Here is a 51,112-nt window from a genome sequence, read left to right as displayed (position 1 = left end):
GGCGTCCTCGCAGAAAGCATTTTTTGTGGCGCGGGGGGGGGGGGGGCTGGCCCCCGGTTTTTCGTTTTTTATACTCCCCCGGCAATGGGGGGTTCACCCCCGCTCCCACAGGGACCACGCCAGATGCCCATGCAGCGATAACGCCCGAGAGCGCAAAGAAAAAGCCCCTGGCCGCAAGGCCAGGGGCTTTCTCGTTTACCGTCTGCGTATCGGTCTTGTCGTTCAGCCCAGGCGTTCGAGGAATTCTTCCTGCAGCAGCGCGTCATTGGCGCTGCCGTCCTGCTGGGTCACGGCACGTTTGGCGCGCAGCTTGCCGTACAGGTGTTCCAGGGCGTTGTTCAGTTTCTGCGCGGCACCCTCGATGGCCTGCTCCAGGTTGGCGGCCTTGTGGGTAACGGAAATCGGTTGATGGCCTTTTGGGCGTGCCTCCATCTGGCAGCGTTTGTCGTGAGGGCCGGGCTTGTCGCCGTTCTCGTCCCGCAGGTGAACCTCGATGCGGGTGAGGGAGTCGTCGTAGCGTTCCAGCGTGCTTTCCACCGTGCTGCGTACCCACTGCTCCAGACGAACGTTGCCTTGAATATGGTTGTCGCTATTGACCTGGATTTGCATGATTCCAATCCTTATTCAGCTAGCTCACAAGAGGCGACTGAGGCTGGGTTGCCTGGGAAATCGTTGCCTCTTGACTACAAGGTCAGGCAGATCGGAGCAGATTTCAACCCCCTAAAAAATAAAATTATTTTGTTTCAAAATGGGCCGGAAACAAGGTTAGGATCAGGGAGATGAGTCGCCCGGGTTGGGGCCGCTTCGCGGCCCAGCGCGGGTGAACCCCCTCCCACAGGGATCGCGTGATCCTCAGAACGCCACGGATGTCTGCAGGTACACCGTGCGCGGCTCACCCACGTACTTGCCCTTGTTGTTGTCATCGAACGAGCGGGTGAAGTACTCGCGATTGAAGATGTTCCTCACCCCCACTGCCACGTTCAGGTTCGACAGCTGCGGCCCGAAGTCGTACGCCGCGCGGCTGCTGAACAGCATGTAGCCGGGGATCCGTCCGGTGCTGCCGTCGGCACTTTCCTGCGAGGTATTGGCGTTGTCGGCGAACTGGTCGCTCTGCCAGGTGCTGTCCAGGTTGAGCTTCCAAGGTCCTTCCGTGTAGCCCACGCCCAGGGTGCCCTTGTGTCGCGACGAGAACGGCACGCGGTTGCCCTTGTTCGCACCGTCCTCGCGGATGGTCGCGTCGACGAAGGCGTAGCTGGCGTACACATCGAAACCGGACAGTAGCGGGCTGACGTCGTCGAGGGCGTATTTCACGCTGGTCTCCAGGCCTTGGTGGCGGGTTTCGCCACGGGCGATCACGCTGTCGTTGGTCTGGTTGCTTTCGTACTGGTTGTCAAAGTTGATAAGGAACAGGCCGGCTTCTGCCTGCAAGTTGCCGTTATCGTAGCGGGTACCGATTTCCCAGGTGCGCGCCTTCTCCGGCTTCACTTCGCCCTGGTCGACGCGGTTCGGCATCTGGCTGTACTGCACGCTGCCGAACGAGCCTTCGGTGTTGGCATAGAGGTTCCAACTGTCGCTCAGGTGATACATCACGTTCAGCGCCGGCAGGGCGGTGTTGTAGCTGCCCTGGTAGTCCTTGCCGGTGAGGTTGTTGTTTTGCCGCGAGTCGATCATTTCGTAGCGGATGCCCGGGGTGAGGGTCCACTGGCCGATGTCGATGCGGTCGTCGAGGAACAGTGCATGGGCCTCGGTGGCGCCACGGGTGTCGCGGTCGTTGCGGCTCGCCGTGCTCGGCAGGCGGTTGGCGCTGACCGCTTCCATGAAGCGCAGCTCGTGGCCTGCCTCGTTGACGTAGCGGTAGCCGAGGCCGACCTCGTGGTGGCTCTCGCCGAGGGCGAAGCCCTGGGTGAAGCGGGTCTCGATGCCGCGTACCCAGTACTCGCGTGGCGACAGCGAGATCGAGCTGCCCTGGCGCAGGTAACCGCTGCGCAGGGTCTTGGTGAAGAAGCTGTTGACGCTGAACTGGCGCTCGCCTTCCTTGTAGTCGTAACCGGCGTTGAACATGGTCCGGCGACCCCAGAACTCGTCCACCAGCCGGGTCGACTGATACGGGTCGGCCTTGTAGTCGGCCACGCTCAGGCCGCCGGGCATCTGCGCCTCGCCCTCGTAGTACTGGGCCATGGCGTGCAGGCTGTTGGCTTCGTCGATCTGCAACTTGCCCTTGAGGATCAGGTCGTCGATCTGCGTGTCGCTGTGCTCGCGCCAGTCGCCGCCGCGGCTGCCGGAGTACAGCAGGGCGCCGCCGAGGCCGTTGTCGGCGGTGCCGCCGGCGAGCAGGTTGGCGCTGCTCTTGAAGCCGTCATGGCTGGACGACGGGCTGGTCTGGGTTTGCAGGCCGGCCTTCACCGTGGGCTCGTCGGGGATCGCCCGGGTCACGAAGTTGACGATGCCGCCGACGTTCTGCGGTCCGTAGCGTACCGCGCCGCCGCCGCGTACCACGTCCACCGCGTCCATGTTGCCCAGGCTGATCGGGGCGAACGACAGCTGTGGCTGGCCGTAGGGTGCGAAGGGCACCGGGATGCCGTCCATCAGCACCGTGGAGCGCGAGGCCAGGCGCGGATTGAGGCCGCGGATGCCGAAGTTCAGCGCCATGTCGTGGCTGCCGGTGCCGTTGTTCTCCGGGGCATTCACGCCGGGGATGCGGTTGAGCACTTCCCGCGCGCTGCTGGCGCCGGTCCGTTCGAATTCCTCGCGGCGGATCACGTCCCGCGCGCCGGCGTGCTCGAAGACATTGTCCTGCTGCGCGTCGCCGAGCCAGTCGCCGACCACGCTGGAGGCACCCAGCTCGACCGGGGCGCTGGCGGCGCTGTTCGCCGGTTGCAGGCTGAAGGCGTTGTCGCCCTCGGCGCGGGCTTGCAGGCCGGTGCCTTCGAGCAGGGCGGCGAGGCCCTGGGCCGGGGTGAAATCGCCGCTCAGGCCGCGGCTTTGCAGGCCCTGGGTGACTTCCGAACCGAAGGAGATCAGCACGCCGCTGTCACGGCCGAACTGGTTCAGGGCGCTTTCCAGCGACATCGGTGCGATGTGGTAGCTGCGCTCCGGGGCTTCGGCGGCGTGCAGCGGGGCGATGCTGGCGCAGGACAGCAGCAGGGCGAGGGCCAGCGGGCTCGGTCGGAAGGGCATCGGGGGATCCTTGAGAAGAGCGGATTGGAAGGGTTCTGTCTTCTCTGTCACGCGAGGTTCGGAAAACGGCTCACTGCTTTGAAAATAATTTTTGCCGACCTCTCAGGCCCTGGCTTCCACCGTCACCCAGTACCGGGTAAAACGCCTCACCCTCACCGGCAATGCCACTTCCAGCAGCGCAAGGATCCGCTCGCTGTCCGCCAGTGGATAACTCCCCGACACCAGCAACCGCGCCACCGCCGGATCGCAGTTGAGCTGCCCGCGCCGATAGCGCCCCAGCTCTTCGAGAAACGCCGCCAGGGGCATGTGCGCCGCGACCAGCATGCCGTCGACCCAGGCCCCGCTGTTGCCGTCCAGTGGCGTGCGCACGCTCCAGCCGGCGTCGTCGAAGCGTGCCTGATGCCCGCTTTCCAGCACCTCTCCCGCCAGGCTCGCGCGGCCCTGGAACACCGCCACGCCGCTATGCCGCGGCCACTGCCGGACATTGAAGCGTCCGGCAGACAGGTCCAGCAGCCCATTGCGCGTCAACACCCGCAACGGCCGGCGATCCTCGGCCACGCTGAGCAGCAGTTCGCCCTCCAGCAGATGCACCAGACGCTGCCCGGCATCGAAGCGGACGTCGGCGGCGCTGGCGGTGTTCAGGTGCAGCTCGCTGCCGTCGTCGAGGCGCATCTGCCGGCGTTGCCCCAGCGGGCTGCGGTAGTCCGCCAGCAGCGGCGGCAGGCTGTCGCTGGCCTGCATGCCCAGCCCCACGGCACTGCCGGCGCCGAGCAACAGCAGCATCTTCAAGGCCCGCCGCCGGCTGGCCGAGGCCGGCGCCTGCAAGGTGGCGTGGGCCAGCGGCGACGACAGCCCGCTCAGGCGCTGGTTGACCCGCTGGATATGGGCCCAGGCCTGGCGATGTTCCTCGCTGGCCTGCAGCCAGCGCTCCATCGCCAGTTGCTGGCGATGGTCGAGGCCACCGCCCTGCAATTCGATCAGCCAATGCACGGCCTGCTCGGCCACGCGGGGGGAAAAACCGGGAGTGTCGTGGTTCACAGGGCGAAGTAACAGCGCATGGCCGCCTTGTTCAGATGGCGTTTCACCGTGGCCAGGGAGATGCCCAGTTGCTCGGCGATTTCGTTGTAGGTCAGGCCATCGACCTGGGCCAGCAGGAAGGCGCGCTTGACCTGGGCGGGCAGGCCGTCGAGCAGGCGGTCCAGCTCCATCAGGGTGTCGAAGATGATCGCCCGGTGTTCCTCCGACGGCGCCACCTCTTCCGGCAGCTGGGCCAAGGCCTGGAGATACGCACGCTCCAGTTCCTGCCGCCGGTAATGGTTGAACAGCACGCGCTTGGCCACGGTGGTCAGAAACGCTCGCGGTTCGTTCAGTACCGGGGTTTCCCGGGCCTGGAGCAGGCGCATGAAGGTGTCCTGGGCCAGGTCGGCGGCGTTGTCCGGGCAGCCCAGGCGCCGCCGCAGCCAGCCGGTCAGCCAGTGATGATGGTCGTGGTAGAGACCTTCAACCGTAGTCGAAAGAACGGGAGGGGCGCTGGGCACCTGGATACTCCGGCGCCGGGGATGCGCAAAAGAATAAGAATTGTTCGCATTGTATGTGGGAAAACTGCGTATCGGCAATCGGACAAAGACAGCCGGCCCGTCAGACAGTTTTGCGCGTGAGAATCCTTATCATTTATATTGGCGGCCTTTCCCGCCCTGGATGTTCCCCGCATGAAGAGCAAAGCCGCCGGGTTGCCCCTGAGTTATCGCCTGGCCGTGACCTCCCGTTGCCTCGCCGCGTTACTGGGTGGCTACCTGCTGGCCTCGATGGCCAGCGTGTGCCTGAGCCAGTCGTTGCCCCTGCCACGCCCCGAGGCGGTGCTGACCGGCATGATGAGCTCGTTCCTGTTCTATCTCGGCGCGTTCATCTGGGCCTTCGCCGCGCGCAGCGCCGGGCGGGCCTGGGCGGGCATCCTGCTGCCGGCGCTGGTGCTGGCGGCGATCAACGGACTGATGTACTGGATGGGCCAAGCATGAAAGAGGGTTTCCGCCAGGCGATGGCCTGGCTGCACACCTGGGCCGGGCTGATTTTCGGCTGGCTGCTGTTCGCGATCTTCCTCACCGGGACCATGTCCTACTTCAAACCCGAGATCACCCGCTGGAGCCAGCCGGAGATCCCCGTGCGCGCGCTGGACAGCGCCGCCAGCCTGGCCATTGCCCAGGATTACCTGCAACGCAACGCGCCCGATGCGCCGAGCTGGTTCATCCAGTTGCCGGACGAACGCAGCCCTGGCCTTGGCGTCGGCTGGCGCGGTGGCGACGGCCCGCGCGGCTTCACCCGCAAGACCCTCGATGCGCAGACCGGCGAGGAAATCGTGCCCCGCGACAGCCGCGGCGGCGATTTCTTCTACCGCTTCCACTTCCAGCTGGAGATGCCCTATCCCTGGGGGCGCTGGCTGGCGTCCTTCGCCGCACTGATGATGCTGGTAGGGCTGGTCACCGGGATCATCACCCACAAGAAGATCTTCAAGGAGTTCTTCACCTTCCGCCCCGGCAAGGGCCAGCGTTCCTGGCTCGACGGCCACAACGCCATCGGCGTGCTGGTGCTGCCGTTCCACCTGATGATCAGCTACAGCAGCCTGGTGATCTTCATGTACATGGTCATGCCGGCGAGCATCCTCGCCAGCTATGGCAGCGACCAGCAGGCCTTCTTCAACGATGTGTTCGGGCCGCGGGAGACCCTCAAGGCCTCCGGCGAGAAATTCCCGCTGCCAGCGTTGCCGGAGCTGTATGCGCAGGTGAAGGAGCAGGCGCCGCAGACCACCATCACCTGGGTCGACATCCAGCGTCCTGGCGATCGCACCGCGCAGGTATTGTTCGTGCCCGACGGCCACGAGCGCATCGTCGTCCAGCGTGGCGCTGGCTGGCGCTATAACGCCGCCGACGGCTCGCTGGCCTGGAGCGCCCGTCCCGAGCATGTCCCCGGCATCATCACCGGCGGCTTCTACGGCCTGCACATGGGCGAGTTCGCCGGGCCGATGGTGCGCTGGCTGTACTTCTTCTTCGGCCTGGCCGGTACCGCGGTGATCGGCACCGGGCTGGTGATGTGGCTGGGCAAGCGCCAGCTCAAGCACGTCAAGAGCGGCACCCAGCCGTTCGAACTGCGCCTGGTGGAGGTGCTCAATATCGCCAGCATGAGCGGGCTGATCCTCGCCGTCGCCGGCTTCTTCTGGGCCAACCGCCTGCTGCCGGTGGCGCTGGAGGGGCGCTCCGACTGGGAGGTCAACCTGTTCTTCGCAGTGTGGCTGGGCGCCTTGCTCCACGCGCTGCTGCGCAAGGGCCGGCGCGCCTGGGGCGAGCAACTGGCGCTGGCGGCGCTGCTGTGGGCCGGCTTGCCGCTGCTCAATGCCGTCACCACCGGGCAGGGCCTGGACCACTCGCTGCTCGCGGGCGACTGGGCCATGGCCGGCTTCGACCTGACCGCCCTCGGCTGCGGCCTGTTCTTCGCCTGGGCCGCCGGCAAGATGCTGCGGGCGCCGGCACCGGCGGCCAAGCGCGCCCCAAAGCCGACCAAGGCCACACCGGCCCTCAACACTGAAGCGGAGGCGAGTTGATGCTGACGATCGCGCTGTTCGCCTTCGCGGGTTGCGCCGCGCTTTGCCTGGCCATGGAGAAGCACTTCCACGACCTGCTCGGGCGCAAGCCGAAGGCGGAGCAACTGCTGGGCCTGCGTATCGTCGGCTGGCTGCTGCTGGCCCTGGCCCTGACGGCGGCGGTCGCCGATCGCGGCTGGGCCATGGGCCTGGTCGAGCTGTTCGGCCTGCTGATGGCCGGCCTGTGCCTGTGGGTGTTCCTGCTCCCGTACCGACCGCGCTGGCTGCTTGGCCTGGCCTTCGCCAGCCTGCTGCTGGCGCCATTCTCCGCCCTGGGGCTGCTCTGACGCGATGAACGAACCCTTCGACCTGCCCCCGGGCGATGCCCCGGCCCGCGCGCGTTTTCTCCAGGTGTTCCTGGCCCAGCGCGGGCGCATGGAAAGCCTGGTGAGCCGGCGTGTCGGCTGCCGGGCGACGGCGGCCGACCTGGTGCAGGACCTGTTCCTGCGCTTCTGGCGCCGGCCGCAGGTGGAGATCGAGTCGCTGGACAGCTACCTGATGCGCTGCGCCGGCAATATCGCCATCGATCACCTGCGCAGCGAAGGTGCGCGGGAGCGGGTCAACGACAGCCTGGCCGAACCCTTGGAGCCATCGCTGGACAGCGAGCCCCAGGCCGCCCTGGAAGCCGACAGCGACCTGCGCCGCATCGAGGCGGCACTGCGCGAACTGCCCGAGCGCACCCGGCATATCTTCCTGCTCAACCGCATCCACGGGCGTACCTATGGCGAGATCGCCAAGGTCATGAACCTGTCCCAAAGTGCGGTGGAAAAACATATGATGCGCGCCCTCGAAGTCTGCAAGGCGAGCATCGCCATGGACGTCGAACAGTTCCGCAAGCCAGGAAGCGCGCCGCGATGAATGCCTCGATCACTCCCGAACAGCAGCAGACTGCACTGGACTGGCTGACCCGTATCAACGGCCAGCCGGCGCTGGCTGAAGGTGCGGCGTTCAAGCGCTGGCTGCTGAGCGATCCGGCCCATGCCCAGGCCTGGCGCGATGCCCAGGCGTTGTGGCAGCGCAGCGAAGCGCCGGCGGTGCGGCTGGCCGTCGAGGAAGACGCAGCGTTGCAAGCCTACCTGCGCGCCATGGACCGCCCGGCCACGTCGCCCTGGCGCAAGTTGGGTGGCCTGGCGGTGGCCGCCTCGGTGCTGCTGATGCTCGGCGTCGGTGCCGGCTGGCACCCGGCCGACTGGCTGCGGGATTTCGGCGCGGACCATGTGGCGGCGGTCGGAGAGGTCCGCGAGGTGACCCTGGCGGACAACTCCCGGCTGACCCTCGATGCCGACACCGCCATCAAGGTCGATTTCAGCAACGGCCAGCGCCGTGTCGAGGTGCAGCGTGGCGCGGTGTTCTTCCAGGTCACCCACACCGGGCAGCCCTTCATCGTCGAAGCCGACGGCGGGCGCACCGAGGTGCTGGGGACGAAGTTCGAAGTGCGCAGGCAGGAGGGCGGGGCAGAGGTCACCGTGCTGTCCGGGCGGGTCGGCGTCACTGCTGCCGATGGCCAGGCGCAGCAGGTCCTGACCGCCAACCAGCAAGTGGATTACCGCGATGGCCACGCCGGCAGCGTGCACGGGGTCGACAGTGAAACCCGCCTGGCCTGGCGCCAGGGCTGGCTGAACTACTACCAGGTGCCGCTGCAGCAAGTGGTGGACGACCTGGCCCGCTATTACCCGGGGCGGATCCTCCTGCTCGACGGCGACCTGGGCACGCGCAAGGTCAGTGGCAGCTTCCCCGCCGACGACCCGCTGGCGGCCCTCGATGCCCTGGGTGCGGTGGCCGGCTTCCAGCGCCATACCCTGTTGGGTCGGGTGACCTTGCTGCGTTGAAAAATATTTTCAAAAACCGGTGAGGTACTTGGCGACGGCATCCGTGTAGTGAGTGGAAGTGCGATTTATTCGCATTAATACAGCTCTCTCACAGGTTCATCGGCATGGGTGCAAGGTCGGCGGTGGTTCACAGTCTTTCAATCGGTATGGCGGTCGCCGGCGTGTTGCCTGCGTTTGCCGCAGAGCAGGTCGAGCAGGTCTACGCCTTCGACCTGGCGGCCAAGCCGCTGCCCCAGGCCCTCAGCGATTTCAGCCGGATCACCGGCCTCAGCGTGGTCTACACCGTCGACCTGCCGAGCCTGCAGGCGCCGGCGGTGAGCGGTCGTCTCAGCGCCGAGCAGGCCCTGCAGCGTCTTTTGCAGCATTCCGGCTTCGCCTACCGGCGCATCAATGCCCGCACCCTGACCCTGGAGCCGCTGGCCCGCGATGCCGGTGCGCTGAACCTCGATGCCACCAGCATCACCTCGCAGGCCAATGGCGTTGGCAGTTACCGCCAGCCGGAAAGCACCTCGATCATGCGTGGCTCGGCGTCGAGCATGGAGATCCCGCAGGCGATCAACGTGGTGCCGGAGCAGGTGCTCAAGGACCAGACCCCGCGCAACCTCGACGACGCCCTGTACAACGTCAGCGGCATCACCCAGGGCAACAACTTCGGCGGCACCAGCGACACCGTGATGAAACGCGGCTTCGGCGACAACCGCGACGGTTCGATCATGCGCGACGGCATGCCCATCGTGCAGGGCCGCAGCCTCAATGCCACCACCGAGCGGGTCGAGGTGCTCAAGGGCCCGGCCTCGCTGCTGTACGGCATCCAGGACCCGGGCGGGGTGATCAACGTGGTCAGCAAGCGCCCGCAGTTGCAGAGCTACAACGCCCTCAACCTGCGCGGCTCGACCTATGGCGAAGGCAAGAACGGCAGCGGCGGCGGCCTCGACAGCACCGGCGCGCTGGGCGACAGCGGCCTGGCCTATCGGCTGGTGGTGGATCATGAAGACGAGGACTACTGGCGCAACTACGGCGTGCACCGTGAGTCGCTGGTGGCGCCGTCGCTGGCCTGGTACGGCGAGAACACCCAGGTGCAGCTGGCCTACGAGCACCGCGAGTTCGTCTACCCGTTCGACCGCGGTACCGCCATCGACCCGCGCAGCAACCGCCCACTGAATATCCCTGCCGAGCGCCGCCTCGACGAGCCGTTCAACGACATGGAAGGGCGTTCGGACCTGTATCGCCTTGAGGTCGACCACCAGTTCAACGACGACTGGAAGGCCCACTTCGGCTACAGCTGGAACCGCGAGACCTACGACGCGAGCCAGGTGCGGGTTACCGGTGTCAATGCCAGCAACGGCACCCTGACCCGCAGCATCGACGGTACTCATGGATCCCTCAGCACCGACCGCTTCGCCACCCTGAGTTTCGACGGCAAGGTGCAGATCGGCGGGTTGCAGAACGACCTGCTGTTCGGCCTCGACAGTGAATACCGCAAGATCTATCGCTCCGACCTGATCCGCCAGAAGAGTCTCAGCACGTTCAGCTACCTGAATCCGGTGTATGGCCGTGAGGTCGAGGGCACCACGGTGAGCGCCAGTGACAGCGCACAGACCGACAAGCGACGCACCGATGCGCTGTTCTTCCAGGACGCCGTGCACCTGGATGAGCACTGGATCCTTGTGGCAGGTGCGCGCTGGCAGACTTTCGACCAGTACGCCGGTCGCGGGCGTCCGTTCAAGGCCAATACCGACAGCCACGACCAGGCCTGGGTGCCGCATGCCGGTGTGGTCTACAAGGTCGACGACACCTTGTCGCTGTATGGCAGCTACACCGAGTCCCTCAAGCCGAGCTCCAGCATTGCGCCGATGAGTGGTGGCCTGGTGATCGACTCGTCGATCGCACCGGAGGAGGGCAAGTCCTGGGAGATCGGTGCCAAGCTCGACCTGCCGAACTCGCTAAGTGCCACGGTCGCGTTGTTCGATATCACCAAGCGCAACGTGTTGGTATCGAGCGAGGATCCGCTGACCAAGGATACGGTGTACAGCGTTGCCGGGGAGGTGAAGTCCCGTGGCCTGGAAGTGGATGTCAGCGGCCCGTTGAGCGAGCGCTGGAGCCTGATGGGCAGCTATGCCTACACCGACGCTGAGGTGACCCAGGATCCGGACTTCCAGGGCAATCGTCTGCAGAACGTTGCCAAGCACAGCGGCTCGTTGTCGGCGGTGTATGACGTTGGCACGATTCTCGGTGGTGACCGCCTTCGTGTCGGTGCGAGCGCGCGGTACGTGGGCGAGCGGGCGGGCAATGCGATCAACGACTTCGACCTGCCGTCGTACACCGTGGCCGATGCCTTCGCCAGTTATGAAACCAAGCTGGACGAGCACAAGGTGCGCTTCCAGCTCAACGTGAAGAACCTGTTCGACAAGACCTACTACACCTCGGCGGTGAACCGCTACTTCGTGGCGATCGGCGATTCGCGGCAGGTGAGTTTGTCGAGCACGCTGGAGTTCTGATCGCTGGTGGCAGGTACGCCGCGGTCGGTGTGGGAGCGGGTTCACCCGCGATTACGATGGTGGCATCACCGACGCAATCGCGAGTAAACCCGCTCCCACAAGGTGGACTCCCACAGGTCCCTGCCACGCCAGTGAGCCATGTGTTGGTCTATCAGCCGCGCAAGGCCAGCCGATATGCCCCCGGCGTCGCCCCCAGCGCCTGCCGGAAGCGGTTGCTGAAGTGACTGGCACTGGCAAACCCGCACGCCAGCGCCACCTCGCCCAGCGGCAGGTCGCTGCCGGCCAGCAGCTCCCGGGCCTTGGCCAGGCGCCGCGCCAGCAGGTACTGGTGCGGTGGCAGGCCGAAACTGTGGCGGAACATCCGCGCGAAGTGATACTCCGACAGGCTGCACAGCCCGGCCAGTTCGGCCAGCCCGATCGACTGCTCCAGATGCGCGTCGATGTAGTCCACCAGTTGCCGCCGCTGGTGCGGCGCCAATCCACCCTTGAGCTTCACCCTGTCACGCAGGCCGACCTGGCTGAGGATCGCGTGGCCGAGGATGTCGTGGGCCAGGCTGCTGGTCAGCAGGCGCTCGCCGGGCTCGCTCCAGTTCAGCGTGATCAGCTGGCGAAAACGCGCGGCCTGCTGCGGGTCTTCGAGAAAGTCTGCCTCACGCAACTGCAATTCCCGCGGCTCGCGGTCGAGCAGGGTCACGCAGCCGAGGGCGAACTGCTCCTCGCTGATGTACAGGTGCGCCAGGCGAATGCTGCCGTTGACGATCCAGTTCGACACGCAGCCCGCCGGCATCACGCAGAGCTTGTCCGGCGCGCCCTTGCGCCCTGGCTGTCCACGGCGGAAGGTGCCGGTGCCGTCGGCGATGTAGCAGGACAGCGTGTGATGGCTGGGGGATTCGTAGTCGCGGGCATCATGGCGGTTGCTCCACAACGCCGCCGCGATGCCATCGCCCAGCAGCGCGCTGCTTTCCAGGCGGGCATGGGGCGAAGCATTCATGGATCTGAACACTTGCAACTGGTCGAGCACGGTCATGATGGCTACCTCCGACGCCATCCTACGCCCTGGGCATTGGTCTGACAGCCCGCCGCCCGACAAAAGCGCAAGTTTGTGCAAGCGCCTGACCCGCACCGGGCCGGAGACTGAAGGCAACCGTAGGAGCCTTCGCCATGAACCTGTCGCTTTACCTGCTCACCGTGCTGATCTGGGGCACCACCTGGATCGCCCTGAAACTGCAACTGGGCGTGGTCGCCATCCCGGCGTCCATCGTCTATCGCTTCGCCCTGGCGGCGCTGGTGCTGTTCGCCTTCCTGCTGGTCAGCCGCAAGCTGCAGCCGATGAACCGGCGCGGGCACCTGGTCTGCGTGGCCCAGGGGCTGTGCCTGTTCTGCGTCAACTTCATCTGTTTCCTTACTGCCAGCCAGTGGGTCACCACCGGGCTGATCGCCGTGGTGTTCTCCACCGCGACCCTGTGGAACGCCCTGAATGCACGGGTGTTATTCGGCCAGAAGATCGCCGCCAATGTTCTGCTCGGCGGGGCGATGGGGCTGGCGGGGCTGGGGCTGCTGTTCTGGCCGGAACTGGCGGGGCAGGCGGCGAGCCATGAGACCTTGCTCGGGCTGGGCCTGGGGCTGGCGGGGACGCTGTGCTTCTCCGCCGGCAACATGCTCTCCAGCGTGCAGCAGAAGGCCGGGCTGCGGCCGCTGACCACCAATGCCTGGGGCATGTTGTATGGCGCGACGATGCTGGGGCTGTATTGCCTGGTCAGTGGCGTGCCGTTTGCGATGGACTGGAGTGCGCAGTACGTCGGCTCGCTGCTGTACCTGGCGATTCCGGGATCGGTGATCGCCTTTACCGCCTACCTGACCCTGGTCGGGCGCATGGGGCCGGAGCGGGCGGCGTATTGCACCGTGCTGTTCCCGCTGGTGGCGCTGAATGTGTCGGCGGCGGTGGAGGGGTATCAGTGGACGGCGCCGGCACTGGTAGGGCTGGTGCTGGTGATGGCGGGGAATGTGCTGGTGTTCAGGAAACCGAGGGTTGCTGTAGGGGCCGCCGTTTTAAGGTAGGCAGGTTCGGCCTCATCGCGGGTGAACCCGCTCCCACACTGTCCCCTGTGGGAGCGGGTTCACCCGCGATGAGGTCCTGGAGGTTTACTTCCAGACCTGCGGATTCACCAGGTCCTGCGGCCGCTCACCGAGCAGGGCGGCGCGCAGGTTGTCGATGGCGCGATTGGCCATGGCCTCGCGGGTCTCGGCGGTCGCCGAACCGACATGGGGCAAGGTCACCGCATTGCTCAGCGAGAACAGCGGCGACTCGCTCAGTGGCTCCTTCTCGTACACGTCCAGCCCGGCGCCGCGAATGGTGCCGTTCTGCAGCGCCTCCACCAGCGCCGCCTCGTCCACCACCGGACCGCGGGAGATATTGATCAGGAAGGCACTGCGCTTCATCTGCTTGAGTTGCTCGGCGCCGATCAGGTGCTTGGTCTGTGCGCTCAACGGCACCACCAGGCAGACGAAATCCGCCTCGGCCAGCAAGGTCTCCAGACTGACGAAACGCGCCCCCAGTTCCTGCTCCAGCGCCGGCTTGCGGCTGTTGCCGCTATACAGCACGGGCATGTTGAAGCCGAGCTTGCCCCGCCGGGCGATGGCCGCACCGATATTGCCGGCACCGACGATGCCCAGCGTCTTGCCATGCACATCCGAGCCGAAATGCGAGGGCGCCACGGTCGCCTTCCAGTTGCCGGCCTTGGTCCAGGCATCCAGTTCGGCGACACGCCGGGCGCTGCTCATGATCAGGCTGAAGCCAAGGTCCGCGGTGCTTTCGGTGAGCACGTCCGGGGTGTTGGTCAGGGCGATGCCGCGTTCGCTCAGGTAGGCGACGTCGTAGTTGTCGTAACCCACCGAAACGCTGGACACCACTTCCAGCTTCGCCGCGCCCTTGAGCTGCGCCTCGCCCAGCTTGCGCCCGGCGCCGATCAGGCCGTGGGCCTCGGGCAGCGCTTCGTCGAACTGGGCGGCGATATCGCCGTTCTTCGGGTCGGGAACGATGACGTTGAAGTCCTGCCGCAGGCGCTCGGCCATGGGCGGGGTGATGCGGCTGAAAGCGAGTACCGTCTTTTTCATCAGCGAAATCTCAGCGGTCGTCGGGAAATGAGTAGCACGCTATCATTCCCCGCCGCCCCTGTGCACAAAGATTTCAGTTGGCCACGCGCAGTTCGTGGGTCTTCAGGTCGGCTTCATGGGCCGCAAGGATCTCCGGCAGCGAGTTGCGCAGGTACTCGACCCAGGTCTTGATCTTGGCGTCGAGGTACTGCCGCGACGGGTAGATCGCGTACAGGTTCAGCTCCTGCAGGCGGTACTCCGGCATCACCCGCACCAGGGTGCCGTCGCGCAGGCCGTCGATGGCCGAGTAGATCGGCAGCACGCCGACCCCCATGCCGCTGCGGATCGCCGTCTTCATGGCGTCGGCGGAATTCACCTGGAACGGCGCCTGGGTGATGTTCACCACTTCCTGGCCTTCCGGACCGTCGAACAGCCATTTCTCCAGCGGGATCACCGGGCTGACCATGCGCAGGCAGGCGTGCTTGAGCAGGTCGGCCGGCTTCTGCGCCACGCCGTGCTCGGCGACGTACTCGGGCGAGGCGCAGACGATGCTGTAGGTGATGCCCAGGCGCTGCGAGACGAAGCCGGAGTCCGGCAGCTCGCTGGCGAGCACGATGGAGATGTCGTAGCCCTCGTCCAGCAGGTCCGGCACGCGGTTGGCCATGGTCAGGTCGAAGGTCACGTCGGGGTGGGTCTGGCGGTAGCGGGCGATGGCGTCGATGACGAAGTGCTGGCCCACGCCGGTCATCGAATGCACCTTCAACTGCCCGGCCGGGCGGGCGTGGGCGTCGCTGGCCTCGGCCTCGGCTTCCTCGACGTAGGTGAGGATCTGCTCGCAGCGCATCAGGTAGCGCTTGCCGGCCTCGGTCAGGGCAATGCGCCGGGTGGTGCGGTTGAGCAGGCGGGTTTGCAGGTGTGCTTCCAGGTTGGAAACCGCCCGCGAGACGTTCGCGGTGGTCGTATCCAGCTGCACGGCGGCGGCAGTGAAACTGCCGACCTGGGCCACGCAACTGAAAGCACGCATGTTTTGCAGGGTGTCCATGGGGCGCTCTCAAAGAAGACGACAGAATTGTGACACGAAGTAACTGAGCCGGTCTTCCGACTAAAGCCGGATTATCGCCGTTTTGGTAACAAAGATTCGCAGGAAAGCACGCTTATCGCCACCGCGGCGGCCCCCTAGAATTGCCCGGCCTCATCCACCTACGTCGGGAATTCGCAGCTGTGCCGCGTCGCATCATCAGAGCGCTGAATGCGCTCAGTGTCTGTGTCCTTAGCTTGACCTTGAGCGGCTGTATCGGAACCTGGGGCATCGCCCCGCAAAGCAAGACGCTGCAAGCCAATTCCCTGACCACCGACGCGGCGATAGACGAAGCCGCCCGTGACGCCCACTGGCCCGAGCAGCAGTGGTGGCGCGCCTATGGCGATGCGCAGCTGGACCGCTGGATGACCCTGGCCCTCGCCGGCAGCCCGAGCCTGGCGATGGCCGCGGCGCGGGTGCGCGAAGCCAAGGCCATGGCTGGCGTGGTCGAGTCGGCGGAAAAGCTCCAGGTCAACGGCGACGCCACCCTCAAGCGTCACAACTGGCCGGAAGACCAGTTCTACGGCCCGGGCGCGCTGTCCGGCGCCAACACCTGGGACAACAACGCCGCCCTGGGCTTCCGCTACGCCCTCGACCTCTGGGGCCGCGAGGAAAACGCCAGCGAGCAGGCCGTGGACATGGCCCACATGAGCGTGGCCCAGGCCCGCCAGGCGCAGCTGGAGCTGCAGAACAACGTGGTTCGCGTCTATATCCAGCTCTCGCTGCACTTCGCCCAGCGCGACGTGGTCAAGGCCGAGCTGGCCCAGCAGGAACAGATCCTGGCCCTGGCCGAGCGGCGCCTGGCCGGCGGCATCGGCACCCATTTCGAAGTCAGCCAGGCGCAGACTCCGCTGCCGGAAACCCATCGCCAGCTCGACGCCCTCAACGAGGAAATCGCCCTGGCGCGCAACCAGCTGGCGGCCCTGGCCGGCAAGGGGCCGGGGGAGGGCGCGCAACTGCAACGTCCGCAACTGGCCCTCGGCGCAGCGCTGAAACTGCCGTCGGCGTTGCCGGCCGAGCTGGTCGGCCAGCGTCCGGACGTGGTCGCCAGCCGCTGGCAGGTGGCGGCCCAGGCCCGTGGCATCGATGTCGCCCATGCCGGTTTCTTCCCCAATGTCGACCTGATCGGCGGCCTCGGCTTCATGGCTACCGGCGGCGGGCCGCTGGAATTCCTCACCGGGCGCAAGTTCAACTACAACGTCGGCCCGGCCATCAGCCTGCCGATCTTCGATGGCGGGCGCCTGCGCTCGCAGCTCGGCGTCGCCTCCGCCGGCTATGACATCGCCGTGGCGCACTACAACCAGACCGTGATCGAGGCGCTCAAGGGTATCTCCGACCAGTTGATCCGCCGCGAGTCGATGCAGGAACAGGCGCACTTCGCCGCCGAATCCGTGGCCTCGGCGCAGAAGACCTACGACATTGCGCTGATTGCCTTCCAGCGCGGGCTCACCGACTACCTCAACGTGCTCAACGCCCAGACCCTGCTGTTCAAGCAGCAGATGATCCAGCAGCAGGTCCAGGCCGCAGGGCTGAGTGCCCATGCCGGCCTGGTCACGGCGCTGGGCGGCGGCCTGGGGGCGGGCGCCGATGTGCCGGCGCCGGAACGGCAAGATGCGCCGCCCACACCCCGTACCCTGGCGATCTTCGACAAGCCCGGCCACGACCAATGAACGCACTGGCCTTGCCGTTCCGCTGGCTCGCCGCCCTGGAGTGGCGCCGCGGCTTCCTTGAATGGGCGCGCACCGACGGCGTGACCTGGGTCTACATCTTCAAGGTGCTGACCGCCGCCTTCGTCACCCTGTGGCTGGCGATGCGCCTGGAGCTGCCGCAGCCGCGCACGGCGATGATCACCGTGTTCATCGTCATGCAGCCGCAGAGCGGGCATGTGTTCGCCAAGAGCTTCTACCGGGTGCTCGGCACCCTGGCCGGCTCGGCGATGATGGTCGCGCTGATCGCCATCTTCCCGCAGAACACCGAGCTGTTCCTGCCCAGCCTGGCGCTGTGGGTCGGCCTGTGTTCGGCGGGGGCGATGCGCTACCGGACCTTCCGCGCCTATGGCTTCGTCCTCGCCGGCTACACCGCGGCGATGATCGGCCTGCCGATTCTCGACCAGCCGCAACAGGCCTTCATGGCCGCCGTGTGGCGGGTGCTGGAGATCGGCCTGGGGATCTTCGTCTCGACCCTGGTCAGTGCCGCGATCCTGCCGCAGTCGGCCAGCGCGGCGATGCGCAACGCGCTCTATCAACGCTTCGGCGTGTTCGCCGCAGTGGTGGTGGAAGGCCTGCGCGGCGACAGCCAGCGCGATCGCCTGGAGACCAGCAACGTGCGCTTCATCGCCGAGGCGGTGGGCCTGGAGAGCCTGCGCAGCGTCACTGCCTTCGAAGACCCGCACATGCGTCGTCGCAGCGGCCGGCTGGTGCGCATGAACAGCGAGTTCATGGCCATCACCACCCGCTACAACGCCCTGCACCAGTTGCTGGAGCGCCTGCGCCTGCGCGGGCCGTTGCAGATCGTCAGCGCCATCGAGCCTGGGCTCAAGACCCTCGCCGAACTGCTCGACCCTTATGTCGGCCGCGCCCTCACCGATGCCGACGCGCTGCGCCTGACCCTGGAGCTGGCGGTGTACAAGGAAGGTTTGCCGGCGCAGGTCCGGGCCCTGCGTGCGGTGTACGAGGAAACCGCACCGAGCGAGTCCGACCTGCTGGATTTCCATACCGCCTACGAACTGCTCTTTCGCTTCGTCGACGACATGCACAACTACGCCGAGACCCACGCCTCGCTGGGCGCCCACAACCACGAGCGCGAGCAGTGGGACGAACCCTACGTGGCGCAGACCAGCTGGCTGGTATCCGCCGCCGCCGGGGTTCGCGCCGCAGCGGTGCTGCTGTTGCTCGGCAGCTACTGGCTGCTCAGCGACTGGCCCAGCGGCGGCATGATGACCCTGATCGCCACGGTCACCGTGGGGCTCTCGGCGGCGTCGCCGAACCCCAAGCGCATGTCCTTCCAGATGGCCTGCGGGACCCTTTTCGGCGCCTTCGTCGGCTTCTTCGAGACCTTCTTCGTCTTCCCCTGGATCGATGGCTTCCCGCTGCTGTGCCTGGTGCTGGCGCCGGTGCTGATGCTCGGTGCCTTCCTCGCTTCGCGCCCGGCTTATGCGGGCTACGGCATCGGTTTGCTGGTGTTCTTCGCCATCGGTTCGGTGCCGAACAACCTGACCGTCTACAACCCCTACACCTACGTCAACGACTACATCGGCATGGTCCTGGGCATGCTGGTCTGCGCCGCGGCCGGCGCGATCATCCTGCCGCCCAACAGTCGCTGGCTGTGGAGTCGCCTGGAGCAGGACCTGCGCGAGCAGGTGCTGTTCGCCATCAGCGGGCGCCTGCGCGGCCTCGGCTCCGGCTTCGAAAGCCGCACCCGCGACCTGCTGCACCAGGCCTATGGCCTGGCGGTGGGACAGCCGCAGGTGCAAAGCCGCTTGCTGCGCTGGATGTTCGTGGTGCTGGAGATCGGCCACGCCATCATCGAGCTGCGCAAGGAACAGGCGATCCTGCCGGTGCACCCGTCCTATGCCGAATCGCAGCCGTGGCGCCAGGCCATCCGGGTCATGGGGCGGGCGCTGGCGCGCTTGTTCCTGCAGCCGTCGGCGAGCAACCACGAACGGGCGCTGGTGGCGGTGGAACATGCGATCAGCCGCGTGCAGGCCACCGACGAGCCCTTTGCCCGCCATTTCGACACCTCGGCATTGCGCCGGGTGCAGAGCTACCTGCACTTCATCCGTACTTCCCTGCTCGACCCACAATCGCCGCTGGCCGAACTCGGCGCGGTGCAAGGACTGCCGCATGCTTCGTGAAATCGCCTTCCATGGCCTGTACATGCCCACCGTGACCCTGATGTTCCTGTTCGCGGCGGGCCTTGCCTGGGGGCTGGACCGCTTTGTCGCCAGCATCGATGGCTACCGCTTCTTCTGGCATCCGGCGTTGTTGCGCCTGTGCCTGTTCCTTTGCCTGTTCGGCGCGATGGCGCTGACCGTCTACCGTTGAGACCCCGTCGATGAAGAAGTTTTTCAGCCTGATCGCCACCTTGCTCGTGCTGGCCGCCGCCGTGGTGATCGGCCGGCAGCTGTGGATCAACTACATGACCACGCCCTGGACCCGTGACGGGCGGGTGCGCGCCGACATCATCAACGTCGCCGCCGACGTGCCCGGCTACGTGGTGGACGTGCCGGTGAAGGACAACCAGCTGGTCAGGAAGGGCGACGTGCTGATGCGCATCGACCCTGAGCACTACCAGGTCGCGGTGCGCCAGGCCGAAGCGCTGGTGGCCTCGCGCAAGGCCACCTGGGAGATGCGCAAGGTCAACGCCAGTCGCCGCGCGGACATGGACAACCTGGTGATCTCCAGGGAGAACCGTGACGACGCCAGCAATATCGCCAACTCCGCGCTGGCGGATTATCAACAGGCCCAGGCGCAACTGGCGGCGGCACAGCTGGACCTCAAGCGCACCGAGATCCTGGCCACGGTGGACGGGTACGTGACCAACCTGAATGTGCATCGCGGCGACTATGCGCGTACCGGCGAGCCGAAGATGGCGGTGGTCGACCGGGATTCGTTCTGGGTCTATGGCTTCTTCGAGGAGACCAAGCTGCCCCATGTGAAGGTGGGCGACCAGGCCGAGCTGCAGATGATGAGCGGCGAGGTGCTGCAGGGGCATGTGGAGAGCATTTCCCGGGGCATCTACGACCGCGACAACCCGGAAAGCCGTGAGCTGATCGCCGATGTGAACCCGACCTTCAATTGGGTACGCCTGGCCCAGCGGGTGCCGGTGCGGATTCATATCGATGAAGTGCCGGAAGGGTTTTTGCTGGCGGCGGGGACGACTTGTACGGTGGTGGTGCGGCCCCAGGTGCAGTGATCCGATTGCCGGACTGACTTTCAGGGCCCGACCGCCACCGCCTCGATTTCGATCTGCATCCCGTCCAGCGCCAGCCTCGGCACCGGGATCAGCGTGCAGGTCGGCGCCATCCTTCCTTCCCAGACCTGACCCGCCACCGCCACCCACTGGCGCAGCTTTTCTTCCGAGTGATCGACGATCAGCAGGGTCAGCTTGAACACATCGCCCATCCCCGCCCTCCTGGACGCCAGTGCCGTCTGCACATTGGCCAGCGCCTGCCGCGCCTGCTCGGAGAAATCCGCCGACAACGCGCCGCTGCTGTCCTCGCCACCTTGCCCGGCAATGAACAGCAATCGCGTGCCGAGCTTCACCTCGGCGACATGGGAATAGGCATTGCCGCTTGGGTCGTAAAGGCCTTCAGGGTTGGACAGCTGGAAAGCAGAAGTCATGGCGAAACTCCGTAGGACGAAAGTGCGGGGGAGTTTCGGACCTCAACTTAGGTTGAGGTCAAGCGGGTTTTCAGGGGACACATTTCGAATTTATTTGCCTTCCATCGCGATGCTTTCTGCGTGACAGGCTCGCATCGCTCAACGGCGCTGGTCAGGAGCTAAATCGACCGTCACGGATGAGCGGCAGATGACGTACGGCGGCTGAAGAGATCCAGCATCGAGGCTAGGGTGTATGTACAGCTGTAAATACACCAGAAAGGGAAGCCGAACCTATGCCAAGACATACTCAAACTGACTGGGGCCGCCTCGCCAACATGAAGGACGAGGACATCGACTTCTCGGACATCCCCGAACTGGGCGAGGACTTCTTCCGCAATGCCCGCCTGCGCATGCCGGGAAAACAGGCCATGACCATCCGCCTCGACGCGGACGTGCTGGAGTGGTTCAAGCAACTGGGCCCGGGCTACCAGACCCGCATCAATCAGTTGCTGCGCCAGTACATGGAGGCCCAGATCGCCTTGCAGAACGAGAAAGAGCCTCCGAAATAAATCGCAAGGACGCCGCGGGGAGCAGTCCCGCGGTCCATTTCCTGCAACCCGTCAGCACATGTCCCACATGACAATCCCGTCATGGATTCTCCCCGCCACTTCCCCTAATCTGACGCCCACCTTTCCCGATACCGACGCCGCATGCTCATCCACCTCGCCATCTTCCTCTGCACCCTGGTCGCCATGGAGGGTGTCGGCTTCCTTGCGCACAAGTACGTGATGCATGGTCCCGGCTGGTTCCTCCATCGCTCGCACCACGAGCCGCACCTGGGCGTGCTGGAGACCAACGACCTGTACCTGGTGATCCTCGCCCTGGTGGCCATTACCCTGATCGTGCTGGGCAACGCCGGGCACGACCCGTTGCAGTGGATCGGCGCCGGGGTGGCGGCGTTCGGCATCCTCTACGTGGTGATCCACGACGGCATCGTCCACCGTCACTGGCCGACCCGGCCGAAACCACGCCATCCGTACCTGCGCCGCCTGTACCAGGCGCACCTGATGCATCACGCGGTGAAGGGGCGGCGCAACAGCGTGTCGTTCGGCTTCCTGTATGCGCCGCCGGTGGATGTGATCAAGCGCCAGTTGCGTGAGATGCGCGAATCAGAAGCGCGGGTCGAGGATCGCCGGCAGGGTGATCTCCTTGACGAAGCTCGCGGCTGAAAGGCCCAGGGCCATCCGCACCACCTGCACCACGTCGTGTACCGGGATCAACTCGCCGTCGCCGCGCTGTTCGGCGAGCTCGCGCGGCGTGTCCAGGGCATCTTCGGTGTTCAGGTAGCCGAGGTTCAGGCAGGTCACGCCCAGGCGCCGGTCGCGATAGCCCTCGCGCAAGGCATCGGCCATGCCGCGCAGGGCGAACTTGCTGGCGCCGAAGGTGACTTCCGGGCGACCGCTTTGCGGCAGGCCGGAAGTGGAGCCGGTGAGGAGGATGCGCGGGCGTTCGCTGCGCAGCAGGACCGGCAGCAGGTGCTTGATCAGCAGGATCGGCGCGCTGACGTTGCAATCGACGATGCGCTGGAGCTGCTCGTCGCGGTCATCGAGGAACTCGTAGGCATCGTCGAAGGCCTGGTCTTCCCAGATGCCGAGGTTGTAGACCAAGGTGTCCAGGCCGCTTTCGCTGGCGCAGTGGGCCAGCAGGTCGGCGGCCTGGCGCGGGTTGCCGAGGTCGGCTTCGAGCCATTGCAGGTCGACGCCGGGCCGTGGCGTCAGATTCGTCGGCCGGCTGCGGGACACGCCGATCAGCGTGTCGCCGCTGTCGCCCAGGCCCTCCATCAATGCTTTGCCCAGCCCTTTGCTGGCACCGATCACCATGGTTTTCATCGCTTCACTCCTGTGTGAGTTCAAAAGTACGACGCGGACCCTGTGGGAGCGGGTTCACCCGCGATTGCGTCAGTGATTCCACTATCGCAATCGCGGGTGAACCCGCTCCTACAAGGTCCGCGTGACTTACTGCCCCAGTCGATCCAGCCCCGCGCGCAGGTCGCGCTTCAGGTCGTCCATGTCTTCCAGCCCGATCTGCAGGCGCAGCGCCAGGCCATCCGGGTTCCAGCGGGTGGCCGTGCGGTAGTCGCGGCAGTCGAACGGGATGATCAGGCTTTCGAAGCCGCCCCACGAATAACCCATGCCGAAGATCTCCAGGTTATCCAGCATGTGGGCGAGCTGGCGCTTGTCGTAGCCGGGCTTGAGGATCACAGAGAACAGCCCGGTGGAGCCCTTGAAGTCGCGCTTCCAGAATTCATGCCCCGGGCAGCTTTCGAACGCCGGGTGCAACACCGTCAGTACCTCCGGCTGCTCTGCCATCCACTGCGCCATTTCCAGCCCGCGGCGCTGCGCTTCCTGCACTCGCAGGTTCATGGTGCGCAGGCCGCGCAGGGCCAGGAAGCAGTCTTCGGCGCCGGGCAGCATGGCCATGGCGTCGTAGGTCTTGCGCAGCTGCGGCCAGGTTTCGGCATTGGCGCTGACCAGCCCCATGAGCAGGTCGGAATGCCCACCCAGGTACTTGGTCCCGGCTTCCACCGAGAGGTCGCAGCCGTGCTCGTGGGCACGGAAGAACAGCGGCGTGGCCCAGGTGTTGTCGAGGATGGTCTTGATCCCGCGGGCTTTCGCCACGGCCGTGATCGCCGGCACGTCCTGCACCTCGAAGGTCTGCGAGCCCGGCGATTCGAGGAAGATGGTCGAGGTGTTGTCCCGCAGCAGTCCGGCGATGCCGGCGCCGATCAGCGGGTCGTAGTAGCTGATCTCGATGCCGAACTTCTCCACCAGGTTGGTGCACAGCCGGCGGGTGGGGCGGTACACCGAGTCGGGCATGAGCAGGTGGTCGCCGCTTTTCAGGGTGGTCAGCAGGGCCAGCGCCAGCGCGCCCAGGCCGGAGGGGGAAATCACCGTGCCGGCGGCCCCGGAAATCTCGCTCCAGGCGTTTTCCAGCGCCTCGATGGTCGGCGTGCCCAGGGTGCCGTAGGTGAAGCGCGCGTTGCCTTGTTCCAGGTCCGCCAGGGTCTTGAACACCACGGTGGAACCCCGGTAGACCGGCATGTTGACGAAGCCCTGCTGCAGCTCGTGGTCGCGGCCCAGGCGGGTCAGGCGGGTAGCCAGGGAGAATTCGGTGTCGGTCTGTTTCATGTCGGAAATCCAGTGTCCGGTGGGCGTTGATCGTCAGAGTTGCATGAGCATCTCATGCCACGCCATGCCGCCGTGATCGGACGGCGAAGGGCGCACATAGGCATAGCCCATCCTGCGATACAGCTCGACGTGCTGCTGCTTGCACATCAGGTGAATGCTGGTCTTGCCCAGCGCCTTCATCTGGCTGATGAACTCGTTCATCAGCGACTTCGCATAGCCCTTGCCCTGGAAGGCCGGATCGACCACCACCGACATGATCACCACGTTGGGTGCCGCGGGATCGTGGCCGACCAGTTCCTTGAAGGCCTCGTCGGACATCACCACTTCATGGGCGCAGCCGCTGTTGATGAAACCGACGATCTGGCCGTCGGCCTCCAGGATCAGGAAGCCCGCCGGGTACTCCTCGATGCGGGTGCGGATCTTCTCCAGGGTGGCCGCTTCGTCGCCTTCGTAGGCACCGATCTCGATTTCGTAGCAGCGCTCGGCGTCCCGTGGGACAGGGTGGCGGAAAAGCATGACGGTCTCCTGTGAAGAGGGAAGTGTGGCCATGGTAATGCAGCGTTTCGCTGCATAGGCGGCATTCTTTTCCATCGCTGATTCCATCTGCGAAACGACAACGTCACCGAGAAATACGCCGGCTACGGCATGGTTCGCTTGTCCCTGGCCGATCCGGTAAAGCTTATCCTTGGCGGGCGCCTGTCGAGCTACCACTACCACGACACGCAGATCTTCCAGAACGAAGACGGCTCCTACAATTCGGACTCGATCCTTCCCACGTTCCGCGTGCATGACAAGTTCACGCGCTATGCGGGCCTGACCTACGATCTGGCCCCGCAATGGACCGCCTACGTCAGCTACGCCGAGACGTACAAGCCACAGTTCCAGCAGGTGAAGGGACCACTGCCCGGCTCGCCGCTGGATCCGGTGACCTCGAAGAACTACGAGCTGGGGATCAAGGGCCAGCTGTTCGACAACCGCCTCGACACCAGCTTTGCGATCTACCGTATCGAGCAGGAAGGCGCGGCGATCGAGGACCCGAACTACCCGCTCGACTACGGCGTGACCACCTGCTGCTACCTGAACCAGGGCAAGGTGGTCAGCGAAGGTTTCGATGCCGAGGTGAGCGGCGAAGTGGCCCGGGGTCTCAACCTGTTCGCCGGCTACACCTACAACCACACCATCGACCAGAAGAGCGACGCCACCCGCGCGGTCTATAGCGGCGTGACGCCGAAACACCTGTTCAAGCTGTGGGCAACCTACCAGCTGCCCGGCGTGCTGGAGCGCTTCAACGTGGGCGCGGGGGTGACGGCGCAGAGCGTCAACTACCGCTCCGGGCAGGTGGCGACCTTCAACGAAGCGACCCAGGACTACAGCGGGCCCAAGCGTGACTACAAGTTCAGCCAGGCGGGGTATGCGGTGTGGAATTCCAGTGTCGAGTACCGCATCGACCAGAACTGGAGCGCGACGCTGAATGCCAACAACGTGTTCGACAAGCGCTACTACCAGACGGTGGGCACCACCGATAACGGCAACTTCTATGGTGAGCCGAGGAATTTCGTGCTGACGGTGCGCAGCAAGTTCTGATAAAAAAGGGCAAGTCGGTTTCCTGGGGGAAATGACTTGCCCTCTTTCATGCAATCGCGTGCTTTTATCAGGATGAACGTGATCTATATGAGTTGAATTTTTCAGGTGTTGCGGGGGCTGCCGTATTAACGGGGCTGGACCTGGAATGTAACCGAAGCGTTATTGCCATCACCGCCGGTGTATGAAACTTTCGCGTTCACGCTGTCAGTCGTGATGCTGTAGCTGTTGCTGCCGCTGAAGGGATCATCCCAGGCAATGTTGATATAGCAGACCTGGTCGGCGGTCGCGTCGTAGAAGGCGTAGGTGCAGGAGCCTTGGGTGCCGGTGGCGAAGCCGTCGGACTCCGTTTCCCAATGCGCCTTGCCCGGTGCGCCATTATCCGCCTGGACGATCTTCTGTGGCGGATAGATATCCCAGATGCCGTGCTCGAGTTGCAGCGAGTCCTGTTTCAGACTCAGGCTGTAGTTGAGATAGTTTTCAAAATAGATATCAACGCTTCTTGCAGCCATGGGTGTAAGTCCTTTTTAAATTATGAGGTATTGGCAGTCCAGCTGATGTCGGGTTGCCTGATAAATTTGTTGGGTTGCAAGTTTCTTGTCAATTGGGACTGGTGCGTGTGCAAAGCAAATTGTTAGTTATCGTTATTCAGTGCGAATAATAATTTGAGTGAGCGACATACAGGTTTGTTATGCATCGTCTCGATAGATAAGTGCCGGTTCTACACTGATTGCGCGCTACCCGAGATACAGCGACGTCTGGAGGGCGGAAGCCTGATGCCAGAAGGCGGGATAACGAAATCCTCCCGACAAGAAAACCCCGGTTCCCATTCCCCGCACGCCTCATCAAAATTGAGAACGATTAGCATTCATATGTCTCCGAAGGCTGGAAACTCGCTGGTGGCTATGCCTACAGCCTCAGCGAAGATGCCCAGGGACAGCGTGCCATGAGCCGGATTCCGCGGCATAGCGTGAAGGCGTTCAGCACCTATCGCCTGTCGGGGGACCTGAACAAGCTGACGCTAGGGGGCGGGTTCAACTGGAAGAGCCGTTATGGTTATGAAGGAGAGGGGTATCCGGTGCAGGAGAGTGTGGTGGTCGCCATTGCCATGGCGCGCTATGAGCTGACGCCGCAGCTGTCCACCACCTTGCATGTGAACAACCTGTTCGATCGCAAGTACTACGCCTCGATCACCGAGAACGGGGTGTATGGCGAGCCGCGGAATGTGGTGGTGGGGGTGAAGTACGCGTTCTGACCAGGACGCCACCAACTTGTCCATCGAATGGTCACAAGAGCCCTAAACCCGCTACGCTCCGGAACGGTTTCAGTGCTCGCTGAAACGATCCGGAGCAGGCAGGTACCCAAGATGGAATTCCGCGACATCCTCGACGCCGACCAGGCGACGCGTGACCAGGTGCGTGTGCTGCGCAACCATGTGGACGTGCGCCGTTTCATGTACAGCGACCACGAGATATCCCCGGACGAACACGCGCGCTGGCTCGCCAGCCTGGTGGGCAATGCGCGGCAGCGGGTGTTCGTGGTGATGCTCGACGGAGCGGTGGCGGGCCTCGTCTCGCTCAATGCCATCAACGCGAGCCATCGCAGCGCCGACTGGGCGTTCTACCTCGACCCGGCGTTGCAGGGCAAAGGCCTGGGCAGCCTGGTGGAGTTCTGGCTGCTGGACCATGCATTCAATGACGCGGGGCTGGAGAAGCTCAACTGCGAAGTGCTGGCGAGCAATGCGGCGGTGGTGAAGATGCACCAGAAGTTCGGCTTTGTGATCGAGGGTGTTCGGCGCCAGAACATCCTCAAGGATGGCGCGCGTATCGATGTCGTGCTGTTGGGGATCACCCGGGAGGAATGGCTGGCGCAGCGGCCGGCGATGCTGGGGCTGGTGGAGCGGTTGTCGCGCAGATAGGCGTCGGGTGCCGAACGCGGGTTCTGTAGGAGCGGGTTTACCCGCGATTACGGGAGGGGGGGCCCCCCACGGATAGCCGGGGAAACCCCGGCCCCCGGGGGGGCGGCCGGGGCGCCGGGGGGGGGGGTGGTCGCGCCCCTGGGGGGGGGGGCCCGCCGGGGGGTTGTGTCGGGGGGGGTTACCCCGCCATTCGGGTAGCGAGCCCACCGTCGTAATCGCGGGTAAACCCGCTCCTACAGGGGGCGCGCCGTTCTCGCTGGCGATGGGGTCATCAGCAACCCCATCGCCGCAAGGTCCGATCCCTCAGAAATCCGCCCGCAACGTCACCGTGTAGTTACGCGGATCGCCATAGTGGTTCGCCGCATACAACCAGCCGATCGTCGAGTAGTACTTCTTGTCGAACAGGTTGTTGCCATTCAGCGCGACGCTGAAGTTCTTGTTGATCTTGTACGCCACCCGCGCATTCCACACCGCATAGCCCGCCTGCTCGATATCGCCGACGCCATCAGTGCCGCCGAAGTTAGTGTGGTAGTTGCGGCTCTGGATATTCGCGCCGGTGCCGACGCTCCATTGCTCCAGCTCGCCCGGCAGGGTGTAGTCCGCCCAGAAGCGCAGCAGGTGCCGCGGCGTGTAGCTGTTGAACGCCGCACCGGAGCCCGACACGCCGTCGTTCGGGTCGTTGCGGTACTTGGTGCTGGTGTAGGTGTAGCCCGCGAACAGTTGCAGGCCATCGAGCACTTCGCCGCTGACCTCGGCATCGAAGCCCTGTGTACGCACCTTGCCGCCTGCCACGTAGCAGTCGTCGCAGCCTGAGGCACCGTCGTACACCGCGCGGTTCTCCTGGTCGATCTGGAACAGCGCGAAGCTGGTGTTGACCCGGCCATCGAGCAGTTCACCTTTCAGGCCGAGCTCGTAGTTGGCCCCTTCCATGGGATCGAGCGCGGCGCTGTCGGCGTTCAGCTCGGTCTGCGGCTTGAAGATATCGGCGTAGCTGGCATAGACCGACCACTGCTCGTCGAGCGCATAGATCAGGCCGCCATACGGGGTGAACTCGCCGGTGTGCTTCGAATGCGCCGGGTCTGGCGAACCGGTATTGAAGCGATGCAGTTCGTAGTCGTACTGGTAGTTGCTGCTGCGCCCGCCGAGCACCAGGGTCAGCGGCTCGGCGAGCTTGTAGCGCACCACGCCGTAGAGGCCGTTCTGGCGGATCTTGCCGGTGGAGGTGCCGGCGTAGTTGGTGCCGAGCAACTGCTCCATCGTCGGGCGCTGCGGCGACACCGGATCGTACAGGTTGATCGAGCCCAGGTTGAGCAGGCCGCCTTGGAGGTCGTCGGTCTGCAGGTCGCTGGCGTTGGCGCCAACCACAACCTCGTGTTCCAGATCGAAGGCGCGCCATTTGCCGGTGAGGTTGATGTCGGCGCCCTTGTTGACGTTCTCGAAGTCGTAGAGATACGCCCGCGAGCGCATGCCGTCGCCGGTGGCCGGATCGACCGCGCCGCGGCCGAAGCTGTAGAGGATGTAGTTGGTCTCGCGGATATAGCTGCCGGAGGCCTTCAGGCGCCAGTCTTCGTTGAAGTCGTGGGTGATGTCGGCGAAGTAGGTCACCTGCTTGTTGTCCCACTTGTTCCAGTCGGCGCCGGTGAAGGTCGAGCGTCCGGCGTTGACCGCGCTGCCGTCCTTGTTGCGCGGCAGGCCGCTGAAGAACGGCGTCGAATGCAGGTCCTCGACGCTGGCGCCGGCGGCCACCGTGGTGCTGTCGGCGAGGTCGTATTCGAGGATGCCGTAGAGCACGTTCTTGCGGCTTTCGGCGGTGTCGTAGAAGTAGTCCTGGTCTTCATGGCCGGCCACCAGGCGCCCGCGCAGCTTGCCGTCCGGGGTGAGCGGGCCGCTGGCGTCGAGGGTCTGCCGGTAGCTGTCCCAGGAACCGGCGCTTGCGGTGATCGACAGGGATGGCTCGGCCTTCGGCCGCTTGCGCACCAGGTTGATCGCCGCCCCGGGGTTGCCGCTGCCCTGCAGCAGGCCGTTGGCGCCGCGCAGCACCTCGACGCGGTCGTAGAGCAGGGTGTCGGCGGTGAAGCTGCTGCCGATCGCGTAGTAGCGGCGGTCCAGCGGCACGCCGTCGTACTGGATGGTCTCCACCTCGAAACCGCGGGAGTAGATGTACTTGCCGCCGGACGGGCTCTGGAAGGTGGTGATGCCGGTGGTCTTCTCCAGCACGTCGTCGAGGGTGTCGAGGCGCTGGTCGTCCATGGCCTGGCGGGTGACCACGCTGACCGACTGCGGGATGTCCTTGAGGCGGTGGGTGGACTTGCCGATGGTGACCGCGTTGGTCGTGTAGCTGCCGGAATCCTCGGTGGTGGCGCTGACTGCCCGACCGTCGATGTTCAAGGGTTCCAGGTTCAGCGCCGAGCCGCCGAGGGGCAGGGGTTCCAGGCCGTACACGCCATCGCCACGCAGCACGGCGCGCAGGCCGCTGCCGGCGAGGACGGTGTGGAAGCCGTCCTCGATGCCATAGCTGCCCGACAGGCCGGGGCTGCTCCGGCCCTGGGTCAGGGCCGGAGAATATTGCAGGGTGATCCCGCCTTCGCTGGCGAAGCGCGCCAGCACCTGGGCCAGGCTGCCGGCAGCAATGCTGTAGCTGTGCGGGGCCGAGGCGGGGGCCGCCTGGGCGGTCGGCGCGATGCCGTGCAGGGCCAGGGTCAGCAGGCTGAGGGCGAGCAACTGGCGCGGGTGGGGTGACGCGGCGCGAATCATCGAGGGATTGTCCTTATGTGTTGGCAGTTTTCACAGACAAGGACTGACGAGGATGGAAAAGGGGCCAATTCTCATCAACGCGGGGTGATCGTCACCCAGTAGCGGGTCCGGTAGCCGACCCGCACCGGCAGCGTGGCGGGCAGGGCGGCGAGGATCGCGTCGGTGTTGTCCAGCTGGAAGGCGCCGCTGATCAGCAGTGGCGCCACCTCGTCCTGGCAGCGCAGCCAGCCGCTGCGGTAGCGGCCCAGCTCGCCGAGGAAGTCGCGCAGGGGCATTTCCTCGACGATGAGCTGGCCGCGGGTCCATTGGCTGTCCTGTTCGCGGGCGGGGGTGGTGGTCGACGGGTTCTTGCCGTCGAAGAGCAGTTGCTGGCCGGCGTCGACGCGCTGGTTGGTCGGCGTCACCAGGACCGCGCCTTCGAACACGCTCAACTGCGTGCGGCCCTCGCGCTGGCGCACCAGGAAGCGGGTGCCCAGGGCTTCCATCAGGCCCTGGTCGCTGGCCACGCGCAACGGGCGATGGGGATCCTTGCCGCTGTCGACGAGGATTTCGCCACGGCGCAGGGTGATCAGACGCTGGTGCTCGTCGAAGTCCACGTCCACCACGGTGTGGGTGTTGAGTTGCAGCACGGTGCCGTCGGCCAGCTCCAGGCGCCGGCGTTCGCCGATGGCGGTGCGGTAGTCCCCGGCGGGCGCTACCTGGCGATAGCCCACGTAACCGGCGGGCGCGACGAGGGCCAGCACCAGCAGTTGCTTCAGCACCTGGCGGCGTTCGCGGTTCAGCGTGCCCATGGCCAGTTGCGGCGGCAGCAGGCCGAGGCGCGCCTGCACCCGCTGCGCCTTCTGCCAGGCGCGCTCATGCTCCGGCGCCGCCGCCCGCCAGCGGGCGCAGGCCTCGCGCTGGGCGGGATTGGTACCCGGGTCGAGCATCAGCATGTGCCAGTGGGCGGCTTGCCGGGCGACTTCCGGGGCGATGCGGGCGGGTTCGGCGGCCATCAGAAATCGTCGTCGCAGAGGATGCAGGCTTCAAGGGCGTTGGCCATATGGCGCTTCACCGTACGCTCGCCGATGCCCAGGCGCTGGGCGACCTGCACATAGGTCAGGCCCTCCAGTTGCACTAGCAGGAATACCGAGCGCACCACCGGCTTGAAGGTGTCGAGAAGGGCATCGAGTTGCTGCAGGGTTTCCTGCAGGCAGTAGTGATCTTCCTCCGACAGCGCAAAGACCTCCGGCAGTTGCGCGAGCATTTCCAGGTAGGCGCGTTCCAGGGACTGGCGGCGGAAATGGTCGTACACCAGGCGGCGGCTGACGGTGGCCAGGTAGGCGCGGGGCTTCTCCAGGCTGAGGCGGGCGCCGGCCTTCTGCTGGGCCTGGAGGATGCGCAGGAAGGTGTCCTGAGCCAGGTCCGCCGCCTGCGCGGAACAACCGAGGCGGCGATAAAGCCACTGCTTGAGCCAGCTGTTGTGCTCGGCATAGACCTGACTCAGATCGTCGTGCATCGCGTGCAGTCCTCGGTTTGGATGGCGGCACGTTAATTGATAACGATTATCAAATCAATTCGTGATGTAACGAGTTGATGGCGTTGTGACAGCCCATCGAATGAGCAGCGCACTCGGTGTAGGAGCGGATTCATCCGCGATCGGCGGCGCAGCCGTCGTAAAACCTGAATCCCGAATCACCCTGGCACCCTTCAGATCCGGAAGCCCCAGAGCCCCACTGCAGGCCAAGCCCACAGCGGGGCCCGCCTCAGATCGGAACGGTCATCGAAGTTTTCGCTTGCGCGAGCGTGAGCATGGCTTTGCTGACCCGCAGGAAGCGAATGGCGTCGGTGAGGTGGACCTGGTGGTTGGTGGCGGGTTGTGGCGGCAAGAGTTTCAACACCGCGATGGCGTCGGAGAGGTAGTTCTCGGCGTGGGTGATGGCCTCGTGATGGGAGAGGTTGGGGCCGACGCAGAGGATTGGGGGTGGATCGGGGACGATTTTCTTCATGGTGGATCTCCTGTGGTGAACCGGATCGCCACTTTTCGCCGCTAAACGAAGGGTGGCGACTGTACGAGGGTTAGCAGACCGAGACACAGGAGAAACCCGGCGCACCACAGGGTGCCCACACGTACAGCCGCCATAACAAGGGCTGGTGCGAACCGGTGTGTTCGGACTGCTAATCCGGTCGTTGATTTGGCAACGACCGGCGGAGATTAGGCAGCGTTTCCACAGGACGCAACCGCCAGGCGGGGGTGGGGAGTATGCTTGGGAAATTGCCTACAAGAAAGTCGGAGATGGGGGAAGTTTCGTAGCTGTATGCGACAGATTCAAGGTTGTGCTCGACGTCTCTCTGCAAGGGCAGGCTTGCCTGCGATGGGCATGGGTATCTCCACATCTCGCTCAAGTGAAACGCGGACCTGTGGGAGCTGGCTTGCCAGCGATGACGTCAGTGAGTTCACTACCGCCCGGCTGCGTCGGCACGTGACATACCGCTAGAAAGCAACACAAGCAGTCTCGTTTCAGGTCACCTCGGTTCGTAACTCCCGGCAGGTTTGCTTGCCGAAAAGTGTCAATCATGTCCCCGCACACCTGTCCATCATGTGTCCGGTCCATACAGAGATGCCAAGCCAGGGTTCAAAAAATAAATGACTTACAAACTTGTCAGAAAAAAGGGTTTGGAACGTCAGAATTGAGGTTTTGCTTTTTGAATCAACGGATTGATAAGGTTTTGGTCCTGTTCACTGCCGTGTAGGCAGCTGTATAGAAATAAAGGTGGTTTCAGGGATCTTTGGATCGCACCCCGTTACTAGGAAACCAGTTCGCCGAGCGCGACGTAATAACGACCTGCACCGTCGACGCATGCATACACGGCTGAGAATCCCTCCTTGAGAGGGATTCGCCGTTTCTGGAGCCTCCATTTTCCACTGCTGGCGGTTCCGGATTTCTTCCAGAAACTGCTGCTCGGTTTTCCGGCTGTCCAAAGCGCTTTTTGCCAGTCTTCCAAACCCCGGCAACCGGATCGCCAGAAATTGACGTAAGGATAAGCAGCCAGCTTTGGCTGTTTATATCGATTAAACAGTCCATTTAGGCCACTTATGAACGAGTTTTTTCCTGTGGATTGCAGCGCTTCGCTCCAGCGCATGGGGCTTCTGATCAAGTCAGCTCGTCTGGAACAAGGAGTCCGCCAGTTAGACGTAGTCAGTCGCCTCGGCGTGCCGGAGAAAGTCATTCGCCGAATCGAGCGTGGCGACCCCTCCGTCAGTGTCAGGTCGCTGATGCTGGTGTTGTGGAAGCTGGGGCTGATGGAGAGGGTGTTTTACTCATTCGAGGGCAGTTCGATTTCATTTTCGGCAATGAAGGAAGACACCCGGGGGCGTCGAGTGCGTCAGCGCCGGGCAAAAGTGGAGGGTTTCTGATGTCTGGCATCGCGCAGGACAGCTCTTCGCCGATGGGGCCCTTGGAGTGGCAAGGTTTCCGTTGCCTTCGCCTGGGTGAGGGTGAGCCTGCTGATGGGCAGGAGTGCGCGTACTTTGCTGTTCAGTGAAGAAAAAGTAGTGCGATTGGTCGAATGTGACGATTTCGGCAGTGCGCTTAAGGAAAAATCGAAGAAATCTTCAAATCTGAAGATTTTCTTAAAGCGTTCAAGGAGAAATCTGCACAGCCAGTAAACCAGTGGGCTTCCAGTACGGTAGAGCACTGACTCGGTAGCGATTGCGCACGGTACACCGCTGCAGGTGAGCCCGCGACGCTGTGGACATCGGATCGAAACGCTCATCGTCTCTTCGCCTGTGAAAGAGTCAGCATGGCTTTGCTGACTCGCAATCCGGTCATTGATTTGGTAGCGAGGGGTGGAGGTTGGGTAGCGTTCCACGGTGCGCGACCGCTAGACGGGAGAAGTATGTCTGCGAAATTGCCTACAAAAAGTCGGAGATTGGCGACATTTTCGTGCTCATACACAACAGATTTTGGTGTGCTGACCTTCTCCTAACGCCACGTATTCTGAGTGATGTGTATTTGCCAGTATTCTCTACGACCTATAGTATTGAATTTCGGGAAATACGAAAGTGAAAGTATATCCCTTCATGTTGAGGCCATAAAAACGCAATGGAGATTAACGGTTTGCTTTACTAAATACTTTCTTGGTCAAGCTGGTTAAGTAGTTTTCTAAAGTTTGTATATGGAGATTTGATTGTGCCAACGAAGAGGAATGTTCAAGAGCGGTTTTCTGTCTCGTATGATGCAGAAGATGGCGACCTTAAAAATCACAAAATAGACGCCTTTGATCTCGCACGATCAATTCTTGGTGTTCACTCGGCGGTAAGTGAGGCAAACTCGCTCATGAATAAGGGGGCGGAAATAGAGTTGAAAGTTTCGTCTCCAGTTCGTAGAGGCTCTGTAGTTATTGATTTCTTGCTGCTCGCTACTACGCCGGCTGCCTTAGATATTCTTAAAGTAATCGGTTTTTCTGCGACTGGAGGAGCTATAGCTGGTGGGTCGTTGATTGAGGTGGTAAAAAAGCTTAAGGGAAGAAAGGTTGCAAAAGTAATAATAGAGAGTGGAGCTGACCTTGCAACCATAGAAGTGAGCGGGGAAATCATAAAGTGTGATAAAAGAATAGCGCAGCTAGCCGTAGATAAAAAAGTTAGAGACTCACTTCATAGTGTGATTCAAGCTCCGATTTCAGGGAAGAAAAACGCTATTTTTAAGGTGATGGATGAAAATGAAACTGTTGTCCAGGCCGTGAAAGAAAATGCAGCCCATAATTTTTCACCTCTACCGATTGGTTCTCTTGAATCGGAGGAAAAGACAAAAGAGACGACCACCGCCTATTTTGTTCAAGTGAACTTTGAATCTAGCCGTGGTTGGAGAGTGAAGCTCGCAGATGGAACAGAGCATGCTGTAGAGCTTGCAGATGAAAAGTTCTTGAACCGAGTTAACCAAAATAAGCAAACATTCTCCAAGGAGGATTTGTTTGAGGTGGTTTTACAGACTAAATCAGTATACAGGCAGACGCGTTCCACTCATTCGTATACCGTTATGGAAGTGACTAAGCATTTTGCGGATAAGAGTCGTCGACTAATCTAGGGGTGCTCCATGATTGTCAATCCTGACTTCGCTGAAGCGCTATTTTATATTTCCCTAATAATGGTTTCGCCCCTGTTTTTCTATCTGTCACGCATACTCTCTCGGTATCTGCTTAATCGATATGTTTCGACAGGTAAAATAATTGTTGTGTTAAAGCGCGATGGGGTAGTTGTGGAAGTCAAAACAATAAAAACTTCAGCCTATGTCGTTGATCAACTAACATCTGCAGATGGGGTGTCTAATGGATGACTCTCCAAGAAAATCTCCCCAAGGACTACAGGCTTCAGTTACAGCGGTATTGGGAACTTTCGCCACTGCTAGCTGTATGAAATGGTTGCCAGCAGAACATGCCCAATATTGGGTCGGAGCCTCTACACTTATCGTCCCGATCGTTGGCTACTGTATTGCAAAAATATTTTATAGAATTGATGAGAGTGAGGGCTTGACTCAATACAAGGCCAGGCTGAGGCGAGACATAAAAAGTCAAAAGAAAATTTTGAAGGATAAGTACGTATCTGAAGCTGTTAAAGAGGGGGTTAGGTCTAAATATGAGGCCACTATATTGAAGCTGGCGTCTGCTAATCAAGACTATACCGCGCAGGGAATAATTGTTGAGCAGCATTAGACGTATTTTTGAAGTTTGGTATTCGGCAGACTCATAGGATCGTGTTTTATGGGTCTGCCGATTATGCGGCTACTGTTCGTTTTTGTCGTCGATTTTTGAGCCGCTTCGTATTATTGCATCCATGTGGATTGCTTCTTGGTTCCTAACTATTAAGTTTATAAGTGCACTTCTGCTCTGTCTTTTTGATGCCTGGATCCCCAAGATTTCAGCTAATTTTTGGATGCTGGATGTGGAGACAAATAATGAGCTATCGTTTAGAAAGCTCTCAATTTCGTGAGTGTTCATTGACCGAATTTTTTCTATTGTAGAACTCGGGATGTCGATGTGATGAGATTTATTTCTGTAAGTTTCTTTTATATCTGATTTTTCAGAAATTTTTTGAAGCGTCTTTATTGTCTGTGCGATATCGGTATTGGGTAGTGATTTTAATAGTGTCGCTGTTAGTTCAAGTATTTCGGCTAAATCGTGATTTTTCATAAGCTTACCTGCTTTATAAAATTCGTTTAACAAATTCATCAACAACTGCACCCATGTACCCTGCTTGCTTTCCTGCATTTTGATGAGACCGTGGGAGGTCAGTAACAGCGAACACAGGCAGGTTCATATCGGCAGCTGCCGAAATTCCGTCTCCATCTGTGATGTAATTCTCAAATATGGCATTTGGCCCAAGCTGGCTAATTACATTATTGATGATTTGTTGGTGTCCGCTTTTAGGTCCACCATTATATTCGTCAACCATATTAAAGACCACGCCAGCAAATTTTGTTGGGTTATATTTCCCTGGAAGTCCGGCATAACCCCACATTGAATCGTAGTCGCTATTAAATCGATCCATATATTGGTTGATGAGCGTTATGCCGACGGTCGACAGAAAGTCTGGAATAGAAGGAACGACATAGTAGTCGCTAGCGAAGAATGCGTTTTGAGTCACAAGATTGACATTCGGTGGGCAATCCAGTAGTACGTAGTCGTAATCATCCGCGACAGCATCAAGAACATTCTTTATGATAGATATTTTCTCTATCTCAAATTTCGTTTCTTCTCGATGATCCTTGCCGACTCGTTTTTCTCGTGCAAGCTTCATATCAAGAAGGGTTAATTCTTGATGGGAAAGTATTACCCCGACTTTTGTGTAAACTCGGCCGGCTTTAGCTCTCACGCTTTGCTGAAGTATTACATCTTCTGGCTTGGCAGGGTTTCTGTCGAAGTAACCATCAAAAATGTTTTTAAGGGTTGGTCGGTTATTTGTGTATGCGTGTGAAATATAAGAGGTTGCACCGATCGCAAGAAAGGATAGGTTGCACTGAGGATCTAAATCTATTAACAAAACTCTCTTGCTATGACGTGCTGCGAGCCCTGCCGCTAAATGGAGGGTGAGAGTGGTTTTACCAACACCACCTTTCCAGTTGATCATGCTTACGACTTTAGACATGCTTCGATCCTTGAGGTCAAGTTGATGCTGAGCCCTATTGAAGTGGGGGCAGCAGTTTAACATTACCTCAATTAGCCGGCTGCTGTCCATATGCCATCATTTGGCAGCGCTGTATCTACGTTATAATTTTTAGCATCAGGATCCCTGAGTCCGCTAATTTTCGTTATTCAATTCGAAACAATGGTTCTGCTCCTAAATATTGCAGGCAAGGCAATTCCGAGCAATGATCAACCTATCCCCTAAAACTATATGGCTCTATTTTTCTGTTGTCATTTTTCTTGATTTTTGAAGCAATCTATAAGTTGAAAGTATTGGAAGTTTTGCTTTTTGCTGGTTGGTGGTAGAAGTCTTGAATTGTGGATTTTTGTAATTAAGAATGGAATGAAGGTTTCGTGTTGGTTTTTAATTGGAGTCCCTAGATGTGTTGTGATATCAATTTCGATCATGTGGTTACTTTCTGCTTGAAAAGGTGCGCTGTCTAACGCGTTGGTAAAATCCTTGGCGATACCCTGTGGTAGGCACTCTAGGATCTTAGGTAGTAAAGATTCATCAAGGTCAAAAGATATACAGTATTCGCTGCCCGAAAGTTCTACATTTGAAGAAATGGTTATAGTGTTCTTGTCCAGCCTGGCGAAATGGCTAGGACTAGCTGGGAACCAGTTTATTATCCCATTTCCTATTCCCATTCGGGCACATGCAAATCCAGCATCTGGAGCAAATAGGGCAAGTGCAGGTTCGATTAAATTCTGGGGCTTAAGATGCTTTTCCAGTTTTTCCCACTGCGCTAGATATTCGTCGAACTCTAAATCTAGTATTGGGGTGGGTCTTTCTAGGTTGAAAAGAACGAATCTTAACCCATTGCATAGTGCAAAGTGCTGGCACCTTACTTCAGGGTGTACGGCATAGCTATAAGCTTGTTGTATGTGCTGTTCTGACGTAATGTCTTCGCTGGGTTTTTTGGCATCGATTACCAGAACTGGAGTTTCTTTGAAATAAAGAGTGTAATCTGGAATTGTAGTCACAGGATGGTTGGAGGTTCCAACTCTAATGAAAGGGTTTTTTAGAGTTTTACTACGTGAGATTCGAGCGTCTCCCTCAGCACGGTACCCGAGTTTTTTAAGGATGGGAGTTATTATTTCCTCTCTGACGGAGTCTTCTTTGAATTCTGGTGATTTTAAGGAGTTGTAGCTGACATCTATCATTTATATTCCTTGCAGAAGCGATTGTGGAGTGTCGTTGTACTGAGAATGATGTTCCTGTGATGTTCAGGGCTTTTTCTTTTATTGGTGTTTAGTAATCTATCGAAAGGTGTTGGTTTGTTATGGCTGTTAAATAAAGTACTTGCTAGAGGATTTCTTATTTGTTGGTGCTCAGCGTGCGAGTTTTTCATAAGTGGTCGGCTGATCAAACCAGAAACCTGAAACTATGTATCGCGCCGAGAGAGAACAGCAAAGTGACGCCGAGGGAGATGTAGATGAGTGCTGTGGAAGCTGGTGACGAAGTTTTTCATAGAGGTATTCCTTTACTGAGTGATTGATTCGGGTCCTTCCGGGTATGGTGCGATGCTAGCACATTGCTGGTATTTATCTTGGCTAGGGCGTTGGCAAATAGTCTTGGATTGGTGGGAAGCAGGGTGCCGCTTTGCGGTGCTTCGCGAGCAGGGCATAACTCAATGATGTGGCGGGGACCTGTGGGAGCGGGTGTGCACGGTAGTGATGACGGGCACGCCTCAGGAAATGCTGAGTCATTCAACCGCCGGATGTGGAAAACCGCAGGTCCGATGGTGTGTGAGGGGTAACGGGCTTGTCCTGTTACCTCCACCCAATCAAAGCCCGCGTCGAGCTCTCGACCTATGTTCTCTGTGAGGCAGAGAAGCCCACAGGGCTGGGTGGGCTCCCCTTCTGGGGAGGGGCATTGTGGGTGGGGGGATAGCAGGTAGGGCAGGGTGGAGATGGCAGGGTGTCATGTAGATCCGGGAATTAGGTTTTACGACGGCCACGCCGCCGATCGCGGATGAATCTCCCCCGTCGGATCGTCTCGCTCGGGGTGGTCTCAATCCAGCCCCAAATCCCAGGCACAAAAAAACCGACTAAAAAGTCGGCTTTTTCCAGATTTGGTGCCCGAGGGAGACTCGAACTTTGCGCTACGGGCTATGCAATTCGGTGTTGTAGTCAGGTGTGGTCGAAAGCCTACTCACAATCCTACTCACACTTTGCGGAGTGGCCGGTATCCTCAATTCTGAGGACACCCCAAACGGGTCATCAGGTCTGAATCGGACGATATGGTCTGTCTCGCTCCACTGTGCTGATTTCTACACACTGTGTTGGAAACGCCACGGTGGCGTTCCTTCAAACGACACCCCTCAGCTTCTACCAGTCTTGCACATCAGCTCGATCCGCCGGCGGCGAGCGTCGGGCAGCACGGCGGTGATTTCGTACACCTTCTCCCCTTCGCGTATGCGCCAGCTCGATACCAGGTCGTCGCGGTAACGGATGCGGATGCGGAACACGGTCTGAGACTGAGGCGCCTGGGCGGCCATGAACTCGCTGCCGCTGATGCTCTCGATATCGGCCCACTCCCGGCTTACTGGCTCCCAGGTGCGAATGAACCCGCCGTACTGGTCGCGCACGTCCACGGGGCGCTCAATCGTCACTGGATAGCGCAGCTTACCGGCCAGCATCACAGCACCGCCATCGAGCGATACGGCGCCAGCAGCATGGAATAAGCGGTGCTCTCGGTCAGCGTGCGGTCGCCCTGGCGCTCTCGGTTCTCGTACAGGTCGCCAACCAGCAGCAGGACGGCAGCCTTGACCGGTGCAGGCATCGGATCGGGCAGGCCATCGCCCAGGAACATACTGACGTGGGTTTCAGCCGCGGCGATCAGGCCCAGGATGTAGCTGTCTTCCTCATCGTGATCGACGCGCATGTGCAGCTTGGCTTCTTCAAGGGTCACGGTGGTCATACGAAAAATACCTCGGTATCAAGATCGGCGGGGGCCTCGGCAACCTGGGCGGCGCCGAACGCCATAGCCAGGGCCTGCAGGCCGTCGATGCGGCCGGTGCGACGGCTCTTGTCCAGCTTGCGGTTGCCGCTGGGGTCTTTCACCGCCACGGCGTTGGCAGCACACAGGGTCAGTACGGGGTGGCCACCGTGGGCGACACGGCCATTCAGCAGCTCTGCCTCCAGAGCGTCGAGGGCGGGCGCCATGTCGCGGAAACCTTGCCCGTGGGGCACCAGCGGCAACTCCAGGCCCAGGCGTTCCAGTTCCTTCTTGAGCACGTCGATGCGCCAGCGGTCATAGGCAATCGCCGCCAGATCGCAGTCGCTCAGTATCTCGGCCATGTCCAGGGCCACCGCTTCCAAGTCAACGGTGGCGCCGGGCGTGGTGCGGATGTACCCCTGGCGCACCCACATGTCATACGGGGCGCGGTCCTTCTGTGCTCGGTCGAACAGGCCCTGCTCAGGCGTCCAGAAATACGGGCGGACCTGCCACACGCCATCCACCTTGCCGATCAGCACCAGCGCCGTCAGGTCGGTTCGTGCCGACAGATCGAGGCCCGCATAGACCAGGCCCTCGAATGGGTCAGGCGAGGTGTCACAGGCCATCCACACATCGGGGCTGATGAATGGGCTGTCGAGGCTCACGCGCTGGTTAAGCAGCAGGTTGCGGGCGGTGTTGCTCATGCTCGGCATGCGCTCGGCTTGCTGCATCTGCTCCCGCAGGTCTGTCTCCGACCGGAAGATGCCAAGGGCCGGGTTGGCCGCTCGCCAGGCGTCCTCGTCCATCAGGTCACAGCCCGCTGGCGCCGCGTACAGGCGGCACACGATCTTGGGATCATTGCTGCGCAGGGCGTCGTCAATCCACTGGCTCAGCAGGTCGGCGTCGTTGGCTGCCTGGGTACTGATGGCGATCAGCAGCGGTGCCGAGTGGGCGCCCTGGCTGGTGGTGATGGCGTCCACGAAGTCGGATTGCGGGCCGCGTATCTGGCCAATCTCGTCCAGGATGGCCAGCACCGGGGAGAGGCCGTGCGCGGTCTTTCCATCAGCGGCCAGGGCGCGGAATTCGGTGTTCAGGTTCAGCCCCAGCAGCCGCTTGCCGCTGGGTACGATGCGGACGATCTTCGACAGGGCGGGCGATAGCTGAACCATCTTGGCGGCCAGGTTGAACACCAGGGCGGCTTGGTCGCGGCTCATGGCACCCGACACAAGCTGGCTGTTTTGCTTCGCCTCGGGGCCGACCAGGTGCGCCAGCAGCAGGCCCGCGATCAGGCCCGACTTGCCGTTCTTCCTGGCCACGCTGAGGATGGCCCGGCGAGTGCCCACCGAGTTGTCGTATACGTCTCGGATGAACTGGCGCTGGAACTCAGCCAGGCACAGCGGCTTGCCTACGTCCGCGCCCTCGGGCGTCACACAGTAGCGCTCGATAAACGCGATGATCTTTTCGGCGCGGGTCATTGCAGTGTACTCAGGGTCGGGATCAGGTCGTCATCCACATGCTGCCGGGCCTCACGTTCAAGCGCGGCGCCCTTGTGGATATCCTGGGCTTTGCCCACCGTGGCGATGGTGGCCACCATGAGCTGGCGCCCGATGGCCAGGGAGCGGCGCGTCATCTTGTCCAGCAGCTCACAGGCCGGGTTCACCTTCCCCTCGACCAGCATGCCGTCACGGTCGATGCTGTCTTGCAGCGCTTCGATATCGGCATAGGCCCGCGCCAGGTTTGCCGCCAGCACCAGGTCCGCGTCGGTCCAGGTGTCCCGTGGGCGAGCGGTCACAATGGCATCCCAGAACGGCCTATCGGCATCGCGCACGCGAATGTGCGGCGGTGGCTGAATTGGGCCGACAGCGACGGCCTGGCTCGCAGCTACGGCGGCCTTGGCGCTGTCAGATCGGGGGCGGCGGGGCGTGGTCTTCATGTTTTTGGGCAGTTAGCGAAGAAAGAGCAGGGAGGGGGCGGTCTAGCTGAGCGCGGTTCCTGGTGATCTTTTGGACCTGTTCCAGTGGTGGTTCGGATCGAGCGGGATGCCGTTCACGTCGCAACCCCGCGTGGTGCGCTTGCCCATGTCCTCGGCTGTCTTGATCGAGTGACACGAGTGGCAAAGAGGCGCCAGGTTGGTGCGTGCGTTGTTGTCGCCGTTGTTGTCCATGTGGTCCACGTCAGTAGCAGGTGTGACCAGGCCACGGGCCGCACAGTCGCGGCACAGTGGTTCCTCGGCCAGCACCTGGGCACGCAGGCGCTGCCATGCAGCACTACCGAGCGGGATCACCCTCGTCTTGGGCTTGTACCTTCTCACGCTTCTTCTCCTTCGCCAGTCGCAGCTTTTCTTCCACTATCGACTCGATCACTCGCAGGCGGGGTTGCATGGTCTTGAGTCTTGGCTTCTTGCTCATCATCGATACCTTCTACGGTGGGTAGGTTTTCCATGCGGCGGACTTCGGATCGCAGCAGCCATCCGTCCTCGACACCACGTTGATAGAACTGCGCACGGTTGAGACTATCACCGCGCAGTAGGCCTTCCACGTTGTGCTCAGCAAAGAAACCATTGCCCAGTAAGGTGCGGTTGATGGCCTGCTCCCACGCGACCAGATGGCGGCGCAGGGTGTGCGTAACGAAGTACCGGCCCAGCTCCACCGCGTTGGAGTAGTTGGCCTCGCGCAGATCACCGATCAGCACAGGCGGTACACGGAACAGGCGGGCCACTTCCTCGACCGACAGGCGCCGGGCCTCAATCCACTCGGCATCCTCCAGCGTCATGGATACCGCGCTGTACTTCGCACCCTGGGGCAGCACCGGGGTCTTGCCGTGGTTGTTCACGCCAGCCTGGCCAGCGGCCCAGCTCTCACGAATCTGCGCGGCCTGCTCCTTGGTGGTGCCGGGTGCTGTCTCGATCACGCCCGACAGCTTGGTGCCCTGCTCGAACATCTTGGCGCCGTGGGTACGTTCGGCCAGCGCCAGCCCCAGGGTGTCCCTGGCCACCTGAATAGGGCTGCGCCCGAGCACACCGTCTTCGGTGTGGTAACGGATGTGCAGCATCTCGTCGGCGGTCAGTCGTTGGAGCTTCCCGTGGCGGTCGGTGTACTCGTAGACCAGGCGTTCGCTGGCTGGGCTGCGCAGGATCGAAACGCTGTCCGGGTTGACCGGCTCCAGCGCCTGCACACGACCGGCACCACTCCAGCGGATGCGAGCATAGGCATTGCCGCGCAGCAGGATGTGGCGTTGCAGTTGCTCGCGGAATTCCAGGGCGGTTTGCCACTCGTTCGGGGCGTCGTGCAGCAGCGCGTACAGGGGATGGGTACGGGCCTTGTCGCGCCCGTCATCGGTGCGGCGGTACACGTCCAGCGGAAGGCTACCCACGCTCTCGCTGATGGCCGCGACAGCGGCGTATACGGCACTGATCGACTCGGCGGTCTGTACCGTGATGTTGACCCCTGCCGAGTTACCGGCCTGGCTGAACTGGTCGAAATACCGATCATAGGCCGGGGTATTGTTGGAGCGCGTGAACAGGCTCAGCAGCTTTCTCACCGGATGCACTCCAGGAACTCAAGGTATCGACGGGCATTGGCCAGCGCCAGCATCGGCTTGCGGCTGCGCACCGATACGGTGGTGGTCGGGTAGGCCGGGTTCGCGGTGATAGTGATTTCGTGCAGGTCCACGTCCTGCAGGCTGCGCACCTCGCCGTCCCACTTCTCGCCCACAGGCACGAAGCCAAACGAGCACCCGGCCACGTCGCCGCGCTTCACCAGCTCGGAAAGGTCGCGGCCCAGGCTGGTGTCGGGCAGGTCCAGTTCAAAGGCCAGGCCCACATCATCCTCAGAAAGGCGCAGGGTGCCAGCTCCGACACGGCCCAATAGGGCTGCATCGTCGTGCTCGTAAACGGCACGGATGCTGGCGGCGGCTGGACCTGCAAGGGAGCGCTTGAAAGCCCCCGGAAGGATGATTTCGGTAAAGCCCCCGATGGGCGTTGCATCACCGAAACGGGCGGCATAGCCGAACAGCGTCCGGCCTTTCCGTTCCAGGCTTGCGGCTGCTCGGCGTTCCATTACGGTGCGCTCGCTACGACGAAGCCTTCGGGATGGCGTACAGCGGTATCGACGGTGGCCATCGCACGGACCTGCACACCGCCACGGCTGTAGGCAGGTTCGGCGTATGGGTTCACCAGAATGTCCACCTCGGACCAGACGCCCAGCATGACCTGGCTCCAGTCGCCCAAGATCAGCTTGCCAGCCGGGACGTTCTTCGATGCCGCCAGCGCCAGGTTGGCCAGGGTGCCGTTGTCGTACAGGAAGCCACTGCCAGACCCGGCCACCTTCTCGGTGCTGCCCAGGATGGTGCGGATCGCGGCGGTGGTCAGCCAGCGGGCGTTGGTGATGTTCACGTCATCCAGTTTTTCCAGCAGCGCCAGCACCTCGGCCCAGGTGGCGGGCATGTCGGCGGTCTGGATGCCGGTGGTGTTCAGCACGCCCAGCGGTTCACCAGCAGCGCCGCTGCCGTTGATGATGGCGCGGTCGATCTGACGGGCGATCAGGAACGACAGGTCTTCGCGTACCAGTTGCTCGATGCCCGGCGACGATTGCTGCAGAAGCTGGCGCGACATTTCAGTCTTGCCGCCCACATGCTTCGGCGTCAGGGTCACACCGTCGAACGACATTTGCCCCTCGGGTACGGCTTGGCCCTCAGTAACCCAACCGGTTTCCAGGCCGCTGCCGAACTTGGGCACACTCACATTGCCCACCAGGCCGGTCAGGGTGCGGATGCCCAGCGAACGCGCCAGCAACGCCTCACGCAGCGGGCCGATGTACAGGTCAGCACGGTGGTCGGTGCCCACCAGCTCGGGCGCGGTCGCGGTGGTGTTGGCGCGGCGCTCCAGGGCGGCGAACGGCACGAATGCGCCCTCAGCCTTGCGACCGGTGCGGCGTTCGGTTTCCTGGGTGTATTCGCGCTCGGCGCCGTCCAGTTGGCGGCCTTCCATCTGCGCACGCAGCACGCGGATTACGCTGACGCGCTTCTCCAGCTGCTCAGGGGTGTCCGTGGCGGCGGGAGCGGCGGTGCGCTTCTCCAGGTCGGCCAGGTGCTCGTGGCGGGTGATCTGGTCGGCCAGCGAACGCTCTTCGGTCTTGAGGGTGTCAAACTGGGTGGATTCGTCGGCGGTCAGGTCACGGCCAGCAGCGGAAGCGGTGTCCACCAGCTTTCTCATGCCCTCGACGGCGGCGGTGCGCTTCTCGCGCAGTTCGTGAAGTTTCATGTGGGATTCCATAAATGGCAAAAACTATCAGGAATTGATAGTTGATAGCCTCTATCTAACACATAGAGACTATCAGTTCAATTATTCTGATAGTTATTTGCTATTTATGGTGCACTGGTCATTGAACCATTGCATCGGGCCAGCGAGCGCGAACATCGTCCAGAGCCTCGGCGTGGGTGATTGGCTCGGAGATCATCGTGAATGGCTTCCTGCCAGGGATAACCACTGTCCACCCACACCGTCGCTCAAGTCCATCATTCGCCGCCAACTCCGCCAGCAGTTCAAGGCGGTGTGCCCGGATGTACTTCTGCAGGTCATCCGTGACCATTGCCCTGGGCGATACGACTACCCGGTTTCCCTTCTTGCGAGCCGACAGCCCATGTTGCGCCAGGTAGTCGATGGCGGTGCTCATATGGCCACCTCGTCCTCGCCCACCTCCGGTTCTTCCATTGGTGCCGTTTCATCCATTCGTGCCCTTTTTTCCCATTCGTGCCCTTGTTCTTTCTCCGGCACGAATGGGGCACCAATGGGCACGAATGGCGGAAATGCCGAAAACGCACCTTCGGCCCGGGGTAGCGACCAGAGGGTTTTAATCTCCTTCCCGAAGCCCTCGCGCACTGTGACAACCGATAGTTTTTCGCGTGCGGTGCGGGTCTGCTTAGCGCTGTAGCCGTTCTCCGTCATCAGGCTTTTTGCCTGCTTTCCGATCATCGGGCCGTCTTTGAGGATTCGCCGTAATGCTTCTGACGGATCATCGTCATCCGGGCGAGTGTCTTCATCGGCGCCCTCAACGTCGCCCAGAATCTCCCTGGCTGACCCTTCGATCAGGTCGCCCCAGGCAACGCGGGTCGTCGTGATGTCGCCATCGATGGAGCAAGTCTCGATGGTGTAGGAGACACCACCCTCATCGGTGCCGATGTTCGACTTTGCCCGCGCCAGCACGCGCAGGTCGGAGTCTTCCTGTTTGGCTGCCACCAGCACCGTTCGCGCCAGCGCAGAGAAAGCCTGTGAGCCGATCACCCGATCGGTCGGTGATGAGCCAGCGCCGCCCTTGGCGAAGTGAGAAATTCCCACGATGGCGCATAGGTTCTGCTCCGCAAAATCCACCACGCCCTGCAGCGCCCGGCGCACGTCGTTGGCCTTGTGCATGTCGCCCTTCACAGCGCTGACGATTGGGTCGAGCATCAGCAGCGACACGCCGCCAATCTCGTTTGCCGTCTCTCGCAACAGGGCAATGTCGTTGGCCGGGTCAAAGGGGTCAGCATCACCCTGGGCGTTGGTGCGGCCTTGGATGATGTAGACGCGGCTCATGTCGGCGCCAGCAGCGGTCAATCGGGGAATCAACGTATCGGCAGGGTCATCCTCGCTCGACCAGATCAGTGCATTGCCTGGCTCGCTACAACGGCTGCCGTCAGGCCAGCGCCCGCCCGTGGTGATGGTGGCGATCAGGCCGATCAGCAGCGTGGTTTTTCCGGTACCGCCAGCGCCAGCGAGGATGTGCAGCTTCCCCTTGGCCAGCCAGCCGGGCCACAGCCAGCGGATGGCAACGGGCTTTATCGACGCAGCACTGGCCACCTTCACTTTCCATACTGCTGGCGCTGCCTCTCGGGTGATCGCGCTGAGTGGTTCTGTCCATTCTTCGGCAAATCGATCAGTCGTCATTTGACCCCCAGGCGCTGCTTGGCGAGGTTGAAGCGCACCAGGTCGTCACCTGCCAGACTCCCTTGCTGTTGGAGTGATTGGCCGATCCGAAACACCATGCGCTCATGTTCAATTGCAGCCTTACTTGGCCCGCGCCGTGGTTGCTTGTCGCCGGGGAACAAATCCCGCAACTCCAGGCCAATTGCCGAGACAATCTCTTTAGTTGTGCAACCGGCCCAGCACTTGAGCAAGACAACGCCCTCGGAAGTTTCGCTAATTGCCAGGCTCGGATGTTTGTCGTCGTGTGCAGGGCAGCAGGATTTCCACTTGTCGGCGCCAGCGGACTTAACTTTGTCTAACCGGTTAAGTACTTTATCCAGGCAAGCCGATCCCATCGGCGCAAGTGCGCCGTTTTTATGGTTCATAATTATTACCCTACGCTGTTTGCGCTGTAGCTGTAGCCCAAGTGGCGATGTTTCCAGCAGAAGTTCTGCGAGCCGAGTTTGACGTTTTCAAGCTGCGCATATAACTCTTTAGATATAGGGTGCTGCTGGCCCAGCCCAGGAATAATCATCGTGGTGATGATTCGCTCAAGTTTCTTAAACGCCTCGCGGGCTTGGTTCTGATGATGAGCCTCGAAGTCAGCTAACAATGCGGGCCGGAGTACATCAGACTGTTCAGAGCCAATCATTGCACACCCCCTTGTGCTTCAAGGGCGCGGGCTTGATCCATGTGGTGGTTGTAGCGCTTCAAGCGGACGGACAGGGACGAGCTGGCGCGAAGGGCGCTGAGGGCCATCTTGCGGTGAGCAAGGGCGCGGATTTTGGACGGAATGAGGGTGGTCATCGGTGTAGCTCCTTGGACGTAGGAACCACCACCAACTGCCGCCAAGCAGAATTGGGTGGTGGGTTGCGCAGGATTGGCGGACCGGCGTCCAAGGGAACCGGCGCACACGGAGGTGCTCCCACGCAACCCACCATAAAACGTTATTGCGGGCACAAAAAAAGCGCCTGCAATTCGAAGATGGGCGCTGTAGCGCCTCGGACAATTCAGGCCGCCAAGCCTGGTCGCTGAATTTGCAGCGACAGCCGAACGATAGCCGCGAAGCTCATCGCAAGCAACCGATTTCTTCATTCGTGCCCATTGGTGCCCCATTCGTGCCGGGGAAGAAACAAGGGCACGAATGGAAAAAAAGGGCACGAATGGGCGAAAGGGCATGAATGCAGCGGCGAGAGTCATCACGCCACCTCCCCACGGCTGGCTGCGATCTGCTCATCACACCAGGCATGAATCTCGGCCTCGATCCATACGACCGACTTCGGGCCAAGGGTGACTTGCTTGGGGAACGCGCCAGCAGCGATACGGCGGTAAATCTCGGTGCAGGACAGGCCGGTGATCGACTCAACGTCCTGGCGCTTGATGAAGCGGCGAGCGGGTGGGTTGGTGTTGGTAGGGCTAGCCATCGTCTGCGCCTCCTTGGGCGGTTTCGGTAATCGACGATGGCAATGCTGGCGGGTTAGACGCGCTGCCGACAGTCCGGTGTGCGGCGCAAACCGTACAGTTTGCCGAGCATAATGTACGGTTTGCAGTGCAGACCGTAGTCGGCTTATCTGCGTTCTCGCTCGTAAGCCTGAATCCACTCTTGCGCTGTTCGCTCTTTCAGCCCCTCTCGCCGAGATACGATGCGGCAGAAGTCAGCCCGGCTCTTGTACTCAGCTCCGGTTCTGACCCACTCATCCAGCAACTCGGTCTTTTTCTTGTTCGTGGAGGCATGACGCTTCTGTGCGCGCTCACGTGCGATATTCGAGGCTATTTCATTCTGTTTCGCAAATGACAGATTCAAGGCATATTTTGCTGATATTTCACCAAAATTTCTGAGGATCATTTCGTACACCTCAAAGCCTTCTGCGAACTTTCCTTTGCTATATAGCCAGCAGAGAAAGTCATACTGGTAAGCTAAAAAGCTCGTTTTCTGCCAGTAATCAAAGTCACCAAAAGAAGAAGTTATGGAAAGCGTTGTCAGCTTGCTGATTACTGTGCCAGTGGATGATCTAGGTCCGGGCATGGAGATGTTGGCAGCCGCTGCAAGTCGATCTAAGTCTTCCTCTATTGTGTCTCCAACTAATGCTGCCAGTTCTATCGGTTTGAGTTTGTCTCGGACTGCATCGTCTTCGCAGGTGATATAAGAAAGATCCTCAAAGACACTTGAGAGTGTCTCGGCAAACTGTTCCTGGATGTTGGATAGGCTATAGGTTTCGTGGCTTGAGTATGCCGCAAGCTGCTCATAAACCCCTTCTAGGTCTATGTAGCGGAAGTATTCGCAAAGCATTAGCAAGCCCTCATGATTCGAATGTTGGAGTTTTCACCGGCACACATCGCGTCGATGGAGTCAGCCCATGCCTGCATCATTTCCCGCCGCTGCTCCAGGTAGTGCGCATGGTTGTACGTGTCGCGGATCGAGTCTTGATCGCCATGGGCTAGTTGCCGCTCGATCCAGTCCCGGTTGTAGCCTCGGGTGTTCAGGCTGGTGCTCAGCAGATGGCGGAAACCGTGGCCAGTCTGGCGCCCCTCGTAACCCATTGAGGAAAGCGCCTTGTTCACCGTGTTCTCGCTCATTGGTCTGGCCCGGTCGTTGCGCCCAGGGAAGGCGAGGGGATAGGTGCCGGTCAGTTCGTGCAGGGCACGCAGCAGGACAACGGCCTGGCGTGGGAGCGGGACGATGTGAGGGCGCCGTGCTTTCATCCGTGCCGCAGGGATCGTCCAGGTAGCTGACTCCAGGTCGAACTCTTCCCAGGGCGCCAGCCGCAGCTCGCCGGGACGCACGGCTGTCAGTAGCAGCAGGCGAATGGCGATCTTGCTGGTGAAGTCGCACTGGGCTGTCTCCAGCTTCTCCAGCAGCGTGGGAAGCTCGGCCTCTGATACGTGCGGGTGGTGGCGAGTGCGCGGGGCGTGCGCGGCTACCACGTCCAGATCGGTGGCGGGGTTGCCGGGCACCACACCCTTGGCCAGCCCGAAGCGGAATATCTGGCTCAGCCACTGGCGAACCTTGCGGGCGACGTTGAACGCCTCGCGCTGCTCGATCTTGCGCACCAGGTCTACCAGTTCAGGGCGCTGGACCTCGGCGGCGGGCCGCTTACCAATTACCGGGAAAATGTCTGACTCCAGGTACTGCAGGGCCTTCGACGCGGTGGCCGGTGCCCATCGAGGCTGGTTGTAGTCGTACCACTCCCGCGCCAGCGATTCGAGCGTCAGGGCCTGAGTCGCGGCGGCTGCCTTCTCCTGCTGTTTATGGGCGCTTGGGTCAATTCCCTGCGCCAGCAACTTGCGAGCGGTATCCCGGCGTTCGCGTGCCTGGGCGAGGGTGACAGCGGGGTAGGTGCCCAGGCCCAGCATCTTGGCCTTGCCCTCGAATCGGTAGCGAAGGCGCCACAGCTTTCCGCCAGCGGTTGTCACCTCAAGGCAAAGGCCCTGGGCGTCAGCGAGGCGATAGAGCTTGTCGCGGGGTTTGGCGGTGCGGATGGCGGTGTCTGTGAGCGCCACGGGCGTTCCTCGCAGTGGCCGACCGGCGCAGGATTGCGGTCGATGTGTGAGTAGGATTCAGGACCGAACTCGTCCTACTCACAAATCTACTCACATACTTGAGGGCTTACAAGGGAACCACTGGGAACGATGGGCACAAAAAAACCGGCTCAGTGGCCGGTTTTCCTGGTGTTCCGGGTCTGGTAGGGACCGCTTGGAACTATGTGATGGTGCCCCGAGGGAGACTCGAACTCCCACTCCTTTCGAAAACGGATTTTGAATCCGCCGCGTCTACCAATTCCGCCATCAGGGCATGTGGCGGCGGAGTATAAAGAGCCCCCTACCGTTGGTCAATCAGCTTTCATGGTCAATTTTTCCGCTTTCGGCTAAACTTCCCGGCCCTGTCGAACCCGTACCCATTGCCATGCGCGTCGCCGATTTTTCCTTCGAACTCCCCGATTCCCTGATCGCCCGCCATCCCCTGGCTGAACGCCGGGCGAGCCGGCTGCTGGTCCTCGATGG

The 51,112-nt window shown here is 61.7% G+C and carries 54 protein-coding genes, 1 tRNA gene and 1 pseudogene (1 of these 56 cut by a window edge); 20 read left to right on the top strand and 36 right to left on the bottom strand.

The window, feature by feature from the left end:
• Window positions 1-222: 222 nt before the first annotated feature.
• From V0R59_RS14770 to V0R59_RS14755, 4 genes are all read right to left on the bottom strand, one after another.
• Window positions 223-609, bottom strand: a complete 387-nt coding sequence (locus tag V0R59_RS14770; protein WP_330074985.1) for an HPF/RaiA family ribosome-associated protein — start codon at window positions 607-609, stop codon at window positions 223-225.
• A gap of 243 nt (window positions 610-852) precedes the next feature.
• The gene (gene fecA / locus V0R59_RS14765) at window positions 853-3,177 is read right to left on the bottom strand and encodes a TonB-dependent Fe(3+) dicitrate receptor FecA (RefSeq protein ID WP_330074984.1); all 2,325 of its coding nucleotides are present in this window, start codon (window positions 3,175-3,177) and stop codon (window positions 853-855) included.
• A 102-nt stretch (window positions 3,178-3,279) separates the two neighbouring features.
• Complete coding sequence (locus V0R59_RS14760) at window positions 3,280-4,167, bottom strand: FecR domain-containing protein (protein ID WP_330074983.1); 888 nt, start codon at window positions 4,165-4,167, stop codon at window positions 3,280-3,282.
• A gap of 44 nt (window positions 4,168-4,211) precedes the next feature.
• Window positions 4,212-4,715: a sigma-70 family RNA polymerase sigma factor gene (locus tag V0R59_RS14755; protein WP_330074982.1), complete on the bottom strand. Its 504-nt coding sequence runs from the start codon at window positions 4,713-4,715 to the stop codon at window positions 4,212-4,214.
• 171 nt (window positions 4,716-4,886) lie between these two features.
• Between V0R59_RS14755 and V0R59_RS14750 the strand changes: the two genes are divergently transcribed.
• The 6 genes from V0R59_RS14750 (at window position 4,887) to V0R59_RS14725 (ending at window position 11,135) form a co-directional block, all read left to right on the top strand.
• Complete coding sequence (locus tag V0R59_RS14750) at window positions 4,887-5,192, top strand: DUF3649 domain-containing protein (protein ID WP_330074981.1); 306 nt, start codon at window positions 4,887-4,889, stop codon at window positions 5,190-5,192.
• Window positions 5,189-6,769 (top strand): PepSY-associated TM helix domain-containing protein, encoded by a 1,581-nt coding sequence (locus V0R59_RS14745; RefSeq protein WP_330074980.1) that lies wholly within the window; start codon window positions 5,189-5,191, stop codon window positions 6,767-6,769. Before V0R59_RS14750 ends, V0R59_RS14745 begins: the two co-directional genes overlap by 4 nt.
• Complete coding sequence (locus tag V0R59_RS14740) at window positions 6,769-7,095, top strand: DUF3325 domain-containing protein (protein WP_330074979.1); 327 nt, start codon at window positions 6,769-6,771, stop codon at window positions 7,093-7,095. Before V0R59_RS14745 ends, V0R59_RS14740 begins: the two co-directional genes overlap by 1 nt.
• A 4-nt stretch (window positions 7,096-7,099) precedes the next feature.
• The gene (locus V0R59_RS14735; protein WP_330074978.1) at window positions 7,100-7,666 is read left to right on the top strand and encodes an RNA polymerase sigma factor; all 567 of its coding nucleotides are present in this window, start codon (window positions 7,100-7,102) and stop codon (window positions 7,664-7,666) included.
• Complete coding sequence (locus V0R59_RS14730) at window positions 7,663-8,637, top strand: FecR family protein (RefSeq protein ID WP_330074977.1); 975 nt, start codon at window positions 7,663-7,665, stop codon at window positions 8,635-8,637. Before V0R59_RS14735 ends, V0R59_RS14730 begins: the two co-directional genes overlap by 4 nt.
• Window positions 8,638-8,783: 146 nt before the next feature.
• Window positions 8,784-11,135: a TonB-dependent siderophore receptor gene (locus V0R59_RS14725; RefSeq protein WP_330074989.1), complete on the top strand. Its 2,352-nt coding sequence runs from the start codon at window positions 8,784-8,786 to the stop codon at window positions 11,133-11,135.
• A 151-nt stretch (window positions 11,136-11,286) separates the two neighbouring features.
• Here the strand turns inward: V0R59_RS14725 and V0R59_RS14720 are convergent, their stop codons facing one another.
• Window positions 11,287-12,162, bottom strand: a complete 876-nt coding sequence (locus V0R59_RS14720) for an AraC family transcriptional regulator (RefSeq protein ID WP_330074976.1) — start codon at window positions 12,160-12,162, stop codon at window positions 11,287-11,289.
• Window positions 12,163-12,296: 134 nt separating this feature from the next.
• On the opposite strand from V0R59_RS14720, the gene V0R59_RS14715 reads away from it, so the two are divergent.
• Window positions 12,297-13,193 carry a DMT family transporter gene (locus tag V0R59_RS14715; protein WP_330074975.1) on the top strand — a complete coding sequence of 299 codons (897 nt, stop codon included), beginning with the start codon at window positions 12,297-12,299 and terminating at the stop codon, window positions 13,191-13,193.
• An 84-nt stretch (window positions 13,194-13,277) separates the two neighbouring features.
• Here V0R59_RS14715 and V0R59_RS14710 read toward each other — a convergent pair whose 3' ends face one another.
• Window positions 13,278-14,249 (bottom strand): 2-hydroxyacid dehydrogenase, encoded by a 972-nt coding sequence (locus V0R59_RS14710; protein ID WP_330074974.1) that lies wholly within the window; start codon window positions 14,247-14,249, stop codon window positions 13,278-13,280.
• A gap of 73 nt (window positions 14,250-14,322) precedes the next feature.
• Entirely contained in the window at window positions 14,323-15,270 is a 948-nt protein-coding gene (locus tag V0R59_RS14705) for a LysR family transcriptional regulator (RefSeq protein WP_330074973.1), read from the bottom strand.
• Between the two features lie 179 nt (window positions 15,271-15,449).
• Between V0R59_RS14705 and V0R59_RS14700 the strand changes: the two genes are divergently transcribed.
• The 4 genes from V0R59_RS14700 to V0R59_RS14685 are packed head-to-tail and all read left to right on the top strand — an operon-like array spanning window position 15,450 to window position 20,220.
• Complete coding sequence (locus V0R59_RS14700) at window positions 15,450-16,976, top strand: efflux transporter outer membrane subunit (protein ID WP_330074972.1); 1,527 nt, start codon at window positions 15,450-15,452, stop codon at window positions 16,974-16,976.
• A complete protein-coding gene (locus V0R59_RS14695) occupies window positions 16,973-19,159 on the top strand; it encodes an FUSC family protein (RefSeq protein WP_330074971.1) in 2,187 nt (728 codons plus the stop codon). Before V0R59_RS14700 ends, V0R59_RS14695 begins: the two co-directional genes overlap by 4 nt.
• Window positions 19,149-19,349: a DUF1656 domain-containing protein gene (locus tag V0R59_RS14690; protein WP_330074970.1), complete on the top strand. Its 201-nt coding sequence runs from the start codon at window positions 19,149-19,151 to the stop codon at window positions 19,347-19,349. The genes V0R59_RS14695 and V0R59_RS14690 overlap by 11 nt, the downstream gene beginning before the upstream one ends.
• 10 nt (window positions 19,350-19,359) lie before the next feature.
• Window positions 19,360-20,220: an HlyD family secretion protein gene (locus V0R59_RS14685; RefSeq protein WP_330074969.1), complete on the top strand. Its 861-nt coding sequence runs from the start codon at window positions 19,360-19,362 to the stop codon at window positions 20,218-20,220.
• A gap of 20 nt (window positions 20,221-20,240) precedes the next feature.
• On the opposite strand, the gene V0R59_RS14680 is transcribed toward V0R59_RS14685, so the two are convergent.
• Entirely contained in the window at window positions 20,241-20,648 is a 408-nt protein-coding gene (locus V0R59_RS14680; protein ID WP_330074968.1) for a RidA family protein, read from the bottom strand.
• A gap of 272 nt (window positions 20,649-20,920) precedes the next feature.
• Here V0R59_RS14680 and V0R59_RS14675 point away from each other — a divergent pair, with 272 nt between their 5' ends.
• Both V0R59_RS14675 and V0R59_RS14670 read left to right on the top strand, forming a co-directional pair.
• A complete protein-coding gene (locus V0R59_RS14675; RefSeq protein ID WP_330074967.1) occupies window positions 20,921-21,196 on the top strand; it encodes a BrnA antitoxin family protein in 276 nt (91 codons plus the stop codon).
• Window positions 21,197-21,337: 141 nt separating this feature from the next.
• Window positions 21,338-21,856 carry a sterol desaturase family protein gene (locus tag V0R59_RS14670; RefSeq protein ID WP_330074966.1) on the top strand — a complete coding sequence of 173 codons (519 nt, stop codon included), beginning with the start codon at window positions 21,338-21,340 and terminating at the stop codon, window positions 21,854-21,856.
• On the opposite strand, the gene V0R59_RS14665 is transcribed toward V0R59_RS14670, so the two are convergent.
• The 3 genes from V0R59_RS14665 to V0R59_RS14655 all read right to left on the bottom strand — a co-directional run bounded on the left by V0R59_RS14665 (window position 21,797) and on the right by V0R59_RS14655 (window position 24,331).
• Window positions 21,797-22,516: an SDR family NAD(P)-dependent oxidoreductase gene (locus V0R59_RS14665; protein WP_330074965.1), complete on the bottom strand. Its 720-nt coding sequence runs from the start codon at window positions 22,514-22,516 to the stop codon at window positions 21,797-21,799. The two genes, V0R59_RS14670 and V0R59_RS14665, sit on opposite strands and share 60 nt — an antisense overlap.
• Window positions 22,517-22,642: 126 nt before the next feature.
• Window positions 22,643-23,815, bottom strand: a complete 1,173-nt coding sequence (gene metC / locus V0R59_RS14660) for a cystathionine beta-lyase (RefSeq protein ID WP_330074964.1) — start codon at window positions 23,813-23,815, stop codon at window positions 22,643-22,645.
• Between the two features lie 33 nt (window positions 23,816-23,848).
• Window positions 23,849-24,331, bottom strand: a complete 483-nt coding sequence (locus V0R59_RS14655) for a GNAT family N-acetyltransferase (RefSeq protein WP_330074963.1) — start codon at window positions 24,329-24,331, stop codon at window positions 23,849-23,851.
• A gap of 87 nt (window positions 24,332-24,418) precedes the next feature.
• Here V0R59_RS14655 and V0R59_RS14650 point away from each other — a divergent pair, with 87 nt between their 5' ends.
• Window positions 24,419-25,399 (top strand): TonB-dependent siderophore receptor, encoded by a 981-nt coding sequence (locus V0R59_RS14650; protein WP_330074988.1) that lies wholly within the window; start codon window positions 24,419-24,421, stop codon window positions 25,397-25,399.
• A 125-nt stretch (window positions 25,400-25,524) separates the two neighbouring features.
• Here V0R59_RS14650 and V0R59_RS14645 read toward each other — a convergent pair whose 3' ends face one another.
• Window positions 25,525-25,908 (bottom strand): hypothetical protein, encoded by a 384-nt coding sequence (locus V0R59_RS14645; RefSeq protein ID WP_330074962.1) that lies wholly within the window; start codon window positions 25,906-25,908, stop codon window positions 25,525-25,527.
• Window positions 25,909-26,294: 386 nt separating this feature from the next.
• On the opposite strand from V0R59_RS14645, the pseudogene V0R59_RS14640 reads away from it, so the two are divergent.
• Window positions 26,295-26,651, top strand: a pseudogene (locus tag V0R59_RS14640) (TonB-dependent receptor domain-containing protein); the annotation flags it as partial.
• 111 nt (window positions 26,652-26,762) lie between these two features.
• Window positions 26,763-27,314, top strand: a complete 552-nt coding sequence (gene pseH, locus V0R59_RS14635) for a UDP-4-amino-4,6-dideoxy-N-acetyl-beta-L-altrosamine N-acetyltransferase (RefSeq protein ID WP_330074961.1) — start codon at window positions 26,763-26,765, stop codon at window positions 27,312-27,314.
• A 303-nt stretch (window positions 27,315-27,617) separates the two neighbouring features.
• Here the strand turns inward: pseH and V0R59_RS14630 are convergent, their stop codons facing one another.
• The 4 genes from V0R59_RS14630 to V0R59_RS14615 all read right to left on the bottom strand — a co-directional run bounded on the left by V0R59_RS14630 (window position 27,618) and on the right by V0R59_RS14615 (window position 32,056).
• On the bottom strand, window positions 27,618-30,068 hold the full coding sequence (locus tag V0R59_RS14630) for a TonB-dependent siderophore receptor (RefSeq protein ID WP_330074960.1): 2,451 nt from the start codon (window positions 30,066-30,068) through the stop codon (window positions 27,618-27,620).
• A gap of 74 nt (window positions 30,069-30,142) precedes the next feature.
• Window positions 30,143-31,063 (bottom strand): FecR domain-containing protein, encoded by a 921-nt coding sequence (locus tag V0R59_RS14625; RefSeq protein ID WP_330074959.1) that lies wholly within the window; start codon window positions 31,061-31,063, stop codon window positions 30,143-30,145.
• Window positions 31,063-31,566, bottom strand: a complete 504-nt coding sequence (locus V0R59_RS14620; protein WP_330074958.1) for a sigma-70 family RNA polymerase sigma factor — start codon at window positions 31,564-31,566, stop codon at window positions 31,063-31,065. Before V0R59_RS14620 ends, V0R59_RS14625 begins: the two co-directional genes overlap by 1 nt.
• A gap of 247 nt (window positions 31,567-31,813) precedes the next feature.
• The gene (locus tag V0R59_RS14615) at window positions 31,814-32,056 is read right to left on the bottom strand and encodes a hypothetical protein (RefSeq protein ID WP_330074957.1); all 243 of its coding nucleotides are present in this window, start codon (window positions 32,054-32,056) and stop codon (window positions 31,814-31,816) included.
• A 1,088-nt stretch (window positions 32,057-33,144) separates the two neighbouring features.
• Between V0R59_RS14615 and V0R59_RS14610 the strand changes: the two genes are divergently transcribed.
• The 3 genes from V0R59_RS14610 (at window position 33,145) to V0R59_RS14600 (ending at window position 35,759) form a co-directional block, all read left to right on the top strand.
• Window positions 33,145-33,465 carry a helix-turn-helix domain-containing protein gene (locus tag V0R59_RS14610; protein ID WP_330074956.1) on the top strand — a complete coding sequence of 107 codons (321 nt, stop codon included), beginning with the start codon at window positions 33,145-33,147 and terminating at the stop codon, window positions 33,463-33,465.
• Between the two features lie 775 nt (window positions 33,466-34,240).
• Window positions 34,241-35,134, top strand: coding sequence for a hypothetical protein (locus V0R59_RS14605; protein ID WP_330074955.1), 894 nt, complete (start codon window positions 34,241-34,243; stop codon window positions 35,132-35,134).
• Window positions 35,135-35,375: 241 nt separating this feature from the next.
• A complete protein-coding gene (locus V0R59_RS14600; RefSeq protein ID WP_330074954.1) occupies window positions 35,376-35,759 on the top strand; it encodes a hypothetical protein in 384 nt (127 codons plus the stop codon).
• A gap of 69 nt (window positions 35,760-35,828) precedes the next feature.
• Here the strand turns inward: V0R59_RS14600 and V0R59_RS14595 are convergent, their stop codons facing one another.
• The 20 genes from V0R59_RS14595 to V0R59_RS14500 form a co-directional block, all read right to left on the bottom strand.
• Window positions 35,829-36,236, bottom strand: coding sequence for a hypothetical protein (locus V0R59_RS14595; RefSeq protein WP_330074953.1), 408 nt, complete (start codon window positions 36,234-36,236; stop codon window positions 35,829-35,831).
• A gap of 13 nt (window positions 36,237-36,249) precedes the next feature.
• Entirely contained in the window at window positions 36,250-37,191 is a 942-nt protein-coding gene (locus tag V0R59_RS14590; RefSeq protein ID WP_330074952.1) for a ParA family protein, read from the bottom strand.
• A 269-nt stretch (window positions 37,192-37,460) separates the two neighbouring features.
• The gene (locus tag V0R59_RS14585) at window positions 37,461-38,393 is read right to left on the bottom strand and encodes a hypothetical protein (protein ID WP_330074951.1); all 933 of its coding nucleotides are present in this window, start codon (window positions 38,391-38,393) and stop codon (window positions 37,461-37,463) included.
• 1,160 nt (window positions 38,394-39,553) lie between these two features.
• Window positions 39,554-39,871 (bottom strand): phage head closure protein, encoded by a 318-nt coding sequence (locus tag V0R59_RS14580; protein WP_330074950.1) that lies wholly within the window; start codon window positions 39,869-39,871, stop codon window positions 39,554-39,556.
• Window positions 39,871-40,152: a head-tail connector protein gene (locus V0R59_RS14575; RefSeq protein WP_023382239.1), complete on the bottom strand. Its 282-nt coding sequence runs from the start codon at window positions 40,150-40,152 to the stop codon at window positions 39,871-39,873. The genes V0R59_RS14580 and V0R59_RS14575 overlap by 1 nt, the downstream gene beginning before the upstream one ends.
• Window positions 40,149-41,645: a terminase large subunit gene (locus V0R59_RS14570; RefSeq protein ID WP_330074949.1), complete on the bottom strand. Its 1,497-nt coding sequence runs from the start codon at window positions 41,643-41,645 to the stop codon at window positions 40,149-40,151. Before V0R59_RS14570 ends, V0R59_RS14575 begins: the two co-directional genes overlap by 4 nt.
• Entirely contained in the window at window positions 41,642-41,962 is a 321-nt protein-coding gene (locus V0R59_RS14565) for a hypothetical protein (protein ID WP_330074948.1), read from the bottom strand. Before V0R59_RS14565 ends, V0R59_RS14570 begins: the two co-directional genes overlap by 4 nt.
• A 183-nt stretch (window positions 41,963-42,145) precedes the next feature.
• Complete coding sequence (locus tag V0R59_RS14560) at window positions 42,146-42,481, bottom strand: HNH endonuclease signature motif containing protein (RefSeq protein ID WP_023111281.1); 336 nt, start codon at window positions 42,479-42,481, stop codon at window positions 42,146-42,148.
• Complete coding sequence (locus tag V0R59_RS14555) at window positions 42,478-43,710, bottom strand: phage portal protein (RefSeq protein WP_330074947.1); 1,233 nt, start codon at window positions 43,708-43,710, stop codon at window positions 42,478-42,480. Before V0R59_RS14555 ends, V0R59_RS14560 begins: the two co-directional genes overlap by 4 nt.
• Window positions 43,707-44,228 carry an HK97 family phage prohead protease gene (locus V0R59_RS14550; protein WP_059400029.1) on the bottom strand — a complete coding sequence of 174 codons (522 nt, stop codon included), beginning with the start codon at window positions 44,226-44,228 and terminating at the stop codon, window positions 43,707-43,709. The genes V0R59_RS14555 and V0R59_RS14550 overlap by 4 nt, the downstream gene beginning before the upstream one ends.
• Window positions 44,228-45,430, bottom strand: coding sequence for a phage major capsid protein (locus V0R59_RS14545; RefSeq protein WP_330074946.1), 1,203 nt, complete (start codon window positions 45,428-45,430; stop codon window positions 44,228-44,230). Before V0R59_RS14545 ends, V0R59_RS14550 begins: the two co-directional genes overlap by 1 nt.
• Window positions 45,431-45,548: 118 nt before the next feature.
• Entirely contained in the window at window positions 45,549-45,842 is a 294-nt protein-coding gene (locus V0R59_RS14540; RefSeq protein WP_330074945.1) for a hypothetical protein, read from the bottom strand.
• On the bottom strand, window positions 45,839-47,092 hold the full coding sequence (locus V0R59_RS14535; RefSeq protein ID WP_330074944.1) for an AAA family ATPase: 1,254 nt from the start codon (window positions 47,090-47,092) through the stop codon (window positions 45,839-45,841). Before V0R59_RS14535 ends, V0R59_RS14540 begins: the two co-directional genes overlap by 4 nt.
• The gene (locus V0R59_RS14530) at window positions 47,089-47,496 is read right to left on the bottom strand and encodes a virulence-associated protein E (protein WP_330074943.1); all 408 of its coding nucleotides are present in this window, start codon (window positions 47,494-47,496) and stop codon (window positions 47,089-47,091) included. The genes V0R59_RS14535 and V0R59_RS14530 overlap by 4 nt, the downstream gene beginning before the upstream one ends.
• A gap of 5 nt (window positions 47,497-47,501) precedes the next feature.
• Window positions 47,502-47,762: a hypothetical protein gene (locus V0R59_RS14525; protein ID WP_330074942.1), complete on the bottom strand. Its 261-nt coding sequence runs from the start codon at window positions 47,760-47,762 to the stop codon at window positions 47,502-47,504.
• Entirely contained in the window at window positions 47,759-47,917 is a 159-nt protein-coding gene (locus tag V0R59_RS14520; protein ID WP_330074941.1) for a hypothetical protein, read from the bottom strand. The genes V0R59_RS14525 and V0R59_RS14520 overlap by 4 nt, the downstream gene beginning before the upstream one ends.
• 392 nt (window positions 47,918-48,309) lie before the next feature.
• Entirely contained in the window at window positions 48,310-48,534 is a 225-nt protein-coding gene (locus V0R59_RS14515; protein ID WP_330074940.1) for a helix-turn-helix transcriptional regulator, read from the bottom strand.
• Between the two features lie 143 nt (window positions 48,535-48,677).
• Window positions 48,678-49,400, bottom strand: coding sequence for a hypothetical protein (locus V0R59_RS14510; RefSeq protein WP_330074939.1), 723 nt, complete (start codon window positions 49,398-49,400; stop codon window positions 48,678-48,680).
• Window positions 49,400-50,611, bottom strand: coding sequence for a tyrosine-type recombinase/integrase (locus tag V0R59_RS14505; RefSeq protein ID WP_054573166.1), 1,212 nt, complete (start codon window positions 50,609-50,611; stop codon window positions 49,400-49,402). Before V0R59_RS14505 ends, V0R59_RS14510 begins: the two co-directional genes overlap by 1 nt.
• 207 nt (window positions 50,612-50,818) lie before the next feature.
• Window positions 50,819-50,903, bottom strand: a tRNA-Leu gene (locus tag V0R59_RS14500).
• Window positions 50,904-51,014: 111 nt separating this feature from the next.
• Here V0R59_RS14500 and queA point away from each other — a divergent pair.
• Window positions 51,015-51,112, top strand: partial view of a tRNA preQ1(34) S-adenosylmethionine ribosyltransferase-isomerase QueA gene (gene queA, locus V0R59_RS14495; protein WP_330074938.1) — the beginning only. It continues 952 nt past the right edge of the window; only the first 98 of its 1,050 coding nucleotides appear in the window; the start codon lies at window positions 51,015-51,017; its stop codon lies off the right edge, out of view.

Source organism: Pseudomonas ulcerans (genome assembly GCF_036324125.1).
Classification (GTDB): Bacteria; Pseudomonadota; Gammaproteobacteria; order Pseudomonadales; family Pseudomonadaceae; genus Aquipseudomonas; species Aquipseudomonas ulcerans.
This window is presented reverse-complemented; position numbering and strand designations above follow the sequence as displayed.

Excerpts from the sequence above, each read along its gene's own strand:
- V0R59_RS14770 (WP_330074985.1), bottom strand. The coding sequence starts at position 609 with ATGCAAATCCAGGTCAATAGCGACAACCATATTCAAGGCAACGTTCGT.
- fecA (WP_330074984.1), bottom strand. The coding sequence starts at position 3,177 with ATGCCCTTCCGACCGAGCCCGCTGGCCCTCGCCCTGCTGCTGTCCTGC.
- V0R59_RS14750 (WP_330074981.1), top strand. The coding sequence starts at position 4,887 with ATGAAGAGCAAAGCCGCCGGGTTGCCCCTGAGTTATCGCCTGGCCGTG.
- V0R59_RS14745 (WP_330074980.1), top strand. The coding sequence starts at position 5,189 with ATGAAAGAGGGTTTCCGCCAGGCGATGGCCTGGCTGCACACCTGGGCC.
- V0R59_RS14740 (WP_330074979.1), top strand. The coding sequence starts at position 6,769 with ATGCTGACGATCGCGCTGTTCGCCTTCGCGGGTTGCGCCGCGCTTTGC.
- V0R59_RS14735 (WP_330074978.1), top strand. The coding sequence starts at position 7,100 with ATGAACGAACCCTTCGACCTGCCCCCGGGCGATGCCCCGGCCCGCGCG.
- V0R59_RS14730 (WP_330074977.1), top strand. The coding sequence starts at position 7,663 with ATGAATGCCTCGATCACTCCCGAACAGCAGCAGACTGCACTGGACTGG.
- V0R59_RS14725 (WP_330074989.1), top strand. The coding sequence starts at position 8,784 with ATGGCGGTCGCCGGCGTGTTGCCTGCGTTTGCCGCAGAGCAGGTCGAG.
- V0R59_RS14720 (WP_330074976.1), bottom strand. The coding sequence starts at position 12,162 with ATGACCGTGCTCGACCAGTTGCAAGTGTTCAGATCCATGAATGCTTCG.
- V0R59_RS14715 (WP_330074975.1), top strand. The coding sequence starts at position 12,297 with ATGAACCTGTCGCTTTACCTGCTCACCGTGCTGATCTGGGGCACCACC.
- V0R59_RS14710 (WP_330074974.1), bottom strand. The coding sequence starts at position 14,249 with ATGAAAAAGACGGTACTCGCTTTCAGCCGCATCACCCCGCCCATGGCC.
- V0R59_RS14705 (WP_330074973.1), bottom strand. The coding sequence starts at position 15,270 with ATGGACACCCTGCAAAACATGCGTGCTTTCAGTTGCGTGGCCCAGGTC.
- V0R59_RS14695 (WP_330074971.1), top strand. The coding sequence starts at position 16,973 with ATGAACGCACTGGCCTTGCCGTTCCGCTGGCTCGCCGCCCTGGAGTGG.
- V0R59_RS14690 (WP_330074970.1), top strand. The coding sequence starts at position 19,149 with ATGCTTCGTGAAATCGCCTTCCATGGCCTGTACATGCCCACCGTGACC.
- V0R59_RS14685 (WP_330074969.1), top strand. The coding sequence starts at position 19,360 with ATGAAGAAGTTTTTCAGCCTGATCGCCACCTTGCTCGTGCTGGCCGCC.
- V0R59_RS14680 (WP_330074968.1), bottom strand. The coding sequence starts at position 20,648 with ATGACTTCTGCTTTCCAGCTGTCCAACCCTGAAGGCCTTTACGACCCA.
- V0R59_RS14675 (WP_330074967.1), top strand. The coding sequence starts at position 20,921 with ATGCCAAGACATACTCAAACTGACTGGGGCCGCCTCGCCAACATGAAG.
- V0R59_RS14670 (WP_330074966.1), top strand. The coding sequence starts at position 21,338 with ATGCTCATCCACCTCGCCATCTTCCTCTGCACCCTGGTCGCCATGGAG.
- V0R59_RS14665 (WP_330074965.1), bottom strand. The coding sequence starts at position 22,516 with ATGAAAACCATGGTGATCGGTGCCAGCAAAGGGCTGGGCAAAGCATTG.
- metC (WP_330074964.1), bottom strand. The coding sequence starts at position 23,815 with ATGAAACAGACCGACACCGAATTCTCCCTGGCTACCCGCCTGACCCGC.
- V0R59_RS14655 (WP_330074963.1), bottom strand. The coding sequence starts at position 24,331 with ATGCTTTTCCGCCACCCTGTCCCACGGGACGCCGAGCGCTGCTACGAA.
- V0R59_RS14645 (WP_330074962.1), bottom strand. The coding sequence starts at position 25,908 with ATGGCTGCAAGAAGCGTTGATATCTATTTTGAAAACTATCTCAACTAC.
- pseH (WP_330074961.1), top strand. The coding sequence starts at position 26,763 with ATGGAATTCCGCGACATCCTCGACGCCGACCAGGCGACGCGTGACCAG.
- V0R59_RS14630 (WP_330074960.1), bottom strand. The coding sequence starts at position 30,068 with ATGATTCGCGCCGCGTCACCCCACCCGCGCCAGTTGCTCGCCCTCAGC.
- V0R59_RS14625 (WP_330074959.1), bottom strand. The coding sequence starts at position 31,063 with ATGGCCGCCGAACCCGCCCGCATCGCCCCGGAAGTCGCCCGGCAAGCC.
- V0R59_RS14620 (WP_330074958.1), bottom strand. The coding sequence starts at position 31,566 with ATGCACGACGATCTGAGTCAGGTCTATGCCGAGCACAACAGCTGGCTC.
- V0R59_RS14615 (WP_330074957.1), bottom strand. The coding sequence starts at position 32,056 with ATGAAGAAAATCGTCCCCGATCCACCCCCAATCCTCTGCGTCGGCCCC.
- V0R59_RS14610 (WP_330074956.1), top strand. The coding sequence starts at position 33,145 with ATGAACGAGTTTTTTCCTGTGGATTGCAGCGCTTCGCTCCAGCGCATG.
- V0R59_RS14600 (WP_330074954.1), top strand. The coding sequence starts at position 35,376 with ATGGATGACTCTCCAAGAAAATCTCCCCAAGGACTACAGGCTTCAGTT.
- V0R59_RS14595 (WP_330074953.1), bottom strand. The coding sequence starts at position 36,236 with ATGAAAAATCACGATTTAGCCGAAATACTTGAACTAACAGCGACACTA.
- V0R59_RS14590 (WP_330074952.1), bottom strand. The coding sequence starts at position 37,191 with ATGTCTAAAGTCGTAAGCATGATCAACTGGAAAGGTGGTGTTGGTAAA.
- V0R59_RS14585 (WP_330074951.1), bottom strand. The coding sequence starts at position 38,393 with ATGATAGATGTCAGCTACAACTCCTTAAAATCACCAGAATTCAAAGAA.
- V0R59_RS14580 (WP_330074950.1), bottom strand. The coding sequence starts at position 39,871 with ATGCTGGCCGGTAAGCTGCGCTATCCAGTGACGATTGAGCGCCCCGTG.
- V0R59_RS14575 (WP_023382239.1), bottom strand. The coding sequence starts at position 40,152 with ATGACCACCGTGACCCTTGAAGAAGCCAAGCTGCACATGCGCGTCGAT.
- V0R59_RS14570 (WP_330074949.1), bottom strand. The coding sequence starts at position 41,645 with ATGACCCGCGCCGAAAAGATCATCGCGTTTATCGAGCGCTACTGTGTG.
- V0R59_RS14550 (WP_059400029.1), bottom strand. The coding sequence starts at position 44,228 with ATGGAACGCCGAGCAGCCGCAAGCCTGGAACGGAAAGGCCGGACGCTG.
- V0R59_RS14545 (WP_330074946.1), bottom strand. The coding sequence starts at position 45,430 with ATGAAACTTCACGAACTGCGCGAGAAGCGCACCGCCGCCGTCGAGGGC.
- V0R59_RS14540 (WP_330074945.1), bottom strand. The coding sequence starts at position 45,842 with ATGAGCACCGCCATCGACTACCTGGCGCAACATGGGCTGTCGGCTCGC.
- V0R59_RS14535 (WP_330074944.1), bottom strand. The coding sequence starts at position 47,092 with ATGACGACTGATCGATTTGCCGAAGAATGGACAGAACCACTCAGCGCG.
- V0R59_RS14530 (WP_330074943.1), bottom strand. The coding sequence starts at position 47,496 with ATGAACCATAAAAACGGCGCACTTGCGCCGATGGGATCGGCTTGCCTG.
- V0R59_RS14525 (WP_330074942.1), bottom strand. The coding sequence starts at position 47,762 with ATGATTGGCTCTGAACAGTCTGATGTACTCCGGCCCGCATTGTTAGCT.
- V0R59_RS14520 (WP_330074941.1), bottom strand. The coding sequence starts at position 47,917 with ATGACCACCCTCATTCCGTCCAAAATCCGCGCCCTTGCTCACCGCAAG.
- V0R59_RS14515 (WP_330074940.1), bottom strand. The coding sequence starts at position 48,534 with ATGGCTAGCCCTACCAACACCAACCCACCCGCTCGCCGCTTCATCAAG.
- V0R59_RS14510 (WP_330074939.1), bottom strand. The coding sequence starts at position 49,400 with ATGCTTTGCGAATACTTCCGCTACATAGACCTAGAAGGGGTTTATGAG.